The organism is Streptomyces sp. NPDC020299, assembly GCF_044387825.1.
In the GTDB taxonomy this organism is placed as follows: domain Bacteria; phylum Actinomycetota; class Actinomycetes; order Streptomycetales; family Streptomycetaceae; genus Streptomyces.
This window is the reverse complement of record NZ_JBIRWL010000005.1, coordinates 395050-452720: the sequence shown is the minus strand read 5'-3', so window position 1 is coordinate 452720 and position 57671 is coordinate 395050. Positions and strand designations below refer to the sequence as shown.

The 57671-nt window shown below is 69.8% G+C and carries 47 protein-coding genes and 2 pseudogenes (2 of these 49 only partly in view); 26 read left to right on the top strand and 23 right to left on the bottom strand.

The genetic code is table 11. The annotated features are described in order from the left end of the window. A protein-coding gene (locus ACH45E_RS16380; RefSeq protein ID WP_361438381.1) for a LuxR C-terminal-related transcriptional regulator crosses the window boundary here: on the bottom strand, positions 1-119 show its 5' portion. 1111 nt of this gene lie to the left of the window's left edge; only the first 119 of its 1230 coding nucleotides appear in the window; it begins with the start codon at positions 117-119; its stop codon lies beyond the left edge, outside the window. A 151-nt stretch (positions 120-270) separates the two neighbouring features. Between ACH45E_RS16380 and ACH45E_RS16375 the strand changes: the two genes are divergently transcribed. After that, complete coding sequence (locus ACH45E_RS16375) at positions 271-1290, top strand: amidohydrolase family protein (RefSeq protein ID WP_361438383.1); 1020 nt, start codon at positions 271-273, stop codon at positions 1288-1290. Positions 1291-1378: 88 nt separating this feature from the next. On the opposite strand, the gene ACH45E_RS16370 is transcribed toward ACH45E_RS16375, so the two are convergent. Both ACH45E_RS16370 and ACH45E_RS16365 read right to left on the bottom strand, forming a co-directional pair. Beyond that, complete coding sequence (locus tag ACH45E_RS16370) at positions 1379-2293, bottom strand: ABC transporter substrate-binding protein (protein WP_361438385.1); 915 nt, start codon at positions 2291-2293, stop codon at positions 1379-1381. 83 nt (positions 2294-2376) lie between these two features. Beyond that, a complete protein-coding gene (locus tag ACH45E_RS16365) occupies positions 2377-3291 on the bottom strand; it encodes a VOC family protein (RefSeq protein WP_361438387.1) in 915 nt (304 codons plus the stop codon). A 279-nt stretch (positions 3292-3570) separates the two neighbouring features. On the opposite strand from ACH45E_RS16365, the gene ACH45E_RS16360 reads away from it, so the two are divergent. Together ACH45E_RS16360 and ACH45E_RS16355 are read left to right on the top strand one after the other, a co-directional pair. Continuing rightward, a complete protein-coding gene (locus ACH45E_RS16360) occupies positions 3571-4467 on the top strand; it encodes a fumarylacetoacetate hydrolase family protein (RefSeq protein ID WP_361438389.1) in 897 nt (298 codons plus the stop codon). Further along, entirely contained in the window at positions 4464-5579 is a 1116-nt protein-coding gene (locus tag ACH45E_RS16355) for an alcohol dehydrogenase catalytic domain-containing protein (RefSeq protein WP_361438391.1), read from the top strand. The genes ACH45E_RS16360 and ACH45E_RS16355 overlap by 4 nt, the downstream gene beginning before the upstream one ends. Positions 5580-5778: 199 nt before the next feature. Here ACH45E_RS16355 and ACH45E_RS16350 read toward each other — a convergent pair whose 3' ends face one another. The 4 genes from ACH45E_RS16350 to ACH45E_RS16335 all read right to left on the bottom strand — a co-directional run bounded on the left by ACH45E_RS16350 (position 5779) and on the right by ACH45E_RS16335 (position 11418). Continuing rightward, on the bottom strand, positions 5779-7965 hold the full coding sequence (locus ACH45E_RS16350) for a SpoIIE family protein phosphatase (protein ID WP_361438393.1): 2187 nt from the start codon (positions 7963-7965) through the stop codon (positions 5779-5781). A gap of 198 nt (positions 7966-8163) precedes the next feature. After that, complete coding sequence (locus ACH45E_RS16345; RefSeq protein ID WP_361438395.1) at positions 8164-9384, bottom strand: FAD-dependent monooxygenase; 1221 nt, start codon at positions 9382-9384, stop codon at positions 8164-8166. After that, positions 9381-10331: a dioxygenase gene (locus ACH45E_RS16340; RefSeq protein ID WP_361438397.1), complete on the bottom strand. Its 951-nt coding sequence runs from the start codon at positions 10329-10331 to the stop codon at positions 9381-9383. Before ACH45E_RS16340 ends, ACH45E_RS16345 begins: the two co-directional genes overlap by 4 nt. After that, entirely contained in the window at positions 10321-11418 is a 1098-nt protein-coding gene (locus ACH45E_RS16335; protein ID WP_361439129.1) for a maleylacetate reductase, read from the bottom strand. The genes ACH45E_RS16340 and ACH45E_RS16335 overlap by 11 nt, the downstream gene beginning before the upstream one ends. A gap of 147 nt (positions 11419-11565) precedes the next feature. Between ACH45E_RS16335 and ACH45E_RS16330 the strand changes: the two genes are divergently transcribed. Together ACH45E_RS16330 and ACH45E_RS16325 are read left to right on the top strand one after the other, a co-directional pair. Further along, the gene (locus tag ACH45E_RS16330; RefSeq protein WP_361438399.1) at positions 11566-12414 is read left to right on the top strand and encodes an IclR family transcriptional regulator; all 849 of its coding nucleotides are present in this window, start codon (positions 11566-11568) and stop codon (positions 12412-12414) included. A 349-nt stretch (positions 12415-12763) separates the two neighbouring features. Further along, on the top strand, positions 12764-14098 hold the full coding sequence (locus ACH45E_RS16325; RefSeq protein WP_361438401.1) for an aromatic acid/H+ symport family MFS transporter: 1335 nt from the start codon (positions 12764-12766) through the stop codon (positions 14096-14098). A gap of 1239 nt (positions 14099-15337) precedes the next feature. Here ACH45E_RS16325 and ACH45E_RS16320 read toward each other — a convergent pair. The 3 genes from ACH45E_RS16320 to ACH45E_RS16310 form a co-directional block, all read right to left on the bottom strand. Next, complete coding sequence (locus ACH45E_RS16320) at positions 15338-16840, bottom strand: glycoside hydrolase family 43 protein (RefSeq protein ID WP_361438403.1); 1503 nt, start codon at positions 16838-16840, stop codon at positions 15338-15340. 111 nt (positions 16841-16951) lie between these two features. After that, the gene (locus ACH45E_RS16315) at positions 16952-18373 is read right to left on the bottom strand and encodes a cellulose-binding protein (protein ID WP_361438405.1); all 1422 of its coding nucleotides are present in this window, start codon (positions 18371-18373) and stop codon (positions 16952-16954) included. Positions 18374-18553: 180 nt separating this feature from the next. Beyond that, positions 18554-19618 carry a LacI family DNA-binding transcriptional regulator gene (locus ACH45E_RS16310; RefSeq protein ID WP_361438407.1) on the bottom strand — a complete coding sequence of 355 codons (1065 nt, stop codon included), beginning with the start codon at positions 19616-19618 and terminating at the stop codon, positions 18554-18556. Between the two features lie 136 nt (positions 19619-19754). Between ACH45E_RS16310 and ACH45E_RS16305 the strand changes: the two genes are divergently transcribed. Then, positions 19755-21449, top strand: a complete 1695-nt coding sequence (locus ACH45E_RS16305) for a cellulase family glycosylhydrolase (RefSeq protein WP_361438409.1) — start codon at positions 19755-19757, stop codon at positions 21447-21449. Between the two features lie 38 nt (positions 21450-21487). Here ACH45E_RS16305 and ACH45E_RS16300 read toward each other — a convergent pair whose 3' ends face one another. From ACH45E_RS16300 to ACH45E_RS16275, 6 genes are all read right to left on the bottom strand, one after another. Continuing rightward, positions 21488-22372, bottom strand: coding sequence for an SMP-30/gluconolactonase/LRE family protein (locus ACH45E_RS16300; protein ID WP_361438411.1), 885 nt, complete (start codon positions 22370-22372; stop codon positions 21488-21490). A 19-nt stretch (positions 22373-22391) separates the two neighbouring features. Further along, positions 22392-23312: a sugar kinase gene (locus ACH45E_RS16295; RefSeq protein ID WP_399040875.1), complete on the bottom strand. Its 921-nt coding sequence runs from the start codon at positions 23310-23312 to the stop codon at positions 22392-22394. A gap of 50 nt (positions 23313-23362) precedes the next feature. Beyond that, a complete protein-coding gene (locus tag ACH45E_RS16290; RefSeq protein ID WP_361438415.1) occupies positions 23363-23983 on the bottom strand; it encodes a bifunctional 4-hydroxy-2-oxoglutarate aldolase/2-dehydro-3-deoxy-phosphogluconate aldolase in 621 nt (206 codons plus the stop codon). A 61-nt stretch (positions 23984-24044) separates the two neighbouring features. After that, complete coding sequence (gene dgoD, locus ACH45E_RS16285; protein ID WP_361438417.1) at positions 24045-25190, bottom strand: galactonate dehydratase; 1146 nt, start codon at positions 25188-25190, stop codon at positions 24045-24047. Further along, entirely contained in the window at positions 25187-25939 is a 753-nt protein-coding gene (locus ACH45E_RS16280; protein ID WP_361438419.1) for a FadR/GntR family transcriptional regulator, read from the bottom strand. Before ACH45E_RS16280 ends, dgoD begins: the two co-directional genes overlap by 4 nt. Positions 25940-26006: 67 nt before the next feature. After that, complete coding sequence (locus tag ACH45E_RS16275; RefSeq protein WP_361438421.1) at positions 26007-26750, bottom strand: SDR family oxidoreductase; 744 nt, start codon at positions 26748-26750, stop codon at positions 26007-26009. A gap of 220 nt (positions 26751-26970) precedes the next feature. On the opposite strand from ACH45E_RS16275, the gene ACH45E_RS16270 reads away from it, so the two are divergent. The 4 genes from ACH45E_RS16270 to ACH45E_RS16255 all read left to right on the top strand — a co-directional run bounded on the left by ACH45E_RS16270 (position 26971) and on the right by ACH45E_RS16255 (position 32346). Further along, positions 26971-28317, top strand: coding sequence for a sugar ABC transporter substrate-binding protein (locus tag ACH45E_RS16270; protein WP_361438423.1), 1347 nt, complete (start codon positions 26971-26973; stop codon positions 28315-28317). Positions 28318-28380: 63 nt separating this feature from the next. Further along, the gene (locus ACH45E_RS16265; protein WP_361438425.1) at positions 28381-29286 is read left to right on the top strand and encodes a sugar ABC transporter permease; all 906 of its coding nucleotides are present in this window, start codon (positions 28381-28383) and stop codon (positions 29284-29286) included. Beyond that, on the top strand, positions 29283-30212 hold the full coding sequence (locus ACH45E_RS16260) for a carbohydrate ABC transporter permease (protein WP_361438427.1): 930 nt from the start codon (positions 29283-29285) through the stop codon (positions 30210-30212). Before ACH45E_RS16265 ends, ACH45E_RS16260 begins: the two co-directional genes overlap by 4 nt. Before the next feature lie 94 nt (positions 30213-30306). Next, positions 30307-32346 carry a beta-galactosidase gene (locus tag ACH45E_RS16255; RefSeq protein ID WP_361438429.1) on the top strand — a complete coding sequence of 680 codons (2040 nt, stop codon included), beginning with the start codon at positions 30307-30309 and terminating at the stop codon, positions 32344-32346. Positions 32347-32406: 60 nt separating this feature from the next. Here the strand turns inward: ACH45E_RS16255 and ACH45E_RS16250 are convergent, their stop codons facing one another. Next, entirely contained in the window at positions 32407-34452 is a 2046-nt protein-coding gene (locus ACH45E_RS16250) for a glycoside hydrolase family 2 TIM barrel-domain containing protein (protein WP_361438431.1), read from the bottom strand. Positions 34453-34607: 155 nt separating this feature from the next. Between ACH45E_RS16250 and ACH45E_RS16245 the strand changes: the two genes are divergently transcribed. Then, positions 34608-35897 (top strand): cellulase-like family protein, encoded by a 1290-nt coding sequence (locus tag ACH45E_RS16245; protein ID WP_361438433.1) that lies wholly within the window; start codon positions 34608-34610, stop codon positions 35895-35897. A gap of 329 nt (positions 35898-36226) precedes the next feature. Here the strand turns inward: ACH45E_RS16245 and ACH45E_RS16240 are convergent, their stop codons facing one another. Both ACH45E_RS16240 and ACH45E_RS16235 read right to left on the bottom strand, forming a co-directional pair. Further along, positions 36227-37246, bottom strand: a complete 1020-nt coding sequence (locus ACH45E_RS16240) for an aldo/keto reductase (protein ID WP_361438435.1) — start codon at positions 37244-37246, stop codon at positions 36227-36229. A gap of 18 nt (positions 37247-37264) precedes the next feature. Then, positions 37265-38185 carry a helix-turn-helix transcriptional regulator gene (locus ACH45E_RS16235; protein WP_361438437.1) on the bottom strand — a complete coding sequence of 307 codons (921 nt, stop codon included), beginning with the start codon at positions 38183-38185 and terminating at the stop codon, positions 37265-37267. A gap of 155 nt (positions 38186-38340) precedes the next feature. Between ACH45E_RS16235 and ACH45E_RS16230 the strand changes: the two genes are divergently transcribed. The 12 genes and pseudogenes from ACH45E_RS16230 to ACH45E_RS16175 all read left to right on the top strand — a co-directional run bounded on the left by ACH45E_RS16230 (position 38341) and on the right by ACH45E_RS16175 (position 51796). After that, the gene (locus ACH45E_RS16230) at positions 38341-39375 is read left to right on the top strand and encodes an alcohol dehydrogenase catalytic domain-containing protein (protein ID WP_361438439.1); all 1035 of its coding nucleotides are present in this window, start codon (positions 38341-38343) and stop codon (positions 39373-39375) included. A gap of 92 nt (positions 39376-39467) precedes the next feature. Then, positions 39468-39749 carry a hypothetical protein gene (locus ACH45E_RS16225; RefSeq protein WP_361438441.1) on the top strand — a complete coding sequence of 94 codons (282 nt, stop codon included), beginning with the start codon at positions 39468-39470 and terminating at the stop codon, positions 39747-39749. Next, positions 39749-40639: an aldo/keto reductase gene (locus tag ACH45E_RS16220; RefSeq protein WP_361438443.1), complete on the top strand. Its 891-nt coding sequence runs from the start codon at positions 39749-39751 to the stop codon at positions 40637-40639. The genes ACH45E_RS16225 and ACH45E_RS16220 overlap by 1 nt, the downstream gene beginning before the upstream one ends. Before the next feature lie 238 nt (positions 40640-40877). Then, positions 40878-41045 (top strand): annotated as a pseudogene (locus tag ACH45E_RS16215) (enoyl-CoA hydratase-related protein); the annotation flags it as partial. A 95-nt stretch (positions 41046-41140) separates the two neighbouring features. Continuing rightward, positions 41141-42088, top strand: a pseudogene (locus ACH45E_RS16210) (SDR family oxidoreductase). A gap of 123 nt (positions 42089-42211) precedes the next feature. Further along, the gene (locus tag ACH45E_RS16205) at positions 42212-43108 is read left to right on the top strand and encodes a 3-hydroxybutyryl-CoA dehydrogenase (protein ID WP_399040826.1); all 897 of its coding nucleotides are present in this window, start codon (positions 42212-42214) and stop codon (positions 43106-43108) included. 129 nt (positions 43109-43237) lie between these two features. Then, a complete protein-coding gene (locus tag ACH45E_RS16200; RefSeq protein ID WP_361438449.1) occupies positions 43238-44449 on the top strand; it encodes an aminotransferase class I/II-fold pyridoxal phosphate-dependent enzyme in 1212 nt (403 codons plus the stop codon). A 100-nt stretch (positions 44450-44549) separates the two neighbouring features. Beyond that, entirely contained in the window at positions 44550-46154 is a 1605-nt protein-coding gene (locus ACH45E_RS16195; protein WP_361438451.1) for a carboxyl transferase domain-containing protein, read from the top strand. Positions 46155-46160: 6 nt separating this feature from the next. Continuing rightward, positions 46161-48176 (top strand): biotin carboxylase N-terminal domain-containing protein, encoded by a 2016-nt coding sequence (locus ACH45E_RS16190; RefSeq protein ID WP_361438453.1) that lies wholly within the window; start codon positions 46161-46163, stop codon positions 48174-48176. After that, the gene (locus tag ACH45E_RS16185) at positions 48166-49434 is read left to right on the top strand and encodes an ATP-grasp domain-containing protein (RefSeq protein ID WP_361438455.1); all 1269 of its coding nucleotides are present in this window, start codon (positions 48166-48168) and stop codon (positions 49432-49434) included. The genes ACH45E_RS16190 and ACH45E_RS16185 overlap by 11 nt, the downstream gene beginning before the upstream one ends. 68 nt (positions 49435-49502) lie before the next feature. Continuing rightward, a complete protein-coding gene (locus ACH45E_RS16180) occupies positions 49503-50489 on the top strand; it encodes a ketoacyl-ACP synthase III (protein WP_361438457.1) in 987 nt (328 codons plus the stop codon). Positions 50490-50515: 26 nt separating this feature from the next. After that, a complete protein-coding gene (locus ACH45E_RS16175) occupies positions 50516-51796 on the top strand; it encodes an MFS transporter (RefSeq protein WP_361438459.1) in 1281 nt (426 codons plus the stop codon). Positions 51797-51891: 95 nt separating this feature from the next. Here the strand turns inward: ACH45E_RS16175 and ACH45E_RS16170 are convergent, their stop codons facing one another. From ACH45E_RS16170 to ACH45E_RS16155, 4 genes are all read right to left on the bottom strand, one after another. Next, entirely contained in the window at positions 51892-52683 is a 792-nt protein-coding gene (locus ACH45E_RS16170) for an alpha/beta hydrolase (protein WP_361438461.1), read from the bottom strand. A 90-nt stretch (positions 52684-52773) separates the two neighbouring features. Further along, positions 52774-53424, bottom strand: a complete 651-nt coding sequence (locus ACH45E_RS16165) for a hypothetical protein (protein ID WP_361438463.1) — start codon at positions 53422-53424, stop codon at positions 52774-52776. Between the two features lie 88 nt (positions 53425-53512). Continuing rightward, complete coding sequence (locus ACH45E_RS16160) at positions 53513-54346, bottom strand: PIG-L family deacetylase (protein ID WP_361439133.1); 834 nt, start codon at positions 54344-54346, stop codon at positions 53513-53515. A 292-nt stretch (positions 54347-54638) separates the two neighbouring features. Next, complete coding sequence (locus ACH45E_RS16155; protein ID WP_361438465.1) at positions 54639-55232, bottom strand: helix-turn-helix domain-containing protein; 594 nt, start codon at positions 55230-55232, stop codon at positions 54639-54641. Positions 55233-55369: 137 nt separating this feature from the next. Here ACH45E_RS16155 and ACH45E_RS16150 point away from each other — a divergent pair, with 137 nt between their 5' ends. The 3 genes from ACH45E_RS16150 to ACH45E_RS16140 form a co-directional block, all read left to right on the top strand. After that, positions 55370-56380: an NADP-dependent oxidoreductase gene (locus tag ACH45E_RS16150; RefSeq protein ID WP_361438467.1), complete on the top strand. Its 1011-nt coding sequence runs from the start codon at positions 55370-55372 to the stop codon at positions 56378-56380. A gap of 131 nt (positions 56381-56511) precedes the next feature. Next, positions 56512-57141 carry a class I SAM-dependent methyltransferase gene (locus tag ACH45E_RS16145; protein ID WP_361438469.1) on the top strand — a complete coding sequence of 210 codons (630 nt, stop codon included), beginning with the start codon at positions 56512-56514 and terminating at the stop codon, positions 57139-57141. Between the two features lie 56 nt (positions 57142-57197). Next, positions 57198-57671 carry the 5' portion of an SUKH-4 family immunity protein gene (locus tag ACH45E_RS16140; RefSeq protein ID WP_361438471.1) on the top strand. Its footprint extends 138 nt past the window's final position, so only the first 474 of its 612 coding nucleotides appear in the window; the start codon lies at positions 57198-57200; the stop codon falls past the right edge of the window.

Sequence of the window (57671 nt, the reverse complement as noted above, 5' to 3'; positions counted from 1 at the left end):
TGGGCGGCCGCCCAGGAGTGCGGAACGGGTCCGGCGAGTGCCGCGGACAGTCGCGGCAACACCTCGGTGTCGGGCGCCCTCAGCAAGGCGAGCGCCGTCTGCAGCGTTCTCGGATCCATGACCTGCTCCTTTTGCTGGGTGAGACCTGTTCCAAGGAGTGGCTGGGCGCGGATTGCCCCGACAGGAACATGAACCGCAGGCCGCCCAGCGACCCCGGCATCCTCCGGCCCGCTGACCGGCCACCGGATCACCCGCACGGAGAGGGACAGCATGAGCATCACCCGGCTACCCAAGATCACTTTGGAAGAGGCGTACGAGCACCCGGAGGACGCCGCACGGATCCTGGCCGACGAGGCGGAGCAGGCCAGGATGGCCGACGGGGGCGGGATCACGCCGGAGTACTACCGGCCGATCCACGAGAAGCTCGGCGAGTTCGACGAGGTGCGCCTGGCCGGCATGGACGCGGCCGGCATCGAGCACCAGATCCTCTCCCTGACCGCTCCCGGGGTGCAGATCATCACCGATCCCGCCAGGGCCACCGCCGAGGCCCGCAGACAGAACGACTTCCTCGCCGCGCAGGTGGCCCGGCACCCCGACCGCTACTCCGGCTTCGCCGCGGTCGCGCTTCAGGAACCCGAGAACGCCGTCGAAGAGCTGCGCCGCGCCATCGGCGGCCTCGGTTCCAAGGGCGTGATGATCAACGGTTACACCAACACCACCGACCCGGCGCACGGCCGCTACCTCGACGACCCGGCGTACCACCCGTTCTGGGAGGCGCTGTGCGAACTCGACGTCCCCCTCTATCTGCATCCGCGCCCCGCGCTGGCCGGCGGTCTCGACCTGTACGAGGGCCATCCGGAGATGAAGGGCGCCACCTGGGGCTTCGGCGCCGAGACCGCCGCGCACACCGTGCGGTTGCTGCTCGCCGGACACTTCGACCGGTTCCCCACCGCCAAGCTGATCCTGGGGCACCTGGGCGAGGGCCTGCCCGCCCTGTTGTGGCGCACCCAGAACATGTTCGACCTGAACCCCTTCGACAAGAAGATCGAGAAGACTCTGCCGGAGTACTTCGCCGACAACATCTGGATCACCACCAGCGGCAACTTCTCCGACCACGCGCTGATCAACGCCATCCTCACCGTCGGCGCCGACCACATCCTGTTCTCCGTCGACTATCCCTACGCCGACAACGCCAGGGGCGCCGACTGGATCGAGCGGACTCCGATCAGCGAGCTGGACCGCCGCAAGATCGCGCACGGCAATGCGCGTGCCCTGTTCGGTCTGGGCTGAAGGCGCAGCGGGTGATGCCCGAGCCGCGCGTCGTTCCGGCCCGGGCATCATGTCGATCTGCGGGATCTCCAGCTCTACGGCGGCTGCGTCAGCGCCCGTGACCGGTACCGATCAGGGACGGCAGCGGGCCGGAGGGCTGCCAGCCGGGATCGAAGCGGCGGCGCAGGTCGGCCACTGCCTTCATGCCGCGCAGGGTCACCTCGGGTGGGGTCGACAGGCCGGCGGGCCCGAGGAGGCCGGGGACCGCGGCCCGGGCAGCGGCCGCGGGCATGTGGTGCCGCAGCAGAGCCGCCTCGATGCCCGGCGCCCCGGAGCTCAGTAGTTCCCCGGTGCTCATGCGGCAGACCTCGACGTAGGCGCGGGCGGGCCAGGTCGGGGCGGTCGCGCGTGGGGTGACCACCACGTTGGTGATCAGGTCGGGTGCGACCTGAAGGTGACCGCCGAGGCGCGGGTACCCCTGCTCAGCGGCGAGGACGTCGAACGGCGGGTGGAGTGTGGTCCCGTCCACGGTGCCGCTCGGCAGGGCCTGGAACCTCTGCAACGTACCCCCCACCGGGACGAGCTGGTCATCGGTGATCGGCGAGTCGGCCACGTCGGTGAGCACGGCGCGCAGCACGAACGCGAAGGCGCTCTGCGCGTTGTCGACCGCCCAGCGGTCCGTCGGCAGCGGGGAGCCGGGACGCCGGTGGACGGCGAGTTCACCGATGCCCTCGGCCCGGACGGCCACCGGGTCCCGCTTCAGCAGGGCCCGCAGCAGGTGGTCGGGAGATGTGTGCATGATGTCGTAGTCGCCGTCGTTCCAGTCGGCCATCTGCTGGTCGGAGGAGACGACCTCCACGAGGTTCACCTCCAGCCCGGCCTGCTGAAAGTACCCGGAGTCGAGGGCATGGTAGATGTGCACGTCGCCGGCGCCGGGGAAGACGCCCACCGTCAGCTGTCGGACGGGTTCGCCGTGCGGGCGGAGCACGTTCAGCGCGGGGAGCACGATGGACTCCCTGGACATCGCATCTCGTATGGTTCCTTTGAGTCAGAAGGCAGGGACAGGGAAAGCCGTCGGCTCGGGGCCGTCGACCGGCCCCGTGCGGATCAGACGGGTTTTTCTTCCTGGTTGGTGATGAAGTCGGCCGGCGCCTCGGGGCTCCATATGGCGGCCGGGCAGTCCCAGTCGTTCGGCTGCCAGTTCTCGGTGATGCGGTCCATGTCGCCGGAGTACTCGATCCAGCTGCCCCAGGGGTCCTGGATGTAGTGGAAGAGGTTCGACCCGAGGGTGTGGCGCCCCAGACCCCAGCCCTTCGCGTACCCCTGGGCCGCCATGTTCTGCGCGCCCATGGCGATCTGGTCGATGTCCGCCACCATCCAACTGGAGTGGTGCAGGCCGGGGTACGCCGCGGGGACGAAGCCGAACACATGGTGGTCGCCGGGTCCCGAGTTCATGAATACGGGCCCGCCGACGATGCGGTCCGACAGCCGTAGCCCGAGCGTGCGGGTGTAGAAGGCCTCGGAGGCGCTCACATCGGAGCTGAAGATCAGCATGTGGCCGAGGCGCTGGGGGCGGGTCTTCTCGCTCGCGCTCAGCCAGCGCGCCTGGTCGATCCGGCGGACCCGGTCGCCGACGTTGGCGTCCTGCGCGTCCGTGGTCCCGAACGCGCGCCAGGGACGGATCCCCTCGTCACGGAGGTTGACCAGGTTCCCCTCATGATCGCGGAACCACAGTCCGTCGGGCACCTCGGCCGGCCCATCCAGCAACTTCAGATCCAGGCCTTCGAGGTGCCGCTGCCACTCGGGCAGCGAGTCCGGCTCCACTGCGAACGCCACGTGGTGCAGCCGCTTGGCCGGCCCCTCCATCAGCACCGTCTGGTCCTGCTCCCGGCCCTCGCAGCGGATCACCACCGCGTTGCCGCGCTCCGCCGTCTCCAGCCCGAACGCGTTGTAGAAGCTCGCACCCGTATCCAGCGACGGCACCTGGAGTCCGTAGTGCAGGAGACCTTTGACACGCAACATGCCCACTCCTCATAGTTCCGGTGAACCCGCATCGTGCACGAGCACCCGAGTTAAGTGTGTACACCTTCCAGCCCAGACGTCTAGGTGTCCGGCACACCCTTTCCCCTTCCGGACGCAGCCACGGCGAGCAGGACCGAAGGCACCTCACGGAGCGACGCGCTGCTCATGAGTCCATCTTTCCGCCATCGATCAATATGCATGCCGAGGACAACCCTTCCCGCCTCTAAGTGTATGCACTATGGTTTCTGCTGCCTCAGAGAGCCGCCCATGGGAGGAAACATGACCCCGCCTGACTGGTCGTTGGTGCAGTACCGAGTCGACGACTCGGAGAAGGTCGCCGTCGGTGTACACACCGGCGGCACCGTGGTCCAGGGACCGCCCGGGACCGAAGGCCTCACACTGATGGAGGTACTGGGCCGGTGGGACTCGCTTGCTCCAGTACTGCGCGACTGGGCGCCGACGGCGTCCGACGTCGTCGCGGGCGCCCGGCTCGCTCCGCCGCTGACGTACCCCGGCAAGGTGCTCTGCGCGGGCGCCAATTACTGGGACCACATCGCCGAGATGGGCTGCGAACGCCCCGATGAGCCGGGGGATCCCTTCTTCTTCCTCAAGCCGCCGACGACGACCGTGACGGGACCGGGAGACCCGGTGCCGCTGCCCGTCTACCTCGGCGCCCGCGTCGACTGGGAGGCCGAACTGGCCGTCGTCATCGGCAGAGGCGGCCGCAACCTCGCGCCCGAGCAGGCCATGGACCACGTGGCCGGCTACCTGGCGGCGAACGACATCTCGGCGCGGGACCGGCTCAAGGCCACCAAACCGGTCGCCGACCCCTTCACGTACGACTGGTTCGGTCACAAGGCACAGGACGGCTTCTGCCCCCTCGGCCCCGGACTCGTGCCCGGCTGGCAGATCACCGACCCGCAGAACCTGCGGATCCAGCTCAGCGTCAACGGGGTACTGAAGCAGGACTCCTCCACCGCCCAGATGATGGTGAAGATCCCCGAGGTGATCGCGGCGGCCAGCCGCGTCACCCGACTGGAACCCGGGGACGTCATCCTCACCGGCACACCAGCCGGCTGCGGAGTGCCGCGCGGGGAGTTCCTGGCCGCCGGCGACGAGATCGTCGTCGAGATCGAGCGGATCGGCCGCCTGGAGAACACGGTGGTGGCGCCATGAGCAGTACTCGGACCGCTTCTGAACTCGGCTGGTCGCAGCCGCTGCCGGTTCCCGCCACCATGCGGGCCATGCTGTTCCGCCGCTTCGGGCCGCCCGAGGTCCTGGAACAGGCCAGGGTCGACACCCCGCTCCCCGCCCCAGGAGAGGTCCTGGTCCAGGTGGCAGCGGTCGGCATCGGCCGACTGCTCGACCTCACGGCTCGCGCGGGCAACCACCCCTACGCAAAGATCGAACCGCCCCACATCCTGGGCGCGGACCATGCCGGCACCGTCGCCGCACTGGGCGAGGGTGTGGACTCCGTTCGGGTCGGCGACCGCGTGGCCGTGATGCCCCCGGTCGCCTGCGGCAGCTGTGCCTTCTGTGCAGAAGGCCGCGAGGAAGTCTGCGACGGTCTGACCGTGATAGGCACCCACCGCCCCGGCGCCTACGCGCAGTACTGTGCGGTGCCGGCGGCCAACGTCCACAAGGTCCCGGACGGCATTCCGGCCGCGATGGCCGCGTCGCTGGCCCTCGTCGGCGCAGTTGCCGCCAACCAGATGACGCAGGCAGGGCTGCGCCCCGGACAATGGGTGCTCGTGCAGGGCGCCGCCTCGGCGCTCGGCTCCACCACGGCCGCGTACGCCCAGCACCTGGGCGCCAAGATCCTCGCGACCTCCCGCTCGCCGGAGAAGCGCGCGGCCATGACCGCGGCGGGAGCGGACGTCGTGCTCGACACCGACGCGCCGGACCTCGCGGCGCGGGTACGCGGCGCGACCGGCGGTCACGGCGTCGACATCGCCGTCGACAACCTCGGTGACCCGGCCGTCTGGGACGCCACCCTCGACTCCCTGGCCCGCGGCGGCACTGTGGTGACCTCCGGCGCCTTCCTCGGCGGCCAGGTCAAGATCGACCTGCGGCGCATGTACTCCGAATGCCACCGCATCATCGGGGTCCGCACCGCCAACGCGGCCTCGGTGAGGGAACTGTGGACGCAGGTCGAACACGGCTTCCGTGCCGTCGTCGACTGCACATTTCCCATCGCCCGCGCAGCAGACGCCCACCGCTACATGGAGGACGACAACAGCCTCGGCCGCGTGGCACTCACCCTGGGCACCGAGGACTGGGACGCATAACAGCACCCGGTTTGTGCCGCTCCCCGGCAGGACACCTCTCGGTGACAATCCCTATCAGTCGTGCCCGAGGCGTGTCCCGCCGGGGGCCTACCGCCGCCGCACGACCTCCCCCGTCAGGCCCGGCAGCCCGGTCTTCACCGTGAAGCCGGCCCTGGTCTGGAGGTAGCCGAGATGTCGACAACGCTGCAGGTCAACACAGCTAGACGGTGACGCCTGCGCGCCGGGGCTCGCCGGAGGTCTGGGCGGACGGCAGGTCCTGTTCCGTCCAGATGCATTTGCCGTCGTGGAGGTAGCGGGCGCCCCAGCGCCGGGAGACAGCTGCGACGAGCTGCAGCCCGCGTCCGCCTTCGTCGGTGTAACTGGCGTGGCGGATGCGGGGGGTGGTCAGGCTGCCGTCGTAGACCTCACATGTCAGGGATCGGCTGCGCAGCAGACGGAGGCGGACGGGACCCTTGGCATGCCGGACGACATTGCCCACCAGCTCGCTCACCACCAGCTCGGTCGTGAGCACGAGATCACCGAGGCCCCATGCGTCGAGCTGTTCGCGAACGTACGCGCGGGCCTGTCCGGCTGCCCGAGGATCGTTCGGGAGGCTCCAGGAAGCGACATCGCGAGCAGCGGCACATCGGGTACGGACGATGAGCAGGCCGGCGTCGTCCGTCGTCTGTTCGCGATCGGGCAGCAGAGCCGACATGACCCTGTCGCACAAGTCCTCCAGACTTCGGATGCCCTCGTCCTCCTCGGTGCCCTGGAAGCAGCCGGTGTCCGCCGTGACGTTGGAGAGGATCTGCCGCAGTTCGACCAGTCCCTGGTCAGCGTCCCGGGTGGCGGATTCGACGAGTCCGTCGGTGTACAGGACGAGAAGACTCTCGTCGGGCAGATGCAGCTGGTGAGTCTCGAAGGGAGGCTTGGCGGCGCCCAGGGGCGGATCGGGAGTCACGTCGGGGCTGTGGACAGTTCCGTCGGGGTGGACGACGACCGGCGGAGGGTGACCTGCCAGGGAATACGAGCACGTGCGCGTGACAGGGTCGAAGACCGCGTACAGGCACGTGGCGTAGAAGTCCTCGCCGAAGTCGGCGACCATGTCGTTGAGGCGGCTGAACAGCTCGTCGGGGGGCATCTCCAGGTCGGCCAGGGTGCGTACGGCGGTGCGCAGCCTGCCCATCGTGACCGCCTCGGTGATGCCGTGCCCCATCACGTCACCGATCACCATGGCGACCCGGTCGGCGGACAGCGGAATCAGGTCGTACCAGTCGCCGCCCACCTCCTCGCCCCGGCCCGCGGGCAGGTACCGGGCGACGGCGTCGGCGGCGGGCGGCCGGGGCAGCGTTCTGGGCAGCAGGCCACTTTGCAGTTCCTGGGCGCGGGCGTGTTCCACGTCGTACAGGCGGGCCCGTTCCAGCGACTGACCGACCAGACCGCTCAGAGCCGTCAGCAAGGCGCGCTCGTCATCGGTGAAGGACCGCGGCTCGCCGAAGGACACCACACACAGGCCGATGACGCGGCCGGAGGCCAGCATGGGCAGGAATGCCCATGCCCCCTTCGGAGACTCCTGGTGCACATGCCTCAGCGTCGAATAGCGCCCGTTCAGCTCCCCCATCGATCCGATGAACCGAGGAGTACGGGTGTGCACCACATCGTGGAACGCGGCATGGGCGGTGAGCGGTATCCCGTCGACCAGGCTGAGGAATTCCTGCGAATATCCGGCAGCGCCGACGACCTTCAGGTGGCTGCCTTCCAGCAACTGGAAGACCAGGCCATCGGCGCCGAAGGGAGGCAGGACGAACCCCGCGACGGCCTCCACGACATCGCGGGTGGTGACAGCCTCGGCGAGTGCGGCGGTCAGCTCACCCATGCGTACCGACCGCTCGGCCCCGGCCAACGGCCGCGTACCGGGCGAGGGGCCGGGGCCACCGCCCAGCCGTGCACCGGCCCATTCCGCCAACACGCCCAGCAGAGACCGCTGCGCCTCGTCCGGCTCACCGGGTCCCGCCGTGAGCACGGACAGCACACCGACCGGCCCGTCGGCACCGGGAACGGGCACCGCCGCCGTGCCGACCGCGCCGGCGCCCAGGCTGTCCCCGGCAACGCGGACGAAGCCGCCATGCCGCAGGGCGTGCACGGGCGCGGCATCCTGCTCGTCGGACAGATCTGCCCACTCCCCCGTACCTGCCCCGGACAGCCCGCTGGCGGCGGCCAGGCGCAACCGGCCGGCGGCGGGGTCATACCGGTGCACCAGCGCGCCCACGCCGCACAAGCACGTCGTCGCCAGCCTGAGCACGAGGGCCAGCGTCTCTGTGCCCTGCGCCGCGTCCCCCCAGACGTCTTCGCCAGAGGCCGCCAGGGAGCCGGACGGCAGGCGCTCAGGCTGCTCTGCGTCACCCACGGGGCCAGCCTTCCCAGCCGTCACCGCGCCTCCTGCCCACCCGTACACAAACGGGGGCAACGGTGAGCCTCCACCACCCAAGAATCGGGCATATCGCTATATAGCGGAAAGACTATCATCGCTGCTCGGCAGGCCACGCCCGTGGGCCGGCGAGGGAGACAGGGGCCGGATCGCCTGCCGCCTGGTGTCACCGGTGGTTCAGCCGGCCGCCGGTGTTTCCCGCACGGCCAGCTCGGCGTCGTGCCCGTAGATCCAGCCGTTGTGAGCGAAGGGGTCCTCGCTCGTGAACGCCGCGTCCCTGGCCTGCTGAGCGGGACCGTCGGGCAGGTGGTTGCTCTCGGCCCGGCCGCGGCTGATCCGCTGCACCCGGGTGGCGCGCGGCCGGCGTATGTCCTCGTAGCGGCGGAGCGCGGCGGAGGGGTCTTCAGGCCGGGCGGCGAGGCAGCCCGCCAGGACGGCGGCGTCCTCCATCGCCTGTGCCGCTCCCTGGGCGAAGAAGGGGAACATCGGGTGCGCCGCGTCGCCGAGCAGTGCGACGGGCCCGTTCGTCCAGCGGGGCAGCGGATCGCGGTCGAGCAGCGCCCACCGCCCCGTACGCTCCGCGGCCGCGAGGAGTGCCCGCAGGTCGGCGGACCAGTCGGCGAACTCGGCGCGCAGCTCCTCGATCCGCCCCTCGGCCGACCATGATTCCGTCGTCCAGTCGTGCGCCGGCCCGAATGCGACGATGTTGATCTGCGTGCCCGCCGAGATCGGATAGTGGACCAGGTGGCGGTCGGGGCCCAGCCACAGCGTCTGGACCGGGCCGCGCGCGAACGCGGGGGCACGCTCCGCCGGTACGAGGCATCGCCATGCGCACATCCCCGAGAACCGCGGCGAACCTGCCTCGGTCACGTACTGCCCCACGGTGGTGTGCACACCGTCGGCACCGACGACCACGTCGGCGACCTGCCGCGATCCGTCAGTGAACGTCAGTTCGACACCCTCGTGCAGTCGACGGAGACCTGCCAGACGGGCCCCGAGCCGCACCGAGGCCTCGGGGACAGCTGCCCGCACCGCGGCGAGGAGATCGGCGCGGTGGGCGACGTAGCTCTGCTCGCCGAAGCGCCGTTCGCATTCCTCACCGAGGTTCTGCGAGAAGAGCACGCGCCCGTCCTCCCAGCGCCGGAACTCCCATCCGACCCGCAGCGGCACCGCGCGCTCCTCAAAACGGTCCAACTGTCCCAGGCTGCGCAGCAGTCGCACGGCGTTCGGGGAGACGACGAGACCGGCACCGACCTCGGTGAGGGCGGGAGCCTGTTCGTACACGGCCGCATCGATCCCGGCCCGGTGCAGGAAGGCGGCAGTGGCGAGACCGCCGATTCCTCCGCCTACCGCGGCCACACGCAGGGCGGAACGTCGTCTCTTGTCCACACTGTTCATTCACCGGCTCCCGTCCGCCGAAGAGACGCCCGCCCCGCGGAGTCCGCGGGAGCGAGGACGATGTCGAAGCGGACACTCGACCAGGACCGGTCCGCGAGGTCGCGGCCGTCAGGGGTCGAGGTGCCCGCGGGATGCTGCACGAAATCGTGGACGAGGGAGTCCTTGACACCGAACACCGCGTCGCGGGTGAGGAGTTCGTCGCCACGGACGAAGATGTGGGTGATCAGGGCCCGCTTGCCCTCGGCGCGGACGTCGAAGTGCAGGTGCGAGGCGCGCATGGGGGAACGGCCCACCGCGGCGAGCAGCGCGCCGACGGGACCGTCGTGCGGGATCGGGTACGGGGTGGGCGTGATCGCCCAGAACCGGTAGGCACCCCTGTCGTCGGCGACCACGTGACCGCGCGCCGCCGTACGGTCGTCGTCGTACTGCACGTCGTAGAACCCTTCCTCGTCGGCTTCCCACACCTCGATACGCGCCCCCGGCACGGGCTTTCCGTCGGTGTCGGTGACCGTGCCCTCCACCCAGCACGGCTGCCCCGCGGCGCCGAAGGAGACGTCCCCGCCCAGCGGGATCTCGGGTGAGCCCTCGACAAAGAACGGGCCGAGCACCGTGGCCTCGGTCGCGTTCGCGTACGCCTCGTTGTTGATGGCGATCGTCTGCATGGACGCCCCCAGCACGTCCGACAGCAGGATGAACTCCTGCCGCTTGTCGTCGGTGATGTGCCCCGCCGCGGTGAGGAAATCGATCGCGGACGCCCACTCCGCCTCCGTCAGGCGCACTTCGCACAGAAACGCGTGCAGGTGCCGGGTCAGCGCCTGCATCACCTGCTTCAGCCGTGGGTCCTGCGCGGTCTCGAACGAGGCCACGACCTTCTCCACCAGCGCCTGTTCACGGTCCTGCTGCTCGGAGACCGCCTGCACGACCGCCCCGCCCTTCTCACTCCCCATGAGTTCTCCTCGTCATCGAGTCGTCGGTCATCGTCCGCGGGTCCGCACCCCGCCACGCCGCACGCAGCAGGCGATGGATGTCGCCGGCCGTCACCGGACGCGGATTGCCGTCCGGCACCACGTCCAGGACCGCCTGCACCGCGTCGTCGACATCGGTCTCCTGCAACCCGTAGTCGCGCAGTGCCGTAGGCGCCGCCACGTCACGACGGAGCCGTTCCAGCCCCTCGACGGCCGAACCGGCACCGAACGCGGCCGCGATCCGCTGCTCGGCCTCGGGTGCGGCGGGTGCGTTGAACGCCAGCACATAGGGCAGCACCACCGCATGGGTCTGGGCGTGCGGCAGGTCGTATCTGCCGCCCAGCACGTGGCAGATCTTGTGATGCAGCCCCGAACCCGCCGACGAGAACGCCACCGCGGACAGGTACGTCCCGTACAGCATCCGCGCGCGGCCCGGAAGGCCGGCCGGGTCGGCGACCACCGCGGGCAGACCGGCCGCCAGCGCACGGATCCCCTCCCCCGCCAGCGCCCGGTCGATCGGGTCCACGCGAGGGCCCCACATCGCGTCGACGCAGTGCGCCAGTGCGTTCAGCCCCGACGCGACGCTCATCGGCACCGGCAAGGACACCGTCAGCGTCGCGTCGTACACGACGGCGCGCGGCAGGACCCCCTCGTGGACTCCGGTGGTCTTACGCGCCTGCTCCGTCAGACCCCACACGCTCGTGGCCTCCGACCCGGCGTACGTGGTGGGAACGGCGATGATCGGCAGCCCGCTGGTCAGCGCGACCGCCTTCGCCAGGCCGGTGGTGGAACCCCCTCCGACGCTGATCAGCAGATCCGCCCGGTGTTCGGCCGCCACGGTGCGAGCCCGCTCGGCCACCTCGAGGGGAACGTGCATCACCACCTCGCCCCACCGCACCACGACCGGCAGGCCGGCGGTGACCGTCTGCGCGAGCTCAGCCTCGGCGGCCGCCGCGATCACCATCACCCGCGAGGCGCCGAGCCGCTCCACCTCGGCCCGTACCAGCGCCGCCGCCTCACCCGAGGCAAAGCAGACCCGCTGGGTCAGACTCTCGTGCTCGAAGCGCAGCAGCGCCCCGTCGAGTGACTCGTCGGCGCCATGGCCGCCGTCGGCTTGCGACGTCCCGGTCATGCGCATGCCCGGACTCCTTTCGACTGTCGGCTGTATGGGAGAGAGAGTCCAGGACGGAAGCAGCGAGGGTCAGTACGATGTCCGTTGAACGGACACCTTCCTGTCACGGCCGTCTGCCCACCCCGAGAATCACGGCAGGACGAAGCCCCCGCCACCGCGGCGAAAGGACCCGACACGGCCAACAGCAGCGACCGCGGCCGCACGGTCACCTCCCGGGCTCTGGCGATCCTGGACGCGTTCACACAGGAACGCCCGGAGCTGACCCTCGCCCAGATCTGCCGCCTCACCGGCCTCCGCCATGCCACCGCCCACCGGCTGGCCGGCGAACTGACGGCGTGGGGTGCTCTGGAACGCCTGGCCAGCGGCGTGTACGTCATCGGTCTGCGCCTGTGGGAGCTTGGCTCGCTCAACCCCCGAGGACTGCCGCTGCGCGTCCGGGCGATGCCCGTCATGGAGGACCTGCACGCCGCCACACAGCAGCACGTTCAGCTGGCCGTCCTCGACGGTACCGACGCCCTCGTCGTCGAACGGATCTCCTCGGCAGGGGCGGTTCCCTTGGTGTCCCAAGTCGGTGGAAGGCTGCCCCTGCACGCGTCCGCGGTCGGCCAGGTGCTGCTGGCCCACGCCGGCGAGGAGTTGTTCACCGAAGTCGTACGGGGCGGCCTGACCCGCTTCACCCCCAGGACCATCACCGACCCTGCCGCCCTGCGTCTGGCACTGGCAGAGTGCCGACGGACCGGCGTCGCGGTCGTACGCGAGGAGACCAGCCCGGACGCCCATTCGGTGGCGGCACCGGTCACCGACTCCAAAGGCCGGGTGGTCGCGGCCCTCTCCGTGGTGGGCACCGACGCCCGAACCCATCTGCTGGTACCGGCCGTCGTGCTGGCCGGCCGCGGCGTCTCGCGGGGCCCGGGTTCCGGGGCGGCACCTTAAGCACTCCCTGGAGTGCATACACAGCTACTTGATCAACGAGGAGCATGACCCTCTCCTGACCCACTTGGCCGTAGGTTCTCCGTACGCAACCCTTTACAGCCCCTTAATAGTGTGCACACTTAGCGGTGCAGGCGAGCAGCGGGAGATGCGGCCAGCCCGTCACTGCGTGAGCCTCCAGCCTCCGCACCCGTGCCCCGGTACGGCGCCGGTCAGCCTGCGACTACCGCCGACGAACTCGTGCGCGCCGCTTTCAGGGCGAGAGAGACCCCATCGACGAAGCCATGTGAGAGGACTTGCCATGCTCGTAGACAGTCGCGGAGGAGGTCGTGGCAACGCCACGTGGCCCCCTGTGACCTTGCTGGTACTCGCGATCTGCGGGATCGCGATCATCACCGACGGCTACGACGTCGTCATCTACGGCGCCGTGATCCCGTCCCTGCTCCACGAACCGGGGTGGGGCCTGACTCCCGCCCATGCCGGTCTGATCGGTTCATTCGCTCTGATCGGGATGCTCATAGGAGCCACGACCGTCGGCACCCTCACCGACGCCCTGGGCCGACGCCGCATCCTGATCGGCTGTCTGACCTGGTTCTCGGCGATGACAGGCCTGTGCGCGATCGCGACATCCCCCGAGATGTTCGGCACCTTCCGGTTCCTGGCCGGCCTCGGTCTCGGTGGCGTACTGCCGACCGCCACCGCTCTCAGCGGTGAATACTCGCACCCCCGCGTACGCAACCTGGTTTTCGCGATCATCTTCAGCGGCTTTCCCGTGGGCGGCATCGTCGCCGCTCTCACGGGGATCTTCGTGATACCCCGGTTCGGCTGGCAGGCGATGTTCCTGCTCGGCCTCCTCCCGCTCGTCCTGGTCGTGCCGCTGGCCCTGAAGCTGCTGCCCGAGTCCATCGCCTTCCTCCGGGTGAAGGGCAGGTACGCCGAGGCGCAGAGGACAGCTCAGCGCTGGAACATCCCTCTGGAAGACACACGGGAAGAAGTGCCGGCACCCGCACAGCCTCCTACCGAAACCGGCTCAGGCAGCATGTCGCCGGTGAGAGCCCTGTTCTCCCGCGGCTACGTGCTGGCGACCCTGTGCTTCATGGCCATGACATTCCTATGCCTGTTCATGATCTACGGTTACAACACCTGGCTCCCCGAAATCATGCGCCGGGCCGGCTACTCCTCCGGTTCCGCACTCGGCTTCCTCCTCATGTTCAACCTCGGGGCAGTCATCGGCCAGCTCATCCTTTCCCTGGCCGCCGACCGACTCGGCTCGAAACCCATCATCGTCACGACCTGCCTCACGGCCGGCGTGGCAGTCATCCTGCTCAGTCTGCGGCTGCCCACCACGGTGCTGTACGCGGCCGTCGCGCTGGGGGGTGTCGGGGCGATGGGCACACAGACGTTCGTCCTCGCCTACGTCTCCAAGCACTACCCGGTACGGATGGGCGCCACTGCGATGGGCTGGACGCTGGGCATCGGCCGCCTTGGCTCGATGCTCGCCCCGCCGCTGCTCGGACTCATCATCGGGGCCGGGCTTGCGTACCAGTGGAACTTCTACGCCCTCGCCGTTCCCGGTGTCCTCGGCGCCGCACTGATCGGCCTGGTTCCCCGCACGCCTGGAGAGCCGGCTCCGGTGGGACACGCAAGCGCGGACGGGCCCGCGCACTCCCTGCCGGAGCCGACCTGATCCGCAGGTCGAGGTCATGCCTGAACCCGGCGGTGCACCCCGAACAGGGTGCACCGCCGGGGTGCACCCGGTCCCCCATCCCCGCTCGCCCACGGCCGTGCCCGCGAGCCGACGCTCGTAGCCGCTCTGGACGTGCCCGGACCATGCACCGCACCCCGGACTGTCGGCGTCCGACACACGACGGCCTGTGCTGCGACGTGCACGGGACCGGATCCGGCACCACGGGAGACCGGCATGGAGGGTACCCGCAGCCGCCCGCGGGGCCACCGCGGGCAGCGGCCGGCAAGGCTACAACGGGAAGACCTGGGTCCAGTCAGCCCGTAGCGGAGGCTCGGTCGCTGTCGATGCTTCAGGCGGAGGCGGGGCGGAGCGGGGCGCCGGGGACGGGCGAATGCCGAACAGTGAACCTGCGGCCTCCGAAATCGCTGCGGCACATCGCACTGACACCTCCTCCGGGACAGCCATGCGCCGCAGAGCCCCGGCGAATGCATCCTCCACCAGTTCCAGCCGTCGCGAAAACTCGCCGGGCCTGCCCAGGCGTCCGGGCTCCGCCAGGTCGGTGAGCAGCTCCCACGCTTTGTGCTGCACAGGGATCAGAGCCTCCCATCCGTATGGCCGCCGTCCCGGCCAAGGGCCATCGGTCCCGGCGACGCGCAGGCCGAGGGCTTCGCGGACCCGGTCGGCGATACAGGAGTGCCACTGTGCCAACTCATCGAGAGAATCGGCTTGGAGGCCGGAGAGGATCACGAACAGGGCCGAAGCGCCCGTGGGCCAGTCGTCAGGGCCGCCCGCTCCTCCCCCGGCCGGATGACCGGGCCTCAGAAAGGCACGGAGCAAGCTGAGGCTCTCGGCGGCGCGCTCAGCCGCGTACTGACATGCGTAGTCGGTGGGCATGGTTCTTCATCACTTCGTCGGGGTGCTGTCGGCATTTTCTGCAACTGGCTGGATCTGGCTGCGCGCACAGAGCCGACCTGGTCAGCTCGGGCGAACGACACACCCAAAGTGTGTACACACTTATCGATGACGTCCAGGCATCCATGAAACAGTTTCCGATCCGACATCGGAGATCACGGGGGACGTGAACCAATCCAAGCCCTTGGCAAGCCATCGCTTAATGTATGCACATACTGAACCGGTCCGGAGATCGTCAACGCGATCCTCTACATCAGCCCTCGGACGCCACGTTCCGGCCCGCCTGGTCCCAGGATGGCCGTGGGACCAGGCGTATGCGCGGCTGCCTCAGTCTTCGAGCGGCTCGTAGTCGAACCAGTCGAAGTGCACCGAGCCGGCCGCCGCGAACATGCCGATGACGCGGCCGGTGAAGCCGCCGGCGACCTCCGTGGACAGGTACTTGCCGTCGAGAGAGGCGAGCTCGACGAATGTGCCGTCCGGTTCCTCGATGCCGATCGAGACGGTGTCGGGGCCGGTCCGGGCGTCGGTCAGGGTCCGGACCGCGGTCACCTCTACGCGGAGCACCACAGGTCCGGGCGGCACCGGCCGCGACGCCACGACTGTGCTCAGCGGGCCAATCCGGGCGAGCACCCGTACCTCGCCGGACGCGGCCTCGATGTCGTAGTGGTGCTGCTCGTCGAGGCGGACGGCCAGGCCACCGCGTCCTTCCGCCATGTCGGCCAGGGCTCGCACCCGGCAGGACAGATGCTGCTGCCGCCGGCCGACGAACGTCACGTCGGTGTCGTCGAGTGATCCGCCGCGGGCGCGCAGGGTCAGCCAGCCGGGCCGGTCCTTGGTGGTGCAGTCCTCCGCGGGGCGATGACGCAGAGAGACCCAGTACGGGGCCAAGTCGCTCAGCTCGAAGTCGTCCCGGACCGGCGTGACAGGGCCCGGCTGGAGCGGCCAGGGAGGCGCGGGCGCCTCGAGCGACAGTTCGCCGACGACCGGCCAGCCGTCCTCCCAGTCGACCCGTACCAGGAACGTCTCCCGGCCGAGTACGTGCCACCCGGGCGTGCCGCCACCCGGGCGCACTCCGAGCAGCACCATCCACCACGAGCCGTCGGGTGCCTGGACCAGGTCCGCGTGGCCGGTGTTCTGGATGGGGTGGTCGGTGCCGCGGTGGGTCAGGATCGGGTTGGCCGGGCATGGCTCGAACGGCCCGTCGGGCGTGCGGCTCCGGGCGATCGAGACGCCGTGGCAGCGCTCGGTGCCGCCCTCGGCGATGAGCAGGTACCAGTAGTCGCCGATCCGGTACAGGTGCGGTGCTTCCGGGGCCTTGGCGCCGGGCGACCCGGACCAGACCTTGCGGTCGGGACCAAGCGTCTTGCCGGTGTGGGTGTCGAGGCGGACCTGTCCCACGCCGGCGACGGTGCACCAGCAGTTGCCCTCGTCGTCCCAGGCGAGATCAGGGTCGATGCCGGGGACTGAGGGCAGCCGGATCGGGTCGGACCAGGGGCCTGCCGGGTCGGTGGCCGTGAACAGCATGTTGCCGTCACTGCTGACATTCGTGACGATCAGCCAGAACCGGCCGTCATGGTGTCGCAGTGTGGGCGCGTATATCCCGCCCGAGGAGGGCGAGTCCAGCGGCAGGCGCAGTTGGCTCGGCCGGTCCAGCGCGTTGCCGATCTGGGTCCAGTGCACCAGGTCCCGGCTGTGGAAGATGGGTACGCCGGGGAAGTACTCGAAGCTGGAACATGCGACGTAGTAGTCCTCGCCCACCCGGCAGATGCTCGGGTCGGGGTAAAACCCCGGGATCACTGGGTTGTTGATGGTGGCGCCCGTCTCGGGCATGCTCGACACCCTGATCGAGTCCTTTCACTGGTTCACTGGTTCGCTCGTTGACTGCTTGCACGGCTCTGCCCACGTCGTGCCGGCGTGGGCAGAGGGTTCGGGGCCGCCGGTTCAGCGGGCGGGATGGAGTTGTACGACCACGATCGAGTAGGCCGGGACGGTCTGGCGGGTGGCGCTGCCGGTGGTGGCGGAGCCGATCGACGTGGCGTTCTTGCGGTACGAGTACACGGTCGGGGTGGCCGAGGACGGGGTGAACCCGCTGTAGGACAAGGTGACCGTGGCCTCGTTGACGGGGTCCTTGTTGATGAGCATGACGCTCACGTCGCCGTTCGCCCGCCGCACGGCGTGCGCGGACACCAGCGACGTCGAGCCGACGGCCTGGACCAGCCTGTCCCCCGGTGTGCCCAGCTTGGTGACCATCCGGACGCCGTAGTAGGGCGGGAAGGGCGTGTTGAGCGGGGGCTCGCACGAGGCGCCGCTGGACAGGATTCCTCCGTCGTCGTAGTCGGTGGCGCCTTCCACCGTGGTGACATGGCTACAGTCCGTGCCGTTGTGCAGGTCCCACCAGTCGAGGGTGAAGGCGCCGTTCTCCATCCACGTCAGGTACTCGTCCGGCGCGAAGAGCCCGTTCGGGGAGGTGTCTTTGTAGGCGTTGGCGTTGGCTTCCGTCACCGCTATGCCCACGTTGCGCGCGTTGCTCCCGGCGTACTGGCTGATGAGCGACCGCAGAGTCGCGGCCATGCCCGGGATCTCGGCCTGGGGCTTGCCCAGGAGGTCGGCCTCGCTGTTGCCGATCGGGTAGTGGTGCACGATCACGAAGTCGATCTTCGATCCGGCGATCGACAGGACCGTGTGGTTCCAGTCCATGGAGTCGCCGGATCCGGTGATGCCGTCCGGCCAGGCTCCCGGCGTGGTCAGCACCGCGCCGATCTTGATGGTCGGGTCGACGGCCTTCATCGCCGTGGCGTACTGCACGAGGTTGGTCGCGTACGTCGTGGCGGTCTTGCCGGCGTGGTGGTCGGTCTCCCAGGTGGCGCCGTAAAGGCCGTTGCCGTAGACCTCGTTGCCGACCTCCCAGTACTTCACCCCGTAGCCCTTGGTCACGTTCGCGTACCGCACCCAGGCCGCCGCTTCCTCGGGTGTGCCCGAGCCGTAGTCGGCGGTGACGATCGACTGCGCCCCGGTGGCGCGTACCGTCCCCATGAAGGTGTCGAAGTCGGTGTTGGGGGCGACGTAGCCGCCCTCGGCCGTGTGCGTCTGCCAGTGGTAGATGTCGGCGTAACTGCCGCCCGGGTAGCGGACCATGCCGACGCCGGCATCTTTCAGCAGCCCGGGGACGGCCGAGTGGTTCATGTTGCCGTCGTAGACGGCGACGTTCATTCCGACTCCGGTAGCCGGGATGGTCGCCAGGGTACGACCGGTGTCCACCGACACTGAGGCGGTGACGGCCGCTGAAGCGGCCTGCGCCGACGGGGTGGTGGCCGTGATCGAACCGGCCGCGGCCAGCGCCACGGCGGCGACCAGTCCGATCAAGCGTGCGCGGTGCCTTTGGATCGATCTCCGCATGAGTTCCTCCAGCAGCATGACGACCGAGGCGCGTGAACTCGGGACGCGCACCACAGTCTGCGGGTCCCGGGTGCTTGGCAAGTACTGCGACAGATTCGAAACTTTCGCAGTCGAAGTCTGGAGTGTTTCTCCGTCGGTTCCGCTGCGTCAGTCCTGCGGCGGAGCCGTACTGCCCCGGACGGTCAGAGTCGTCGCGATCTCCAGCCCGACCTGGGGTGCCTGTTCGCCGCGGCCGAGAGTGAGCGCCAGTTCCGTCGCCGCCACAGCCATCTCGGTCAGGGGCTGGTGGACCGTGGTCAGGGGCGGGTCGATCCAGGAAGCGACCGGGAGGTCGTCGAATCCGACGACGCTCAGGTCGTCGGGGATGCGCAGGCCGGCCTCGCGTGCCGCCTGGTAGACACCGAATGCCTGCAGGTCGTTGGCAGCGAAGATCGCTGTGGGGCGTTCGGGCAGGGCCAGCAGGGAACGCGCTGCCTCGCAGCCGTCCTCACGGGTGAGTTCCGCGTGCACCACGAGTTCCGGATCGGCCGGCAGGCCGGCGGCCTGCATCGCGGAGCGGTATCCGTCCAGCCGGGCGACGCAGCACAGCACGTCCTGCGGACCGCTGATCACCGCGATACGGCGGTGTCCGAGCCCGGTGAGGTGGCGGGTCGCGGCGCGGCCGCCGGACCAGTTCGTGGTGCCCACGAAGGGGACGTCGTCCGGCAACTCCGCGGTCGGGTCGAAGACGACGAACGGGATACCCTTCGCCGTCAGCTGCTCCCGCTCCGCCTCGGAGAGCTGGGCCACGGACAGCACGCACTTCGGACGCCGTGAGACGGTGTCGTCCCAGGTCGGCGCGGTGTCATGGAGGCCGAACCGGGACACCATGAGGCCGACGCCGTGCTGGCGGGCCACCTCCTCCACGCCCCGGATGATCTCCACCGCCCACAGGTCCTTGAGCTCGCGGAACACAAGCTCCACGACGTTGCTCCGGCCGGATCCAGAGGGCCTGCGGTAGCCGTACCTGTTGACCAGTTCCTCGACACGGGCGCGTGTGTCCGCGGAAACCCCCGACTTGCCGTTGATCACCTTGGACACGGTCGGGACCGACACCCCCGCCGACTCCGCGATGTACGCGATGGTGACCGGCCTGGACGAGTCGCCCTGCCTGCGTTCCTCGTTCGTCGGTCCGTCAGCTGCGTGGTCCGCCAAGGTCGCCTTCCCGATCATCGCACCGCCCGCTCGTGTGCTCGGGCATTATCTCATCCCTTGCCTGCGCACCGGGTGCCTTCAAGCATCTCCTCATGTTAACTTCTCCGCCGCATGGAGAGAAAGTTTCCGTTCTTCCAACTGGAAGGTGCACGTGATGACGAGGAGACTGGCAAGCTTCCTGGCACTCCTCCTGGCGATAGCCCTGTTCCCGTTGTTACCCGCCACCGCACAGGCCGCCGACCCGCCCCCGCCCAGTGCGCCCGCCGCCCGCAGTGCGGTGGCCGCCATGCAGCCGGGCTGGAACCTGGGCAACACCTACGACGCCATCCCCGACGAAACCTCCTGGGGCAATCCGCCCGTGACCAGGGCACTGTTCAGGAAGGTCAAGTCGCAGGGATTCAAGAGCATCCGGCTGCCCGTCACCTGGGGCACCCACCAGGGCTCCGCACCCGACTACACGATCGACCCGGCCTGGATGGCGAAGGTACGGCAGGTCGTCGACGGGGCGCTGGACGAGAACCTCTACGTGATGATCAACATGCACCACGACTCATGGATGTGGGTCAACAACCTCTCCACGGATCATGACGCCGTCCTCGCCCGCTACACCGCCACCTGGACCCAGATCGCGGCGGAGTTCCGCGACGAGCCGTCCAGACTGGTCTTCGAGAGCATCAACGAGCCGACGTTCAGCGGCACTTCCGGTGACGACGAGAACTACCGGCTGCTGGACGAGCTCAACACCGTCTTCCACCGGATCGTCCGCGCGTCAGGGGGTCGCAACGCCGACCGGCTGCTCGTCCTGCCCACCCTGTACACCAACGCCGACCAGGGGCGGCTCGACGCGCTGGCCGCGAGCATCACGGCCCTGCACGATCCCATGGTGGCCACGACCATCCACTTCTACGGATGGTGGCCGTTCAGCGTGAACATCGCCGGATACACCCGGTTCGACGCCACCTCGCAGAAGGACCTCACCGACACCTTCGACCGCGTGTACGACACGTTCGCCGCCCGCGGCATCCCGGTCATCATCGGCGAGTACGCCCTGCTCGCCTACGACCACAACCGCCCCGGCATCATCGAGCGGGGCGAGGTGCGCAAGTACTTCGAGTTCCTGGGCGACTACGCCCGCCGGCGCAAGCTCACCACCATGCTCTGGGACGCCGGTCAGTTCCTGAACCGCACCACCCTGCAATGGCGGGACCCGGAGCTGTTCGCCCAGATCAAGTCGAGCTGGACCACCCGTTCGGGAACCGCTTCCAGCGACATGGTGTTCCTCCCCAAGTCGAGTGCCGTCACCAGCCAGACGCTCACGCTCAACCCGAACGGCACCGACTTCCAAGGACTGCGGCACGGCTCCCGCAACCTCGTGAAAGGCAAGGACTACACCGTCTCCGGCGACCAGCTCACGCTGACCGCCGCCGCACTCACCGAACTGGCCGGCGACCGGTCGTACGGGGTCGACGCGACACTGGAGGCGAGGTTCTCACGCGGTGTCCCATGGCGGATCGACGTGATCACGTATGACGCCCCCGTTCTGTCTAACGCCTCCGGGAGCACCAGTGGCCTGACCATCCCCACCCAGTTCCGGGGCGACCAACTGGCCACGATGGAGGCCACGTACGACGACGGAAGCAACGCAGGACCGGCGAGCTGGACGCCCTATCAGCAGTGGGACACGGCCTTCTCGGCCTACACCGGCGACTCCATCAAGCTGACCTCCGACTTCGTCAACTCCCTCAAGGACGACTCCCGGGTGACGCTCACCTTCCACTTCTGGAGCGGTGCCTCGGTGACCTACCACGTCACCAAGGCGGGTAGCACGGTGACCGGCACGACCGCCTGACCGGCCACTGCTCCGGCCGCGCGGTGGACGCACAGGGTTCAGCGTCGGCCGCGCCAGGAGCAGGCCGCCGTTCCGACGGCCGGTACGGGGATGCCGAGCACCGCGCCGGAGGTCGCTGTCGGGCTCTTCACTCCGTACCGGGCCGTGGTGACGAAGGCGCGGTTGTCACCGGGGTGCAGACACACCGATGTGGGGTGCGGGGCGGGAACGGTCAGAGTGTGGAGCGGGCGGCCGTCGGGGTGGTACCGGCGGACCTCACCCGCGCCCCACATCGCGACCCACAGGCAGCCCTCGGCGTCGACGGTCATCCCGTCGGGGCTGCCTTCGCCATCGCCGAATTGGGCGAAGGTCTCCGGGCCTTCGGAGAAGTCGCCCGAGACGGGGTCGACCCGGCAGCGCAGGATCGTACCGGCGGCCGTGTCGGCGAGGTACATGGTCGTGCCGTCGGCGGTGAACGCGGGCCCGTTGGCGATGGTCAGGCCGTCGAGGACGCGTACGACCGTGCCGTCGGGGTCCGTTCGGTACAGGGAGCCCGCGCCGGGGGTGCCGTCGTAGGCCATGCTGCCGGCCCAGAAGCGGCCGGCGGGGTCCGCGACGCCGTCGTTCATACGGCTGGGGACGGTGGTGCGGTCCTCGGGGCGGTCCAGCCATTCCAGTGTGCCGTCGGCGGTGAGGAGCGCGATGCCGGTGCCCGCGGCGGCGATCCATGTGCCCGGCTGGTCGGCCACGGGCGCGACGGCACCCAACGGCACGTCGAGCCGGGCCAGTTGGCGCGGGGCCGGTTCGGTGTCGTCGGGCAGTTCGAAGAGCCTGCCGCTGAGGATGTCGACGTACACGTACCGGCCGTCGAACCAGCGGCCGCCCTCGGCGAGTTCGTACGCTCCGTCCACGACGACCGCCGCGGTGCTTGCCGTGAATGTCATGGTCGGTCTCCTGGGTGGGTCAGCGGATGGTCGTGCCGTCGGGCTGGTCGAACAGTCCGAGTTCGTCCCGCGTCGGCAGGCCCTCCCAGTCGCCCCGGGTGGCGACGGCGAAGGCCGCGGTGGTGACGGCCCGGTGCAGACGGGCGGGGATGTCCGCACCGTCGAGGAGACCGGACAGGTACCCGGCCACGAAGGCGTCACCGGCGCCGACCAGGTCGATCGCGTCGACCCGGCGCGCCGGGCGGTCGGTCGCCCCGTCCGCGGTGAAGACGGTCGCACCGCGGGCGCCCCGCTTGACGACCACCTCGCCGACTCCCTCGGCCAGAACGCTGCGCACGGCCTCCGGTTCCTCCGCGCCAGGGCGTTCGAGCACCAGCGGCAGCTCGTCCTCGGAGGCGATGAGCAGATCGGTTCGGGCCAGCAGCGGCCGGAGCGCCGCACGGGCGCGGTCGGCGGTCCACAGCCGGGAGCGGTGGTTGACGTCGAGGCATACGGTGATACCGGCGTCGCGGGCGGCGGTGGCGGCTGCCAGGACGGCCTCGGCCGCCGACCCGCTGAGCGCCGGTGTGATGCCGGTGAGATGCAGAACGCGGGGTCCCGCGGCCAGCGCGGGCAGTACGTCGGCCGGCGAGACGGCCGAACCCGCGGAACCGTCGCGGTAGTAGCTGACGCGCGTGAGCGTGCCCAGGCGGGGTTCGGTCAGCAGCAGTCCCGTGGGGCGGCCGGTGTCGTCGGTGACCGCGTGACCGATGTCGACGCCTTCGGCGCGCAGCGTGCGCAGCACGAGCGCACCGAGTTCGTCCGCGCCGACCCGGCCGGCCCAGCGCACCCGGTGCCCGAGCCGGGCGAGGCCGATGGCGACGTTGGACTCGGCTCCCGCCACGGACAGGCCGAGGCTGCCGCCGAGCCGCAGCGCGCCCTGTGCGCGCAGCGCCGCCATCGTCTCGCCGAAGGTCACCACCTCGGGCGGGGCCTGGGGGTCCGGTGCCGTCACGACGTCTCCCCCGCGGCGACCTTGCGGAACTCGGCCGCGCGGGCGCGGAGTCGGTCGAGGTCGCCGCCTTCGGCCGCGTCCCCGACGAGGGGTGAGCCGACTCCGACGGCGATGGCGCCGTGGTCCAGGTAGAGACGGGCGGCCTGTGCGTCCACTCCGCCGACGGGCACGAAGGGCACCTCGGGGAAGGGGTCGCGCAGGGCCCGCAGATAGCCGGGGCCGCCGAGAGTGCCGGGGAAGAGCTTGATCGCGGCGGCGCCCCGGGCGAGGGCGAGCTCGATCTCGGTCGGCGTCAGGGCTCCCATCAGGACGGGGACGCCGTAGGGCTCGAGACCGTCGACCAGTGCCGGGGTGACGAGGTACGACGCACCGGCTTCCACGGCCTGGGCCGCGTCCGCCGCCGAGCGCACGGTTCCGGCGCCCAGCAGCGCGTCGGGGCCCAGTTCGGCGCGGGCCTGCCTGATCACGGTGAGGGCGTCGGCGGTGGTCAGCGAGACCTCGATGGCCGCGATGCCCTCCTCGGTGAGGGTGCGTACGGTGCGCAGGGCCGCGGCGGGGTCCTTGCCCCGTACGATCGCGAGCAGGCGGTGGGTTCGGAGGGATTCCACCAGGTTCATCGGAGCGGGCTCTCCTTGGGGATGGCGCGGGTGTGGGGTTCGGGGGCCGGGCCGGCGGCGGTCACCATTCGGTGAACGCCCCGTCGGCGCCGCGCCATACGGGGTTGCGCCAGCGGTGTCCGGTTTCGGCGGCGTGGCGTACCGCCTTCTCGTCGATCTCGACACCCAGCCCCGGGCGGGAGCCGGCCACGGCGTATCCGTCCTGGAAGCGGAAGGGTTCGGGGTCCATCACGTACTCCAGCAGGTCGCACTGCTGGTTGTAGTGGATGCCCATGCTCTGTTCCTGGATGAGGAAGTTCGGTACGGAGAAGGCGATCTGGAGGCTTGCGGCGAGGGCGATCGGGCCGAGGGGGCAGTGCGGGGCCAGGGCGACGTCGTACGTCTCGGCCATGGCGGCGATGCGGCGGACCTCGGAGATGCCGCCGGCGTGCGACAGGTCGGGCTGGGCGACGGCGATGCCGCTGGTCATCACCTCGCGGAAGTCCCAGCGGGAGTAGAGGCGTTCGCCGGTGGCGAGCGGGATGCTCGTGGACTCCGCCAGGCTGCGCAGGTGGCCGGAGTGCTCGGGCTTGACGGGCTCTTCGACGAACAGGGGGTGCAGCGGTTCCAGCAGGGGCAGCAGGCGGCGCGACATGGCGGTGGAGGCCCTGCCGTGGAAGTCGACGGCGATGTCCCGCTCGTCACCCAGCACCTCACGGACGGCCGCGACGCGTTCGACGACCTCGGCGGTGCGTGCCGGGGTGTCGATGGGTGCCAGTTCGGCCGAACCGTTCATCTTCACGGCGGTGAAGCCCGCCTTCATCTGCTCCTCGGCCAGCTCCGCGACGTCACTCGGCCGGTCCCCGCCGATCCAGGCGTACATCCGGACCCGGTCGCGTACGGGGCCGCCGAGCAGGCGGTGCACCGGGACACCGTAGGTCTTGCCGGCGATGTCCCACAGTGCCTGGTCGATGCCGGCGACGGCGCTGGAGAGGATGGGACCGCCCCGGTAGAAGCCGCCCTTGGTGAGCACCTGCCAGTGGTCCTCGATGCGCAGCGGGTCACGCCCTACGAGGTAGTCGGCCAGTTCGTGGACCGCGGCGCGTACGGTCTCGGCGCGGCCCTCGATGAGGGGCTCACCCCAGCCGGTGACGCCCTCGTCGGTGGCGACGCGCAGGAACAGCCAGCGCGGAGCCACCAGGAACGTCTCAACTCCGGTTATCTTCAAGACACTTCCTTCGGCAGCGTGTCGGTCGCGACTTCGTCGTGGTCTTCCCGCGCCCGTACGGCCGCCAGGTCGTGGGACGCCTGCGCCAGGAGGGACTCGACGGCCGCCACGGCGGCGTCCGGGTCCTGTGCTTCGACGGCGTCCAACAGGTCCTGGTGTACGGGAATGGAGTCGGAGAAGTGCTGGGCACCGTGCACGATCCGGTCGCGCACGCGCAGACCGGCCTCGATGACCACCTCCATCCGGCTGAGCAGTTCGTTGTGCGCGGCGTCCAACAGGGCGCGGTGGAAGGCCAGATCCGCCTCGATCATCGCGTCCGCGTTCGCGTCCGTCCCCGCCGCCGCCATCGCGTCGAGCGCGTGACGCATCGCGTCCAGGTCGGATGTGGTGCGGCGGGCCGCGGCGAGCCGGGCTCCCGCGGGTTCCACTATCGCGCGGACCTCGGCGAGGTCCTCCAGGAAGCCTTCGGTGGGAGCGCTGCTGCCCTGCCAGCGCAGCAGATCGCTGTCGAGCAGGTTCCAGTCGGCGCGGGGCCGGATGGTCGTACCGCGTTTCTGCCGCGATTCGAGGAGGCCCTTGGACGCCAGCACACGCAACGCCTCACGCACGACGGTCTTGCTGACGCCGAGCTCTGTTTCGAAGTTGGCCGGGTCCACGACGGAGCCGGGGGGGTAGTCGCCGCGGATGATGCGTCGGCCCAGCTCCTCCACGGCCTGGCCGTGCAGTCCCCTACCAGGATGGGTCACCACAGTCTCCGTTTCCGTATAGGTCCTGTCCGCGGACGCCGCGCACGGCTCACCGCACGGTGCGCGGCGCTCACGAGGACTCCTTCATGACGCTCCATCCTCCATCAATCACCAGGCTCGCTCCGGTCACATAGGAGGCGTCCGCCGATGCCAGGAAGGCGACGGCGGAGGCGACCTCCTCCGGCTGCCCGAACCGCTTCGCCGCCGTGGCGGCCACGCTGCGCTCCCGGTCGGACTCCGGGATCCCGTCCCAGGCGGCGGTCAGGATGGGGCCTGGCAGCACCGTGTTGACCCGGATGTCCGGTCCGTACTCGACGGCCAACTGCCGCCCCAGCGAGCACAGCGCGCCCTTCGCGGCGGCGTAGGCGGCGTGGCCCGGCAGGCCGATGACCGCGTGCACCGAGGAGGTGAGGACGACGGAGCCCCTGGCCTCGCGCAACATGGTCGCGAAGGTCTTCATCCCTCGCCAGGCCGGCTTGAGGAGTACGGCCATCTGGCCGTCCCATTCGGCCTCGCTCATGTCGTGGGCAGGCTTGTTGAGCTGGGCGAAGGCGTTGCTGTGCAGCACGTCCAGCCGTCCGTGACGCTCACCGACGTGGCGGGCCAGGTTCTCCCAGTCGACGGCCGAGGTCACGTCGCAGCGTACGTACTCCGCACGTCCTCCACTGTCCTCGATGCCTGCGGCGACCGCCTTGCCGGCCGCGTCGTCCACGTCCGTGACCACGACCGTCGCGCCCTCGGCCGCCAGCCTTCGAGCCGTGGCCGCGCCGATTCCGTGCGCTGCGCCGGTGATCACCGCCACGAGCCCGGTCATCCTGCGGCATTCCGTCATCGCGTGTGTCTCCCCATCTGGTGCCTGCGCGTCCGAGGTCTGCGCGTCGGGAGCCTGCTCCTCTGACGCCTGCATCCACCATAGCTGTTTCAATTAATTATGAATATATCTTGACGGGGTGGCGACACCGCTCCGAAACTGACCGGCAAGAAACACGCAACAACAGGCACCTCCAGTACGAAGCCAGGAAGGACCTCCTCCCATGAGCCGCACCACACCCCTCCGCAGAAGCAGGGGCGCACTCGCTGTGACCCTTGCCGCCGCCTCCCTGATGATCTCCGCCTGCGGGGGTTCGACCGGTTCGCAGGACAAGGGACTCCAGGCACCTGCCAAGCCCGGCCAGAAGGTCGACCTGCGCTTCTGGTCGTGGGTCCCCGGTGTCGACAAGGCCGTCGACAAGTGGAACGCCACTCACCCGGACATCCACGTCAAACTGGAGAAGATCCCGGCAGGCAGCAGCGGCGGCTACGCGAAGATGCGCGCCGCGCTCAAGAGCGGCAACGCGCCCGACCTGGCGCAGGTGGAGTACCAGGAGATCCCCTCGTTCCTGCTGGAGAACGGTCTGGTGAACCTGTCCCAGTACGGCGCGGACAAGGACAAGCCGAAGTTCGTGGACTGGCAGTGGCAGCAGGGGGTCTTCGGCTCGAAGGTCTACGCGATCCCCCAGGCGTCCGGCCCGATGGGCCTGTTCTACCGCTCCGACCTGTTCAAGAAGTACGGCATCAAGCCGCCCGCCACGTGGGACGAGTTCGCCCAGGCGGCACAGAAGATCCACAGCGCCGACCCGAAGGCCTACATCAGCACCTTCCCGGCCGGCAACTCCGCCTGGTTCACCGCACTCGCATGGCAGGCCGGCGCCAAGTGGTTCGGCGTGAACGGCGACACCTGGTCGGTGAACATCGCCTCCCCGCAGACCCTCAAGGTCGCCGCCTTCTGGGACAAACTGCGCAGCCAGAAGGTGATCAAGACCGAACCGGACTTCGCCAACGGCTGGTACAAGGACCTGCAGACCGGTGGCATCACCTCGTGGGTCAGTGCCCAGTGGGGCGACGCCATCATCAGCGGAAACGCTCCTCAGACCAAGGGCAAGTGGGCGGTCGCACCCATGCCGCAGTGGACGAAGGGAGCGAACGCGTCCGCGAACTGGGGAGGATCCTCCACAGCTGTCCTCAAGGGCGCCAAGCACATCCCCGAGGCCCTGAAGTTCGCCGAATGGCTCAACACCGACCCCGCGAGCGTCGACCTGCTGCTGCAGGGCGGATACGGCTGGCCCGCGGCGGCCGACGGGTACAAGGGCTCCTCGCTGGACAAGCCGTCACCGTTCTTCGGAGGCCAGAAGTACAACGAGGTCTTCGCGAAGTCGGACAAGAGCATCGACAACTCGTGGAAGTGGATACCGACGATCGACGCCACCTACCAGCACCTCAATGACGGCTTCCAGGCCGCCGTGGCCGGCAAGGGCTCGTTCGTCTCCGCGGTCCAGCAGGCACAGAAGCAGACCGTCGAGGACCTGAAGAGGAAGGGTCTGAAGGTTTCCACCGGCCAGTGACCACCTCCGGAGGGGGGACACGGCCTCCGCCGTTCCCCCCGCCGGACTCCAGAAAGTACCCTCATGCCCACCCGAGCGCCCCGCCGCCGCAGGAATCTGGCGCCCTTCGCCTTCGTCGCGCCGTTCCTCCTGCTGTTCCTACTGACCTTCGCCGTCCCCATCGGCTACGCCGTCTACCAGAGCGTCATGGATGACGAGCACACCGGAGCCCTGGGGCTCGGCGGTACCCGTACCGTCTTCGTGGCGCTGCGCAACTACTCCGACGCGTTGTCCGATCACGCCTTTCTGCAGAGCATCGGTCGCGTACTGCTGTTCGCGGCCGTCCAGGTGCCGGTGATGGTCGTGCTGGCCGCCGGGCTCGCGCTGCTGCTGGACACCGCCTCGGCCAGGGGCGTGCGGTTCTTCCGCGCCGCCTTCTTCCTGCCCTATGGCGTTCCGGGGGTCATCGCGTCCATCCTGTGGGGCTTCTTGTACGTTCCGGGAGTCAGCCCTCTCGTGGACGCCATGCACCACCTGGGAATATCGGTCGACCTGCTGGGCGGAAACACGGTCCTGTGGTCCATCGCGAACATCGTCACGTGGGAGTTCGCCGGCTACAACGTCCTGGTTCTCGTCGCCCAGTTGCGTACCATCCCCGCGGAGCTGTACGAGGCCGCCCGCATCGACGGCGCCAGCGCGTGGGTGACGGTCCGGCATGTCAAACTGCCGCTGCTGCGCCCGGCGCTTATCCTCACCACGGTCTTCACCATCATCGGCACGCTGCAACTGTTCGCCGAACCGCTGGTGCTCAAGCCCGTCTCGTCGAGCATCGACAGCGCCTACACCCCCAACCTCAGCGCCTACAACGAGGCGTTCACCAACGACAACTACCACCTCGCCGCTGCCGAGGCGGTGCTGCTCGCCCTCGCCGCGTTCGTGCTCTCCTTCGGATTCCTGCGGCTGATCAACAAGGGAGGTGGGGACGCGTGAGTCTCCAGACACCGGCCCGCACGGTCCCTCCAGGGGGCGAGACGCCGGCCTCCGACGACGGCACGACGCCGCGCAGCGGCATCACCGGGGTCACCAGGCGCAGTCGCATCCTGGTCACCGGCATGCTCGTGGCGGCCGCCTCGTACTTCCTGCTCCCGGTGTACTGGCTGGTCGTGGCGTCCACCAAGTCCACCGGCGGCCTGTTCGGCAGCTTCGGCCTGTGGTTCTCCCATCCTCAGTTCTGGCACAACCTGCACCAGGTGGTCACCTACGACCATGCGATCTACCTGCGCTGGGCCGCCAACAGCCTGCTGTACGCGGGCGTCGGCGCGGGCGTGGCGACGCTTCTGGCCGCGATGTCCGGCTACGCGCTGGCCAAGTTCTCCTTCGCCGGCCGCGACACGATCTTCAACATCGTGCTGGGTGGCGTCCTGATCCCCGCCACGGCGCTGGCGCTGCCCATGTACCTGCTGTTCAGCAAGGCAGGTATGGCCAACACCTACTGGGCCGTACTGCTGCCGAGCTTCGTCAGTCCCTTCGGCGTGTACCTGTGCCGGATCTACGCCGCGGCGTCCATACCGGACGAGCTGCTGGAGGCGGCCCGCATCGACGGCGCGGGAGAGGTCCGCATCTTCACGGTCGTCGTTCTGCGCATCATGACCCCCGCCCTGGTGACGATCTTCCTTTTCCAGTTCGTCGGCATCTGGAACAACTACTTCCTGCCGCTGGTCATGCTGTCCGACGCCAAGCTGTACCCCATCACCCTCGGCCTGACGTCGTGGCAGTCCTTCGCCGACCGCCAGCCGCAGCTCTACCAGCTGACCGTCGGAGGCGCCTTCGTCTCCGTCGTCCCGCTGATGATCGCCATGGTCGCCCTGCAGCGCTTCTGGCGCAGCGGTCTGACCGAGGGCAGCGTGAAGGGCTGACGCCGCCGGACCGGGCGGTCCGGCCCCACGCGGGGGACGGAGTCACCGTCTGATGCCCACACACCCAGGTATTTCAATCAACTACGGATAGCTCATGCAACAGGCACTTTCACTGCCGGTCGACAGCCGGCGTCACCTGCGCCCGAACGGGATCGCCTTCGGCGGCGACTACAACCCCGAACAATGGCCCGAGGAGGTGTGGGCCGAGGACGTCGCGCTGATGAAGGAGGCCGGCGTCTCCATGGTGACGGCCGGCATCTTCTCCTGGGCCAAGGTGGAACCAAGGCCCGGGGAGTACGACTTCACCTGGTTCGACCGGGTCATGGACAACCTCGCCGACGCCGGTGTGGCCGTATGTCTGGCCACCATGACGGCGTCCCCGCCACCGTGGCTGTCCAGGCTGCACCCCGAGATCCTCCCCGAGACCGCCGACGGCCGCCGGATGTGGCCCGGCGGACGCCAGCACTACTGCCCCTCCAGCGCCGTGTACCGCGGGTACGCCACCCGCCTGGTCGAGCTGCTGGCCGCCCGGTACGCCGACCACCCCGCCCTGGAGATGTGGCACATCGGCAACGAGTACGGCTGCCACACCCCGCAGTGCTGGTGCGACGAGTCGGCGGCCGACTTCCGGCGCTGGCTGGCCGAGCGCTACGGCACCGTCGAGGCGCTCAACGACGCCTGGTCGACGGCGTTCTGGGCCCAGCGCTACGACAGCTTCGACGAGGTGCTGCCGCCGCGGCTCGCGCCGACCTTCCCCAACCCGGGCCAGCAGCTGGACTTCGCCCGGTTCTCCGACGACGCTCTGCTGCAGTGCTATCTGGCCGAGAAGGAGGTGCTGCGGCGGATCACCCCGGACGTTCCCGTCACGACGAACTTCATCGGCGTGCACAAGCCCGTCGACGCCTTCCGGTGGGCCGCCGAGGAGGACGTCGTCTCGGTCGACGTCTACCAGGACCCGCACGACGAGGACACGCACGTCTCGACCGGGTTCATCTACGACGTCACCCGGTCCGCCCGCGCCGGCCAGCCGTGGATGCTGATGGAGCAGGCGCCCAGCGCGGTGAACTGGCGTGACCGCAACGGGCCCAAGCCGCCGGGGCGGATGCGGCTGTGGAGCTGGCAGGCGGTAGCCCAGGGCGCGGACGCGGTGCTGTACTTCCAGTGGCGCCAGTCCCGGGGCGGCGCCGAGAAGTACCACTCGGCGATGGTCCCGCACGGCGGCACCGACACCCGCACCTTCCGAGAGGTGAGCGAGCTGGGCCGCGAGCTCGCCTCCGTGCCGCAGATCGCCGGCAGCCGCTCCACCGCCGACGTCGCCCTCGTGCTGGACTGGAACAGCTGGTGGGCCCTGGAGCTGGACTCGCACCCGTCCACCGCGCTGAACCAGATGGACATCGCGCTCGCCCACTACCGGCCGCTGTTCGAAGCGGGCATCGCCTGCGATGTCGTACCCCCGGACCGCGACCTGTCCGGCTACCGCCTGGTCGTCGTGCCCAACCTGTACCTGCTCAAGGAGCGGGACGCCGAACGCCTCACCGAGTTCGTGCGCGGTGGCGGCCGGCTGCTGGTGTCGTTCTTCTCCGGCATCGTCGACGACTGCGACCGGGTGCACCTGGGCGGATACCCCGCACCGCTGCGCGAGGTACTGGGCCTGCGCGTCGAGGAGTTCTGGCCGCTGGCGGAGACGGAGACCGTCGACATCAGCCACTCGGACGGGTCGGTCAGCCACGCCGACCTGTGGTCGGAGGCCGTCGTGCCCGAAGGCGCCCAGACGGTGGCCGAGTTCGGCGCCGGGCCGCTGGCCGGGCAGCCGGCCGTCACCCGGCACTCCTTCGGCGAGGGACACGCGTGGTACGTCGCGACGCGTCTCGCACCGCAGGCCATGCGGGCACTGATCGACGACGTCTGCCGTACGGCGAACGTCGGCCCCGTCCTTCCCGGACTTCCCGAACACGTCCAGGCGACCGTGCGCGAGGGCGACGGCGGACGGTTCGTCTTTCTGTTGAACCACGGTCAGGAAGAGGTGGAGATCGCGCTCCCCGCGCCGATGACCGACGCCCTGGTCCAGGGCGGGGCTCCCACCGACCGCGTCACGCTGCCGGGAGCCGGAGTGGCCGTCCTGACCGAGGCGTAGCTCGATGGCAGGAGGGGGAGGGGCGGACCGCCCCTCCCCCTCCTGCCGTGCCCGGACAGGTCACCTGACCCTGGGATTCACCGCCTTGCGGAACGCGTCGTAAACGAGCTTGGGCCGCTCCTCGGCGAAGGTGAGCAGACCCATGACGGAAATGCCGTTGTAGGACTGGTTGTACCCGGCCCGCTCCTTGTAGTCCTTGAGCACCCAGTAGGTGAACCCGGCGACGAACGCGCTGCGCGCGGTCACCTGCGCCCAGTGGGCGGTGAAGCTCGCCGCCTGCCACTCCTCCGTGCCCTGCGTGGTGTCGGGGCCGTGGGTGCCGGCCACGGCCCAGGTGCCGTTCTCGGTGATCAGAATGGGCTTGTCGGGGTACTTCGCGTGCACCGCGTCCAGCGTGGTGCCGAGGTCCGCGTCCTTGCCGTAGAAGTAGCCGAAGTACTCGTTGAACCCGACCACGTCGGCGATGTCGAAGGCGGGGTCGTTGCTGGTGTTGGAGGCCCAGGTCACGGGGCGGGCGGTGAGGTCGACCGACTTCACGGCAGCCTTGAGGTCGCCGAGCCAGGCCCGGTAGACCGGAGCGCCGTCCGCGTCGATCTCCGACTCGTTCTGCAGGCCCCAGAGGATCACCGACGGGTGGTTGTGCTGGTTCCACGCCATCGTCAGGGCCAGGGCGCGGGCGAGGCCGTACTGTTCGGTCTGCAGCTTCTCCTGGGCGGTGTTGAGCCACATGGTGTCGAATTCGTCCATCACCAGCACGCCGTGCGCGTCCGCCCACTCGTAGACGTACGGGTGGCGGTTGTAGACGCAGTTGCGGATGAAGTTGGCGCCCACTGCCGTGACGTGGCCCAGTTCCCGGTCGTACTCGGCCGGCGTCATCGCCCTGCCGTGTGCGGCCGTCTCCTCGTGCCAGTTGAGGCCCTTGAGGAACAGCGGCTTGCCGTTCAACCGCAACTGCGCGTCCCTCACGGCCAGTTCACGCACGCCGTACACGGTGGACAACGTGTCCACCCGCGGGCCCGAGGGCTTCCCCTCGGTGAGCGTGGCGCGGGCGGTGAGCGTGTGCGGCGCGGCAGGGCTCCAGCGCGGAGCGTGGGGCACGGGGACCGAGACGGGTACGACACCGGCCGATCGAGCCGCGATCCTCGCCGAGACCCGGGTGGGCCTGGCACCACTCCCCCGGCCGGGATCCAGTGTGAGCCAGCCGTCGAAGTCCGAGGCCCCGTGGTTCTCGACGACCGCGCGTGCCTCGAGCCGCCCGTTCGCGGCGGTCACGAGCAGCTTGGTGACGGTGACCTGCGGGACCGCCTCGATCCAGGCTGACCGGGTAAGCCCGGCGTAGGGCCAGTAGTCGACGGGCTTGTACGGCAGCTCGTGGTCGTCGGTCACCGGCTGCGCGGTCGAGGCCGTGTAGTCGCTGTAGCTCGCCCGGCGGAAGACCCGAACGGCGATCGTCTGGCGCGCCCCCGGCCGCAGCGCCCCCGCGACCGGAAGTGCGAAGGGCGAGTTTGCGCCTTCGTGCTTGCCGATGTGCGTGCCGTCGACCCAGACCTCGGCGCTGTACCCGGCGGCCAGGAAGGCGATGCGTACATGCCGGGCATGCCAGGAGGCGGGTACGTCGACCGTGGTGCGGTACCAGGCATAGCCGTCGGTGAATGCCGTGCCCTTGCCGAAGGGGGCCGTCTCCGAGCCGAAGCCGGGGGTGTCCAGCAGGTCCCAGGCCGCCGGGACGTCGATGCGGCCCCATGCCCGGTCGTCGTGGTGCGGGGACTGCCAGCCCTCGTCGAGTCCCTGGTCGGCGGGGTCGAAGCGGAAACGCCACCGCTTGTCCAGGGACAGGTAGTCGCGGGTGGACTCATGGGTGCGCCAGCCGTCGAAGGCGGGGAGCACCGTGCCGTACTGGAAGACGACGTTGGTGCCACCGACATCGCGCACATGGGTACCGGAGGGCTCGGTGGCCGGGTGGGTGTCGAGCACCGGGCCGTTCGCGGCGGCGGTCGTACCGTCCGCCGCTCGCGCCGTCCCGGGCCACGCCGGCAGGGCGACGATGGTGGCCGCGCCGAGTGCCGTGACGACGGTACGCCGGGACGGATGGATGGATTCGGTCATGTCGGGCGGCTCCTTGATGCACGTGCGTATTCGTTCGTCCCACAGCCTGGACAACCCCGCCACCCTCGTCAAGGATTATTCATAAATAATGAATTGAGTTAGCGTGGTGGCGCCGAGCCGCCGGCATCCCACCGCACCGAACGACAGGTGATCCCATGACCGCACAACAGCAGGCCGCCACAAGCGCGACCACGGGCCGACTCGCCATCACCCTGTGGGACTTCAGCTGGTACACACAGGCAGGTCCCGGCGAGCCGTTCGCCGACCTGGACCGTGCCTTCGCCGAGACGGTGGACCGGGGGTTCAACGCTGTGCGCATCTGCGCCATGCCCTTCCTGCTGTTCTCCGGACGCGTCGACGAGCCCGAGTTCCTCCAGGTCCGCGGGCTGGGCGAGCAGTTCGGACAGCGCACCCGCTGGTACGACGTGCGCGGCGGCTATCCGCTGGACGGCCGCCGGCGCCTTGTCGAGCTGTTCGAGGCGGCCGCCCGCCACGACTGCAAGGTGATCGTGTCCTCCTGGGAGTACCAGCAGTCCCCCAGCTTCGCCGACACCGACACCTGGCACCGCGCCCTGGCCGCCGTCCCCGGCCCGGACCGCGCCGAAGCGGTGGCCGAAGCGCTCGCCGAGCTGCTGGACTTCCTCACCGAGCGCGGGCTGGCCGGCCCCGTCGCCTACGTCGAAGTCCACAACGAGGTCGACAACTGCGACCTGGTACCGGCCGACGGCACCCCCGGCCACTACGCCCGACTGCGCGGGCCCCTCGAGCGCGCGGTGAAGTTGTTGCAGGCGCGTCACCCCGCCATCCCCGTGACCTACTCGCTGGGCGAGCCCTGGCCCGATGAGCTCGACGACCTGCCCGAGCAGGCGGAGATCGCGCACTTCCACTTCTACGTCTACGGCGTGCTGGGCGCACTGTACGAGGCGGTGGGACTCGGACACGGCACCGAAGCGGCGCCCGAGACCGCCACCTGGCCCACCCCCGAACTGGCCGCCATGCTGCGCCCCGACGCACCCGCCTTCGCCGACTACCAGCCGGACGAGCCCTGGCGTCTGGCCGCCACGGGGATACCGCGCGAACTGTTCTACGCGCACGACTGGGTCGACCCCGACCGCTGGGACCTGTGGCTCTACGAGAACTATCCGGCGCACCGGCAGGCCATGCGGGAGACGCTGGCCTCCTGGGTCGACTCCGTCGCCGACTTCGCCCGCCGCCGTGGCACCCCCGCCGTCCTCGGTGAAGGTGTCGTGGGCTACACCCCGCTGCTGACACGCTTCGAGGAGGACGCCGTCGGCAAGGACATCGCGGAGTTCGTCGTCGACCGCTGCCTCGCCGCGGGTTTCCAGGGCGTCGTCCTGACATCCAACGCGGCCCCGCACCACCCCATGTGGCACACCGACCAGGACTGGATGCGACGGGTCAACGCCCGCATCACCGCAAGCTGAACACGGCCTGACCCCAGTTCCGGACCAGCCGACAGGCCCCGCTCGCTCGACGTGAGCGGGGCCTGCCATGTCTTCGCCGCGCAGAACGAGCCTCAAAAGGTGTCCGTGATCTACCCGGACGGCAAGGTCAGGACGGTTCTGACCGACGCCGACGGCCTGGCCTCCCCCCGCGCCACGGCGGTCAATGACGGACACCTGTACGTCACCGACATGGGACCCGGTGGAGCGCACCGATGTCGTCCCGGCCGTCAACCAGGTCGAGCCGCACCCGTACTTCACCCAGCCCGGCGTGCTGACCCAAACAGATCCGGCAGCGATGCCGCCCGGTGTCAGCGGCGCCGCTGGGCGGCTCGTAGGTCGAAGTCGCCGTAGCTGTTGTCGACGGGGTTGACGGTCACGCCGGGGGCCACGATTTCGTCGATGCGGTCGAGCACGTCGGCCGGGAGTGTGACGTCGGCGGCGGGCAGGAACGCCTCCAGTTGCTCCATGGTGCGCGGCCCGATGATCGCCGAGGTGACGCCGGGGTGATTGATCACGAAGGCGACGGCCAGCTCGATCAGGGTGAGGCCGGCCTTCTCGGCCAGGAGCGCGAGCTGTTCGACGGCGTCGAGCTTGCGCTGGTTGGCCGACGTGCTCATGTCGAAGCGGGCCGGGGGACGCGCGGCCGACGCCGGATCGGTGGATGCCCCCTTGCGGTAGCGGCCGGAGAGCCAGCCGCCGCCGAGCGGGCTGTAGGTCAGCGTCCCCATACCGTGGCGGCGCACGGCGGGAAGCACGTCCTCCTCGATGCCCCGCACGAGGATCGAGTACGGCGGTTGCTCGGTGACGAACCGCTCCAGGTGACGCTCCCGCGCCACCCACTGCGCCTCGACGATCTGGGAACCGGAATACGACGACGAGCCGAGGTAGCGGACCTTGCCCTGGCGCACGAGGTCGGAGAGGGCACCGAGGGTCTCGGAGACGTCGGTGTCCGGGCTGGGGCGGTGCACCTGGTAGAGGTCGATGTGGTCGGTGCCCAGCCGTCGCAGGGAGTCCTCGACCGCGCGGACGATCCAGCGCCGCGATCCACCGCGCTGGTTGGGGTCGTCCTCGCTCATCGGCATGAAGAACTTGGTCGCCAGGAAGACGTCCTCGCGACGGCCCCTGAGTGCCTTGCCGACGATCTCCTCCGAGACCCCGCCGGAGTACACGTCCGCGGTGTCGACGAAGTTGATGCCGGCGTCGAGGGCGCGGTGGATGATCCGCACCGAGTCGGCTTCGTCCTGGTTGCCCCAGGGGCCGAACATCATCGCGCCCAGGCAGAGCGGGCTGACCTGGACGCCGGTGCGACCGAGCGGTCGGTAGTGCATGAATTCCTCTCCTCGTTCTCAGTCGTTCCGCGCGGGGACGACGGTCCCCGTGTCCGCCCAGCCGGCGAGGAGGCCGAGGGCCTCCTGTTCGCGTGAGTCCGGTTCTGGGGCATAGATGTTGATGCGCAGGCCGGGATCGGCCGACAGTTCCATCGCCTCGTAGGGCAGCGCGAGTTCACCGACCAGGGGATGGCGTAGGTGTTTGACGCCAGAGCGGTGCAGCTTCACGTCGTGGCGCGCCCACCTGCGGGCGAACTCGTCGCTCCTGGTCGTCAGTTCGCCGATCAGGTCGGTCAGCGCCTTGTCGTGGGGCGCCCGTCCCGTCTCGCTGCGCAGGAAGGCCACCGAGTCGTCCGCGCCCTTGTCCCACTCGACCCAGAAGTCCTGGGCCGCCGGATCCAGGAACAGGAAACGGGCGGTGTTGACCGGCCCGCGCTGGGCAAACAGGGGCGAGTCGAAGACCGGGGCGTACAGCGCTCTGCCGAGCGCGTTGGCGGCCAGGATGTCGAAGCGTCCGTTGCGCACGTACGCCGGCACGTCGGTCATCGAGTCGAGCATCCGCAGGATCGTCGGGCGCACACGGGAAGTGGTCACCGCGGGCCGCCGTCCGGAGGGAGTCGCGGTCCGCGCAAGGTCGTAGAGGTGGATGCGTTCCGCCTCGTTGAGCTGCAGCGCGTGGGCCAGGGCGTCGAGCACCGAGTCCGAGGCTCCGCTGAGGTTCCCGCGTTCGAGCCGGATGTAGTAGTCCACGCTCATTCCCGCGAGCAGGGCGACCTCCTCCCGGCGGAGCCCCGCGACCCTGCGATTGCCACCGTGGAACGGCAGGCCTGCCTGTTGCGGTGAGATCCGCGCCCGCCGGGTGCTGAGGAACTCGCGGACCTCGGCGGCGAGGTTCTTCCTGTCGGTGCCGGTCAAGGGGTGTTCCTCCTGTCTCGCCATGACGCTTCTGTCGGCTCCTTCACCCTAGGTCGGGCGGCGGCGGTCTGGGAGGCACTGCCATTACCTGGAACAGCAGGGACTCCCACGTACGCACGGGTGCGGGTTACATGGACAGGGTCAAGGGCCGAAGCCCGAATCCGAACCCAAGGAAGATCGTGCGCGCAGCACTCATGTACGGAGCCGGTGACGTCCGTGTCGGGAATGTCGCCGACCCGAGCCTGAAGGAACCCACCGACGCGCTGGTGCGCATCACCGCGGCCTGCGTCTGCGGCAGCGACCTGCATCCCTATCACTCGATGTCCCCCGCCGACGGGCCGGTCCGGATGGGCCACGAGTTCATCGGGGTGGTCGAGGAGACCGGTGGCGAGGTCCGCACCGTGCAGAGGGGCGACCTGGTCGTGGCCCCGTTCGCCTACTCGGACGGCACCTGCGAGTTCTGCCGGGCCGGACTGCAGACCTCCTGCGTGCACGGGGGCTTCTGGGCGAGGAACGGCATCGACGGCGGCCAGGGAGAGGCCGCCCGCGTGCCTCTGGCCGACGGCACCCTGGTCAAGCTCCCCGTCGGCGCCGACGACGCGCTCGTCCCCTCCCTGCTCACCCTCTCCGACGTGCTCGGCACCGGCCACCACGCCGCTGTCCGCGGCGGGGTGAGGCCGGGCAGCGCCGTCACCGTGATCGGCGACGGCGCGGTCGGCCTGCTCGCCGTGCTGGCCGCGAAGCGGCTCGGCGCAGAACAGATCGTCCTCATGGGCCGCCACACCGCCCGGACCGATCTCGGTCGCGCGTTCGGGGCGACCGACGTGGTCGCCGAGCGCGGCGCCGAGGGCATCGAGAAGGTGCGCGAGCTCACCGGCGGCGGCAGCGAGATCGTCATCGAGGCCGTCGGGTACCGCCCTGCCTACGAGCAGGCGTACGGCGTGGTCCGCGCCGGCGGCACCATCAGCCGCGTGGGTGTGCCCCAGTACGAGGAGGCCCCGATCGGCTTCACCAGCCTCTTCGGCCGGAACATCACCCTCACCGGTGGCCCCGCACCGGCCCGCGCCTACATCGACGAGCTTCTCCCCGACATCCTCGACGGCCGGATCGAACCGGGACACGTCTTCGACCGCACCGTCGACCTCGCGGATGTTGCGGAGGCCTACCAGGCCATGGACGCGCGTGAGGCGCTGAAGGTGCTGGTGCGGCCATGAGCGTCCGGACGCGGGCGCGGCGCGACTGGACCGGGGGGCGGCGACGACAACCACCCCCGATGCCCTGGAATCGCAAGGAAGCGGATGCCACGATGACCACTGCGGTACCACGCGAGGCGCCGCCCGCCGGGGTACCGTCGGACGGGCCCGCCCCGGCCCGGCCCACCCTGATCCTCGCGAGCATCTGCATCAGCTATTTCATGGTCATCCTCGGCAACTCGATCGTCTTCACCGGACTGCCGCAGATCCGGTCCGACATCGCGGATCGTTCGGGTGCCGCGCTCATGGGCGCCGCCGTCCTGCTCACTCTCGCCACCCTGACCGTGCCGGCATTCGTCCTGCCCTCACGTGACGCCCACAAGGAAAGGTCCTGATGACCGTGCAGACCCTCACCCTCAACAACGGCGTCGAGATGCCCGCCCTCGGGCTCGGCGTCTTCCAGACCCCGCCCGACGAGACGAAGGCCGCCGTCACGGCCGCCCTCGAACTCGGCTACCGGCACATCGACACCGCCGCGGCGTACGGCAACGAACGCGATGTCGGCGAGGCCATCCGCCGCTCCGAGGTATCCCGCGACGAGGTGTTCATCGAGACCAAGATCTGGATCAGCGACTACGGCTACGACGAGACCCTGCACGGCTTCGACAAGAGCGCCACGAAGCTCGGGGTGGACCAGATCGACCTGCTGATCCTGCATCAGGCCCTCCCGTCGGACTTCGACAAGACCATCGCCGCCTACCGCGCCCTGGAGAAGCTCCTGGCCGACGGCAAGGTCCGGGCCATCGGCGTCAGCAACTTCATGGTCGACCACCTGACCGCGCTGCTCGACGCGACCTCCGTCGTCCCCGCGGTCAACCAGTTGGAGATCCACCCCTACTTCCAGCAGCGCACCGTACTCGACCTCGACGACAAGCACGGCATCCTCAACCAGGCCTGGTCACCCATCGGCGGGATCACCTTCTATCCGGGGTATGGCGAGGACCGCGAGAGCGTCCTGGAGGACGCAGTCGTCACCGGCATCGCCGGGGCACACGGCAAGAGCCCTGCCCAGGTGCTGCTGCGCTGGGGCATCCAGCAGGGCCGCTCGGTGATCCCCAAGTCGACGAAGCGCCACCGGATCGCCGAAAACATCGACGTGTTCGACTTTGAACTCACCGCCCACGAGCTCACCGCCCTCGACGCGCTCGAGACCGGCCGCCGCGGCGGACCCGAGCCCGAGTCCGTCACCCTCGCGGCCTACGGCCGCGCCATCCCGGAGGCCTGAGACCACATCCGGGAGTCGACACGCTCATGGCCCAACCTGTGGCCTGGCGCCGGGGAGTCCCGGTCCGGGGTGTGACAGGACCCCCCACACGGCTCCCTCGCAGTTCAGGAGGGCGTCACACTGAATTCATGAGACGTGAGCAGGTCAGCACGAGCGGGGGCACGGAGCTGGGTCGCTTCCTGCGTGCCCGCCGTGCCCGGCTCCCGGAACGGACCGGACTGCGCCGTGAGGAGCTGCCGGCGCCGCGCTGGGCGGGGGCCTGGAGATCGCGCTGGCGACCAACCACCGCGTCGCAGCCGAGGGCACATACGACATCGGGCTGCCCGAGGTGACGCTCGGTCTGCTCCCCGGCGGCGGTGTCACCCGCAGCGTCCGCATGTTCGGCCGCATGACCGCGCTTGCGAGACATTCCCTGCCTGAACGGCCGGGCTTTCTCTCTCTTGAAGGTTCACCCCATGGCACCCCCACTGGCAGGCAAGCCACGACGGTGCGAACGTGGTGATGCTCGCCAAGACCGGGGTGCCGCACCCCAAGCTGGAGGGCACCGTGCACACGGCCGTCGAAGAGGTCGAGAAGGCGGGTGGCAAAGGGCTGGCGGTCGTCGGGGACGTCCACGACGAGGAGGCTGTGCGCTCCGCCGTCGACCAAGCGGTCGCCGCTTTCGGCGGTATCGACATCGTGGTGAACAACGCGAGCGCCATCGACCTGTCGCCGACAGAGCGGCTGTAGACGAAGCGCTACGACCTCATGCAGGCCATCAACGCACGCGGCACCTTCCTGATGAGCAGGACCGCGATCCCCCACCCGCGCGCGGCGGAGAACCCACACATCCTCACCCTGTCGCCGCCCCTGAACCTCGCCGCACACTGGATGGGCAGGCACCTCGGTTACACGCTGTCGAAGTACGGCATGAGCCGGTGCGCCCTCGGTCTCGCCGCGGAACTGACCCCGGACGGCATCCCCGCGAACTCTCCTTGGCCTCGCACCCTGATCGACACCGCCGCCGTCCGCAACGTCGTCGGCGACGCCGATCGGGCCCGCAGCCCGCAGATCATGGCCGATGCCGCGTACGCCGTGCTGACGCGTGACGCGCGCGCGTGCACCGGCAATCTGTTCATCGATGACGAGGTAACTGGCCGCCGAAGGGATCGAGGACCTGTCCGCCTACGATCCCGTCGGCCTCGCCGGGAATCTGGCGCTCGACATCTTCGTCGATCCTTCCTGACCCTCGAGATGACGTGGCCGAACAGGCTCACAGGGGCGAGGGAACCGTGGGGCAGGTTCCCTGCCGTCCACCTCGACCACCACCCGCACCAGCTTTCCGGCGGCCTCGATCGGCCGATGGACGGGGACCCGGAGCCGCGCGAGACGCCCAAGTCCCGCCGACGCGCGCAGGCCGCCGACGGCTCCCTTGTTGAGGCTCTGCGGCGGCTGTGTCAACGCGTGTGACAAGCGTGTGTCATCCATGCAAGATCGATTGTGGGAGTCCCGGGCACTGCCTACGGTCCTGTCCCGGGGCAAGAAGGCTCAAGCCCCAACCCGCTACTCCGCGCCGATCTTCAGGAGTTCGTTGTGCCTCTTGACCCTGCGGAATTAAGCAAGGACGTGCAGCACCAACCCATCACACGCCTGGGAATCGTGGGTTCGGGAACCATGGGCGCCGGCATCGCCGAACTCTGCGCCGTGCGTGGTCTCGACGTTCGTCTGATGGTTTCCCGGGAATCGTCGCTCATCGGGGCGCCCCGTCGCATCGCGGAGTCCCTCGACCGGCGCGTGGCGAAGGGAAAGCTCGACAACGGGGCACGCGACGACGCCCTCGCCCGTATCCACGTCACCACCGACCTGGGCGAGCTGGCCGACCGGCATCTGGTCGTCGAAGCCGCGCGCGAGGACGGGGCCGTGAAACGCGAGATCTTCGGCGCTCTGGACAAGGCCGTCCCGCCGGAGACGATACTCGCCTCGACCACCTCCTCCCTCTCGATCGCCACCCTGGCCCGTGCCGTCAGCAGGCCCGAGCGGGTGATCGGCATGCACTTCTTCAACCCCGTCAGCACGTTGCGGCTCGTCGAGATCGTGCCGGCCCTGCTCAGCGACGAGGCGATCTGCGCACGCGTCGAGCAGTTCGCGACCGATGTCCTGGACAAGACGTGCGTGCGCACCACCGATCGCAGCGGCTTCGTCGTCAACGCCCTGCTCATCCCCTATCTGCTGGCAGCCGTCAGGATGGTCGAGGAGGGCGTCGCCTCGCCGGAACAGGTGGACCTGGCCATGGAGCTCGGATGCGCCCACCCCATGGGGCCGCTGAGACTGGCGGACCTGATCGGGCTCGACGTCGTGGCCGCCATCGCCGGTTCATTGCATGAGGAGTTCAAGCAGCCGCACTATGCCGCTCCGCCGTCGCTGCTGCGGCTGGTCGAGACCGGATGGCACGGGCGGAAGAGCGGTCGCGGCTTCTACGTCTACTCCTGATCCGTACCCGGTCCATTTCCTGCTCCATTCCTGGTCCATTTCTGCTCCATTTCTGCTCCTTTTCTGGTTCGGACCTCCGTACGCTTACCGCGCAATTCCCCACGACCTAAGGCTGTGAAAGAACGCACCATGCACGCATTCCTCAACGTCAAGAAGTCAGCAGAAGTCAGTGACGTCTTCTGGGACGTCACCGAAGAGGCAGGTTTGTTCGACGTCGTCGTCAAGGGACTCGGCGACGGAGAGCACCGGGCGATAGACGACGGACGCGAGTTCATCAACATGTCGTCGTACTCGTACCTGGGCTTGGACACCCACCCCAGACTCGTCCGGGCCGCGGCCGACGCCGTGCTGGCCGAAGGGGCGCTCAACACCTCGACGTCCCGCATGCGGGTCCGGTTCGAGTCGCTGCGCAACGCGGAGGAGGCGCTGTCCGGCCTGCTGGACGCCGAGGTGGTCACCGTGGCCTCCTGCGCCGCCGCGGCCTGGGCCGCCCTGCCCCTGGTCGCATCGGGCCTGTTCACCGACGGTGAGCCGCCGCTCATGGTCTTCGACCGCAACGCCCACTTCTGCCTGAACGCGATGAAGCCCAGCGTCGCCGACGAGACCGAGGTGACCACGGTCCGGCACAACGACGTCGAGGCCCTGGAAGAACTCTGCAAGCAGCACAAGCGGGTCGCATACGTCGCCGACGGCGTGTACAGCACCGGCGGCCAGGCGCCCGTCCGGGAGCTGCTGCGCCTCCAGGAGAAGTACGGCCTGTTCCTCTTCTTCGACGAGGCCCACGGCATCTCCACCGTGGGCGAGCGGGGACGAGGCGTCGTACTGAGCGAGATGGGCGAGATCAACGACGGGACGCTGATCATCACCTCCCTGAACAAGGGCTTCGGAGCCTCGGGCGGTGCCGTGCTGCTCGGCCCCCGCGGATCCGCGCGCAGACGTACCCTCGCCATCCGCAACGGCGGCCCCATCATGTGGTCGCAGCGGATCAACACGGCCGGGCTCGGAGCGGTGCTCGCCTCGGTCGAGCTGCACAAGACGGAGGAGTTGACGGACCTCCAGCGGCGGCTGCAGGAGAACATCGCGCTCTTCGACAGCCATATCACCACCGAGCAGCACGGCGACGGCCTGCCGATCCGGCACGTCAACCTCGGTGACGAGGGGGCGACCGTACGGCTCGCCCAGCGGCTGTTCGAGGAGGGCTTCTACTCCTCGCCGATCTTCTTCCCCGTCATCGGCCGTGGGAAGGCCGGTCTGCGGCTGATGCTGCGGGCCAACATGCAGAAGGCCGACGTCGACCGTTTCTGCCTGCTGCTGAAGAAGTGGCGGGACCAGCTCGGCTGAGTCCCCGACCGCCGCACGCGAGCCACGAGTCCATGAGTCAACGGGAACCGCGCGATCACGGAGATCAGCGCGTCAACAGGGGAGCCGAGGACGTCAGCGGATGGCTGTACTCACTTCGAACATCGACACCGCATCAGAGACCTTCCGGCGCAACGCCGAGGACTTCGACATCAGACGGGACGCCGTCGAGCGGGCCCGGGAAGCGGCGGTGGCCGGCGGCGACGACCGCGCCCGCCGCAAGCACGCCGAACGCGGCAAGCTCACCGCACGGCAGCGGATCTCCCGGCTGCTCGACCCGGGGACCGCGTTCCTGGAGATCGGGCAGCTGGCCGCCCACGACGTGTACGACCAGCCGGTGCCCTCGGCGGCGCTGGTCACCGGAATCGGGGTGGTCGCCGGCCGCCTGGTGACGGTGTTCGCGAACGACGCCACGGTCAAGGGCGGCACATACTTCCCGCTCGGCGTGCGCAAACACCTGCGCGCGCAGGAGATCGCGCGGGAGAACGGCCTGCCCTGCGTCTACCTGGTCGACTCCGGCGGGGTGTACCTGCCCCTCCAGGAGGACCTCTTCCCCGGGGAACACCACCTGGGCCGGATCTTCCGCAACATCGCCGAGATGTCGGGCGCCGGCATCCCGCAGATCGCCGCGGTCATGGGATCGTGCACGGCCGGCGGCGCGTACATCCCGACCATGTGCGACGAGGCGGTGATCGTACGCGGCACCGGCACGGTGTTCCTGGGCGGACCGCAGCTGGTCAAGGCGGCCACGGGCGAAGTCGTCGACGCTCAGACGCTGGGCGGAGCCGATCTGCACACGCGGGTCTCCGGCGTGGCCGACCACTTCGCCGAGGACGACGAGCACGCCCTGGACCTCGTCCGCGAGATCGTGTCCCGCCACCCCGCGCCGACCGTGAGCGAGCCACCCGTCCCGCCCCAGGAACCCCTCTACGACCCCGCCGAACTGCCGGGCATCGTCAGTGCCGGGCTGCGCGAGCACATCCCCGCCCGCGAGATCCTCGCGCGGCTGCTGGACGGAAGCGAGTTCTCGGAGTACCGGGCCCGGTACGGGACCACGATCGTCTGCGGCACCGGCCGCATCGGGGGGTATCCGGTGGGCGTCGTCATCAACGACGGCATCCTCTTCCCGGACAGCTCGCTGAAAGCGGCCAATTTCGTCGAGCTGTGCGTCCAACGGGACATCCCCCTGCTGTTCCTGCACAACATCAACGGCTTCATGGTCGGCTCCCAGTACGAGGCCGAGGGCATCGCCAAACACGGGGCGAAGCTCGTCAACGCGGTCTCCACCGCGCGCGTCCCCAAGTTCAGCATCGTCATCGGGGGCAGCTACGGCGCGGGGAACTTCGCGATGTGCGGCCGGTCGATGGGCCCCCGGCTCATGGCCATGTGGCCGAGCGGCTCCTCCACCGTGGTCGGCGCGGAACAGACCGCGACGGTGATGGCCCTGATCCGCAAGGACCAACTGGCCAAGCAGGGCAGGACGCTCACCGACGAGGAGGAGCAGGCGATCCGGCAGCCGATCGTCGAGGCGTACGAGAAACAGTCACAGCCCGCCTACTTCGGGGCGCGGCTGTGGGTGGACGCGGTGATCGACCCCGTGGAGACCCGGGACTGGATGACGCTGAGCCTGGCCATGGCCGCCGGCTCGCCCGAACAGGAGACGCGTTTCGGCGTCTTCAGGATGTGAGGGGCCGTGCTGAAACGAATCCTGATCGCCAACCGTGGTGAGATCGCGCGGCGGATCGCCCGCACCTGCGCGCGGCTCGGCGTCGAGTACGTCTGCGTGTATTCGGACGCGGACGCCGGTGCCGACCACCTGACCGGCGCCTTCGAGAAGGTCCGCGTCGGCGCGGCCCCCGCGGCGCGGAGCTACCTCGACATCGACGCGCTGATCGACGCGGCGCTGCGCTCCGGGTGCGACGCGGTCCACCCCGGCTACGGGTTCCTCTCCGAGAACCCGCGGTTCGCCGAGCGGGTCGTCGAGGCGGGCCTGACCTTCGTGGGGCCACGGCCGGAGACCATCCGGGCCATGGGCGACAAGGCCACGGCCCGCGGGCTGATGGCGGCGGCGGGCGTGCCCGTCCTGCCCGGCTCACCGGAGGCCACCGAGTCGCCGGCCCAACTGGCCGCGGACGCACGGAGCATCGGCTACCCCGTGATCCTCAAGCCCGCCGCGGGAGGAGGCGGCAAGGGCATGCGGGTGGTGACCGACGAATCCCAGCTGGCCGACGCGGCGGCCGAGGCCGTCCGGCTGGGACGCGCCGCCTTCGGAGACGGGCGGGTGCTCGCCGAGCGGTACGTCCCGTCGCCCCGCCACATCGAGGTGCAGGTCTTCGGGGACGCCCAAGGCTCCGTGGTCCACCTGTACGAGCGGGACTGCTCGCTCCAGCGCCGGCACCAGAAGATCGTCGAGGAAGCCCCGGCCTTCGGCCTCGACGAGTCCGTACGCACAGCGATGCTCAGCACCGCCGTCCGCGGGGCGCGGGCACTGGGTTATGTCAACGCGGGCACCTTCGAGTTCATCCTCGGGCCCGACGGAGACTTCTACTTCCTGGAGGTCAACACCCGGCTCCAGGTCGAGCACCCCGTGACCGAGGAGATCACCGGGATCGACCTGGTCGAGTGGCAGCTTCGCGTCGCGGCGGGCGAACCGCTGCCGGTGACCCAGGAGGAGATCACCAGCAGCGGCCACGCGATCGAATGCCGGGTGTACGCGGAGGACCCCGCGGCCGGATTCCGGCCGGCGCCGGGCCGGGCGGTGTACACGCGATGGCCGGAGTCGGTGCGGGTGGAGGCGGCCTTCGACGCCGCGGGCGAGGCCTCGCAGCACTACGACCCGTTGGTCGCCAAGCTGGTGGCGCACGGCCCGGACCGTGCCGCGGCACTGCGCCGGCTGGATGCGGCGCTCGGCTCCACCACCATCCTCGGCCTGACGACCAACGTCGGTTACCTCACCCATCTGCTGGGCGAACCCCGCGTACGGGCGGGCCGTACCCACACGCACCTGGTGGACGGCGTCTCACCGGCGGACGGCCACGAGACCGCGGACCTCGCCATCGCCTGTGCCGCCTCGATGGCGGCCATGCCCGCGCCCGAAACCGCCTCCCCGTGGTGGGGGCGGCTGGGGCCCCTCGACCGCGCGGCGCTGGCGCCCGACGCCCCGCTGGGCCGGATCACGGTCCGCTGCCGTGGCAGCCGGCGGCAGGCGGCCATCACGGCCCGGAACGGCTCGGTCCTGGCCGTCCGGGTCGGGGACCGGACCGTCGACGTCCGCATCACCCGGCAGGGGGCGGTGTGGGCCGGCCACGCCGGGGGACACCGGTGGTTCGGCACACGCGTCGGCGCGGACGTCGAACTGTGCATCGGGGGCAACCGGTTCACGATCACCGACGACGTCCGCTCCGACCGGGACGCCGCGGCGTCGGACAACGTCCTGCGCGCCTCGCTCCCCGGCGTCGTCGTCTCCCTCCCGCACGCCGAGGGGGACCGGGTCGAAGCCGGTGAGACGGTCGTCGTGATCGAGGCCATGAAGATGGAACACCGCCTCACCGCGCCCGCTCCCGCCACGATCGAGAAGCTCGGTTGCGCGCTGCACGCCCCCGTGGCGGCGGGCCAGGTCCTGGCCGTGCTGCTGCCCGACGAATCCTCAGGGCCCCCGCCGGGACAGCCGGTCCGGCCCGCCCCGGAACGGAGCGAACATGTCCGCTGAGCCCACTCCTCGCCCCACCCTGCTGCTGGTCGGCGGCGCCCGCGCCGTGACCGTCAGCCTCGCCATGGTGACCGACGCCCTGGAGCAGGCCCGCGCACGCGGTATCCGCACCCACGTCGTCGCCCCGGCCGCCGCGCTCGCCGCGACCCCTGACGTGCTCGCCGCCGCCGACGCCGTCTCGGCGGTCGACTTCGGCGATCCCCTGGAGACCGCGCGATGGGCCGCCGACGAGGCGGCGCAGGGCCGGCCGATCGACGCCGTCTACGCACTGCAGGAGATGGCCCAGGTCACCGTCGCGGAGACCGCGCGGGCCGTCGGCGCCGCCGGCAATCCCCCCGCGGCGGTCCGCCGTATCCGTACGAAGGACCTGTGCCGGGCGGCACTGTCCGAGGCCGGCTTCCCCCAACCGCCGGTGCGGCTGTGCGGCGGCGCGGCCGAGGCCGAGGCGTTCATGGCGGAGGTCCCCGGCCCCTGGGTGGTCAAGCCCCGCGACGCCATGGGCAGTATCGGCGTGAGCCTGGTCGAGACGCCGGAGCACCTCGGGCAAGCCCTTGCCGCGCTCCCGGACCCGGGCCGCTTCCTCATCGAACAGTTCGTGACCGGACCGGAGTTCAGCGTCGAAGGCGTGTTCCTGGACGGGCAGCCGCACATCTTCGCCATCACGGCGAAGGACAAGGCCGAGCCACCCTTCTTCGTCGAGATCGGACACACGCTTCCCGCGGTCCTCTCCCCGGCCGACGAGCACCGCGTCAAGGAGCGGGTCACCGCCGCACTCGGCGCCCTCGGCCTGTGCGCCGGCGCCTTCCACGTGGAGCTCTGGCTCACCGCGGACGACGTGGTGCTCGGCGAGGTCCACGGCCGCTACGGCGGCGACTGGATCCACCGCATGCTCGAACACGCCCTCCCGGGACTCGACCTGTACGGCGTCGTCTACGACGACCTGCTCGGGCGCCGCCGAGGACCGGCCGAGTATCTGCCTGAACGCGGCGCGGCCGTCCGCTACTTCACTCCCCCGCCCGGCCGGCTGCTCTCGGTCGCGGGGTGGGACGAGGTGCGCCGCCACCCGGCGGTGCTGTACGCCGAACTGTCCGTCGGCCCCGGCGACCATATCCGGCCGCTCCGCAGGTCCAGCGACCGCGCGGGACTGATCGTGGTCGGCGCGGAGGACGCCCCGGCCGCCGAGAAGCTGGCGCGCGAACTCGTCGAATCCGTCCGCTTCACGGTGGAGCCCGAGGGCTCGGCCGGCCCGTCCGCCTGATGGGCCGCCACCCGCACGGCGTCGACGCTGCCCCCACGACCACCCGCAACGCCCCGAGGACGGCCGGTATGAACCACGTCATCGGCGTTCTGGGCACCGGCTCCTACGTGCCCGAACGCATCGTCCCCAACGAGGAGATCGCCGCACCCGCGGGGGTGGACGCCGCCTGGATCGAGCACAGGACCGGCATCCGCCTCCGGCACCGGGCGGCCGCCGACCAGGCCACCTCCGACCTGGCGGCGTGCGCCGCGCGGCGCGCCCTGGCCGCGGCCGGTCTCGACGCCTCGGACATCTCCCTCGTCGTCGTCGCCACCTCCACACCCGATCAGCCCCAGCCGCCCACCGCGAGCTTCGTCCAGGACCGGATCGGTGCCGTCCAGGCGGCCGCCGTAGACGTCAACGCCGTGTGCAGCGGCTTCGTCTACGCCCTGGCACTGGCCCGTGGACACCTCGTCGCCGAGGGCTCCGGTGGCGCGGCACTCGTCATCGGCGCGGACGTGTACTCGCGCATCCTCGACCCCGAGGACCGCAGGACCGCGGTCCTCTTCGGCGACGGCGCCGGCGCCGTGGTCCTCGGCCCGGTGGCACGCGGACGCGGACTGTACGCCGCCAAGCTGCGCGGATTCGGCGGTTCCCAGGACCTGATCCGGGTCGAGGCCGGTGGTTCCAGGCTGCCCGCCTCGGAGCGGACGGTACGCGACGGCCGCCACCACTTCCGCATGGAGGGACGGGCGGTACGGGAGTTCGTCGCCGACGTCGTACCGAAGCTGGTGAACGAACTGCTCGCGGAACACGCCGTACCGGCCGAATCGATACGGCACTTCATACCGCACCAGGCCAACGGCGTCATGCTCGGCGAGCTCTCCGGACTGCTCGCACTGCCGTCGGCGACGACCCACGTCAACGTGGACCGCCTCGGCAACACCGGCGCCGCCTCCATACCTGTCGCGCTCGACGAGGCATGGCGCGAGGAACGGATCGGCTCCGGCGAAACCGTGCTGCTCGCGGCCTTCGGGGGCGGCATGAACAGCGCACTGGCGCTCCTGCAGCGGTAGCGCCCGGACAAGGAAAGGGGCGACCCATGCCCGCACTGCTTCCCCTGGGAAGACCGCAACGCCTGCTGGCCGCGGCGACGTTGCTGACGATGCTCGGATACGGCATCTACCTCACGGCCGGTGTGCTGTACCTGACCCGGGGGCTGCACCTGCCGGCGGCACAGGTCGGCCTCGGCATGAGCGTCGCGGGCGCGGTGTCGCTGGCGGCCGGCATCCCCATCGGCCATCTGGCCGACCGGGTCGGCGCGCGTGCCGTGTACACGGTCACACTGCTCGTCGGCGGTCTCGCCATGGCCGGGCTGAGCCTCACCAGGGACTTCGGGACCTTCGTGGTCTGCGCGACGCTGAGCGCCGTCGCGCAGGCCGCCGGTCCCGCCGCGCGCAGTCCCCTGGTGCAGAAATACGGGGGTGAGAAGCCGGCCGAGTTCCGCGGTTACCTCAGGGCGGTGACGAACCTCGGCATCGCGGCCGGTTCGGTCGTCGCGGCCTGGGCGATCGAACGCGACACCAGGTCCGCGTACGTGCTGATCATCGGCGCGAGCGCGGTGTCGTACGCGATCGGGGCCGCGATGGCGGGCTTCATGCCCAGCGTGCCGCCGCTGAACGCGCGCCCCGGCCCGAGGTGGATCGCGCTGCGGGACCGTCCCTACGTGGTGCTCACCGTCCTCGACGGGCTGATGGCCGTGCAGTACCGGGTGCTGACCGTCGCGGTACCGCTCTGGCTGCTCGGCCGGACCTCGGCACCGCACTGGTCGGTCTCGGCCGTGATGCTGGCCAACACCGCGCTCGTCGTCTGCCTCCAGGTGCGAGGGAGCCGGAGCATTGACACCGTGCCCGCCGCCGCGGCCGCGTTCCGCAAGGCCGGTTTCGCCTTCCTGCTGGCGTGCGCCGCCCTGTCCGCGCTGCCCGGACTGCCCGCGTGGGCCGTCGTGCTGGTGTTGCTCACGGCCGTCACGATCCACACGTTCGGCGAGATCTGGCAGGCCGCCGGGGGCTTCGAACTGTCCTTCGCCCTCGCGCCCAAGGAGTCCCTGGGCCAGTACCAGGGCCTGTTCGGAATGGGCCTCGGCCTGGGCACCACCCTCGGCCCCTCCGTGCTGATCGCCCTCTGCATCGACCAGGGCCGGATCGGCTGGTGGATCGTAGGTCTGGGCTTCGCCCTCACCGGCCTGGCCATCCCCCCGACCACCCGCTGGGCCGAACGCGCTCTCGCGAAGTCCCACCCTGAGGCCGGCGCCGCGACCCTCGCGCCGGAACACCACCAGGCTCCGTCACCGGCCGCCGGAACCGGCGTGAGCGATTCCTGAGCGGGTCGCGCGCTGCCCGGCGGGCCTGCCGCGCATGTCGCCGCCGAGGAGTCGGACTTCGACCAGGCCGTCGCATCGGCAGCAGAACCACCCGCTCACTGAGCCGAGTGTCGCTCCAACGCGGCAAGGAAGGCGTCCGGGTCCTCGAGGTGGCAGGCGTGGTCGCCGGGCAGTTCGAGAACCCGGGTGTCGGGCAGCCGTGCGTCGAGGACGGCGACGACCCGCTTGAGCCAGTCGGTGGTCGCGGAGCCGTGGACCAGGAGGACAGGGCACCGGATGCCGGCGAGTTCGGCGATGTCGCGGTCGGGCCGGTCGGCCTGCTCCGAGCTCCAGGACAGGGCCATCCGGTGCGGGACCCAGCGCGGCCAGGCGGGGTGGTCGCGGGCCTGGTCCTTCGACGGCGTGAGTCCGGCGAGTTCGAGGAACTCGGCCAGGTCATCCTCGCTGACGTCCTGTCCGGCCAGTGCATGCAGGAACTGGTTCAATCGGGCGACCTCGGGGGTGGACTCGCCCAGGCCGTCGAGGATCCAGTACGCCGCGGGCTCCACGAGCGTCAGCGTCCTCACCCGCTCAGGGTGGGCCAGGGCGAACTCGATGAGGGCCCGCCCGCCGGCGGACCATCCCGTGAAGTCGGCCGTCTCGACCCCGAGGGCGTCCATCGTCATGAGCAGCGATGCACGCTCGGTCGCCGCGGTGTACCCGGGGTCCCCGCGCTCTCCGGCCGTGCCGAGTTCGTTGTGGATCGGCTGCACCCTGACGGTCCGCCGTCTCGCGGACAGGGTGTCCGCGAGCGGCGTCCACGACACCCATCCGGTGAGCCCGCCAGGCACCAGGACGACCGGTGGCCCCTCGCCCTTCACCTCGTTGACCAGGACCCTCGGTTTCATCGTCCACCTCTGACGGGTTCACAGCAGGTCCCATCAAGGTAATCGCGATCCCGACTTTTGGCCGATCGTGCGCGCGTCAGCGTGGCCGGGTCAGCGTTGACGCCTCTCGCGCTCGTCAGCGACGGCGTCACCGAACGGGGTGAAGCCCATGCCCGCTCCGAACATGTCGTCACCGATCCGGAAGGCGAGCAGGCGTGCCGACGGGGCGTCTCCCGCCTCGCCGAAGTGGAAAACCGCGAGCGGAGCGGTCCCCTCACTGGAGGCGTAGCCGAGGGTCTTGGCCGAGCACGGATCTTGGTCGCCGAAGATCGCGGACGGCCGACCATACACCTGCAGAACATCGTCGAACGTGCGGTCGGTCTCCGCCCAGCATTCGGCTGTCTCGACGAGGCTCATGTACTCGCGAGTCCGCAAGGCTCGATCGAGACGGAGCCAGCCACGCTTGTGAGCTGCGGCGCCGTACTCCGCGGCCACCACGTGAATCTCCGGCTGGGGAAAGCGGTAGCGCAGCAATGCCGCCATGTCCAACCGCGCGTTGTCGTCCACGATCCACCGCGTGCCGTCGGGCAGGGCCTCGTCCTCGGCGAGGGCATCGAGGAAGAGCGGCACGCACGCGAGCCCTCCGTGCGCGTCGGGGCGCCGCACGGCGGCGTTGAACTCGTCGAGCACGCGGACGCGTTCCGCCTCGCTGAGCGGGGTCCGGCGGCCAACCGTACAAGGGATGCTCTGGAGAGACAGCATGCCGACCACCTTCAGCCGTTGCCGTCCGGCTGTCCACCCCGTTCTTCATTTCGCTACCCGAGACAGCGGGCCGCTGTACGGCCGGAACTCAGCGCAGGCCGGCGAAAAGGTCGTTCTCGGGCAGGGGCGCGCCGGTGGTGTCGTGGACCCGGACGAACGTCTCCACCCCCATGAGGTGGGTGAACCTCTCCTTGCCCATCCGCAGGAAAAAGATGTTCTCACTCTGGCTGGCATGCGCGGCCAGCGCGTCGAACTTCTGGCTGCCGAACTCAGTGGTGTCCACCCACGTGGTGATCTCCTCGTCCGGCAGGCCGATTTCGGGCCCCGCCTCCGCCTCGGACGGATCCGGCTCCTCCCACTCGGCGCCGAACTCGCGCATGATCTGCCCGAACTCCTTCATCATCGAGCGCGGCGCCGTCGTCCAGTACACCTTCGACGCCGTCCCGGTCATCGACAGCGCTGCCATCGTGATCCGGTGCGCCTGGATGTGATCGGGGTGGCCGTAGAACCCGTTCTCGTCGTAGGTCACGACGACATCAGGCTGGTACCGCAGCATCAGTTCGGCCAGCCGGGCGGCGGCCTCTTCCACGGGCGTGCTCCAGAACGATCCGGGCGCGGTGTTGGCCGGCCAGCCCATCATCCCGGAGTCGGCGTACCCGAGCATCTCGAGATGACCGACCCCCAGGACTTCACAGCTCGCTTCGAGCTCGCCTCGACGCATCACGGCAACGGCAGCCGGATCATGCCCGGGGTCGCCCGGCTTGGCACCCCCCGGGGTGTCACCGCAGCCACCGTCGGTACACGTGACGAGCACCGTGCGGATACCCTCCGCCGCATAACGCCCCAGGACACCCCCCGTTCCCGTTGCCTCGTCGTCCGGGTGGGCGTGCACCGCCATCAGCGTCAAGGGCCGATCGGCCATGAAATCCATCCCCTGGTCGGTCATAGTGATCGGTCCCAGTCTGCGGCACAGCGGTACGTGACCGCCACAACCCGCTGCACCCAGCGGCCGGCCACCTCACACCGGCAACCGGTCAGCCGGCCTTCAACAGCAGGCCGGTGAGCGCGTCCGGCACGGTGACCATGCAGTCATGGCCGCTCCGGCGTGCCCGAACCGGCGCCGGCCAAAATCGTCGACCAACTGGCCGAGAAGCTGGACGAGTTACGTCAGCACCCCGGCCACGCGGACTCACGCCGTCCCGCGCATGACGATGTCAGCCACGGGCCCGAGGGCGGCGTTCCCCCTCGGCGTCGCTGCTCCCTGCCCTCGTCAGAATCGCGCCGGCGACAACGTCGAGGAGGTGATCGGCGCGTGGCGCGAGCGAGGGTTGATCGCCGAGCCATGCGAGCGCCGCTACCAGTGCGAACAGATCGGTGCCATCAATGTCGGTCCGCGCCGTCCCCGCGGCCTGAGCACGGGCGAGGAGCCCCGTGCCGGCTGCGCGCATGGTGACGCACGAAGCATGGAGTGCGGACTCGGTGTTCTCAAGGGCAGCCGTCATCAGCGCTGTCACGCCCCGATACTCGCGTGCGCACGCTACGCAGTCACGTAGCCATGAGAGGAGAGCATCTTCGGGCGAGCTCGACATTTCGAGCTCGCCCGCCCTTGCCGTCAGCTCGTCGAAACTCGTGCGGAGCAAGGCGTCGAGCAGTGCCTCGCGCGTAGGGAAGTGACGGAGCAGTGTGGCGAGCCCCATGTCGGCCCTGCGTGCGATGTCGCGCAGCGATGCCTCGGAGCCCTGCTCGGCGATGACGGCGCCCGCGACGGCGAGCAAGTGGTCCCGATTCTTCCTGGCGTCGGCCCGCATCCATCCTCTTCCGGTTATCCGGATCGGTGGTCCACTTGACCATCCGGATCAGTGGTCCATATATTCGGATCAGTGGTCCGGATAACCGGATCACTGATCCAGTCAGCGTACCCCCCGGAAGGGGGGAGGAGGAAACGATGCCAAAACACACGATGAGGGCGATCCGGCTGCATGAGCACGGCGGTCCTGAGGTTCTGCGATACGACGAGGTACCGATTCCCGAGCCGGGGCCGGGTGAGGTGCTCGTCCGCGTTCATGCGGTCGGCATCAATCCTCCGGACTGGTACCTGCGCGACGGGCTGAGCAACATACCTCCGGAGACGAGGCCGAAGTTCGACCTGCCCGTGATTCCGGGGACGGATGTGTCGGGTGTCGTCGAAGCCGTCGCCGCGGACGTGGGCGGCTTCTCCGTCGGTGATGAAGTCTTCGGTCTCCTTCGCTTTCCCAGCTTCGACGGCAGGGCATATGCCGAGTACGTGGCCGCGCCCGCGTCGGACCTCGCGCGCAAGCCGGCCGGCATCGATCACGTGCACGCCGCCGGGGCGCCCATGTCCCTGTTGACGGCGTGGCAGTTCCTGATCGAGCTCGGACACGATCACCCGTCGCCCTTCCAGGCGGCGCGGCATCGCCCGGTGGCCCTCGGCGCCGGCACTACGGTGCTCGTCAACGGCGCCGCGGGCGGCGTGGGGCACTTCGCACTACAGCTGGCGAAATGGCAGGGCGCACATGTGATCGCGGTGGCATCGGGCGCGCATGAATCGTTCCTGCGCGAGCTGGGCGCCGACGAGTTCATCGACTACACCAAGAGTCGCCCCGAGGAACTCGTGAGCGGCGTCGACCTCGTTCTCGACGCCGTCGGTGGTCGCGACAGCAGCCGCTTCCTGCGCACGCTCAAGCGCGGCGGCGCCCTGTTCCCCGTGTTCTTCGGCGAATACGACGAGGACGAGACCGCGAGGCTGGGCGTCACGGTCTCGGGCACCCAGGTCCGCTCGCACGGCGCGCAGCTCGCCGAAGCGGGACGCCTGCTCGACGCGGGCACGGTTCGCGTCGCGATAGACAGCACGTTTCCGCTCGCGGATGCCCGTGCGGCGCACGCACGCGCCTCGCGAGGACACATCCAGGGCAAGATCGTGCTCACGGTCGCTTGAGACCCAGGGCCTGTTGCGAAAGTCCCGCCTGCCCGCCCGGCGACGCCTGCGGAACGCCGCCGCCGACCAGCACCGGGTGGACCAGAGCCCGGAGAAGCCGCGGACGTGCGCGGGTGTTAGCTTCCCTTCCCGTGATGGAGCACCAGGATGAGACCAGGGCGGCCTACGACGGGGTCGTCGAGCTCTATGCGTCGATGTTCGCCGGTCGGTTGGAGACGCACCCGTTCTCACGGAACATGATCGGCACCTTCGCCGAGCTGGTACGCGGGACGGGGAACCCGCGGGCAGCCGACGTCGGGTGCGGGCCGGGACATCTGACGGCCATGCTGCACGACCTGGGGCTGGACGCCTTCGGGCTCGACCTCTCCCCGGGCATGGTCGACCACGCCCGGCGAGCCCATCCGGCGCTGCGGTTCGACGAGGCGCGGATGGAGGCCCTGCCGATCGAGGACGGCGCGCTCGGCGGCCTGCTGGCCCACTACTCGATGATCCATACCCCGCCCGGGGAATTGCCCGCGCTGCTCGCCGAGCAGGTACGTGTCCTGGCACCAGGGGGCCTGCTCCTGGTCTCGTTCTTCGCGACCGACGGACCGGAGCCGGTCCGCTTCGACCACAAGGTGACGCCCGCCTACAGCTGGCCGGTGGACCGGTTCGCCGAGTTGCTGGCCGGGGCCGGGCTCGTCACGTTCGCCCGGTTGCTCCACGATCCGGCCTCCGAACGGGGCTTCCTCGACGCCCACTTGCTGGCCCGCCTCCACTAGGGCCCGTGGTCGAGTCCCACGGCGCCCGTGCCCCCGCAGAGTTCGGAGTTCCGGCAGTGCTTTTCGACGTCACCCGCAGCCAACTCGCCGACATCTTCGGCGAGGACCCGATCGCGACCCTGCCCGCCACCGCGTTCCCGCCCTCCACCGCGGACACTGAGGGCGCCCGCCTCCTGCGGACCGTCGGCGTCCCCACCGGGACGCTCCGGCTGCGTGAGCCCGACGAGGACACCGGTCGGCTGCCCCTCGTCCAGAGCGTCGTCGACGTCGAGGACTTCGAGGACGCCTCCAAGGACGCGGGCGAATGGCCCGTCATCGCCTGGCTGCTCAACACCCACCTTGCCCTCGACGCCAGTTCCGGCAAGGTGCACGCCTTCGACGCCGACCAGGAGACCTGGCAGGAACTCCACACGGACGTCTCCTCCCTCATCCAGGTCACCCTGCGGTTCCAGCGCCTGCTCGAGGAGTTCACCTTCAGCGGTGACGACGAGGAAACCGACTTCGAGCGCCTGGAGCGCGAGGTCGAGCGT

Coding starts and splice junctions, on each gene's coding strand:
- ACH45E_RS16370 (WP_361438385.1), bottom strand. CDS start 2,293: ATGTCCAGGGAGTCCATCGTGCTCCCCGCGCTGAACGTGCTCCGCCCG.
- ACH45E_RS16200 (WP_361438449.1), top strand. CDS start 43,238: ATGCACGCATTCCTCAACGTCAAGAAGTCAGCAGAAGTCAGTGACGTC.
- ACH45E_RS16355 (WP_361438391.1), top strand. CDS start 4,464: ATGAGCAGTACTCGGACCGCTTCTGAACTCGGCTGGTCGCAGCCGCTG.
- ACH45E_RS16310 (WP_361438407.1), bottom strand. CDS start 19,618: ATGATCGGGAAGGCGACCTTGGCGGACCACGCAGCTGACGGACCGACG.
- ACH45E_RS16245 (WP_361438433.1), top strand. CDS start 34,608: ATGACCGCACAACAGCAGGCCGCCACAAGCGCGACCACGGGCCGACTC.
- ACH45E_RS16195 (WP_361438451.1), top strand. CDS start 44,550: ATGGCTGTACTCACTTCGAACATCGACACCGCATCAGAGACCTTCCGG.
- ACH45E_RS16270 (WP_361438423.1), top strand. CDS start 26,971: ATGAGCCGCACCACACCCCTCCGCAGAAGCAGGGGCGCACTCGCTGTG.
- ACH45E_RS16305 (WP_361438409.1), top strand. CDS start 19,755: ATGACGAGGAGACTGGCAAGCTTCCTGGCACTCCTCCTGGCGATAGCC.
- ACH45E_RS16235 (WP_361438437.1), bottom strand. CDS start 38,185: ATGGCGAGACAGGAGGAACACCCCTTGACCGGCACCGACAGGAAGAAC.
- ACH45E_RS16225 (WP_361438441.1), top strand. CDS start 39,468: ATGACCACTGCGGTACCACGCGAGGCGCCGCCCGCCGGGGTACCGTCG.
- ACH45E_RS16180 (WP_361438457.1), top strand. CDS start 49,503: ATGAACCACGTCATCGGCGTTCTGGGCACCGGCTCCTACGTGCCCGAA.
- ACH45E_RS16175 (WP_361438459.1), top strand. CDS start 50,516: ATGCCCGCACTGCTTCCCCTGGGAAGACCGCAACGCCTGCTGGCCGCG.
- ACH45E_RS16160 (WP_361439133.1), bottom strand. CDS start 54,346: ATGGCCGATCGGCCCTTGACGCTGATGGCGGTGCACGCCCACCCGGAC.
- ACH45E_RS16290 (WP_361438415.1), bottom strand. CDS start 23,983: ATGAACCTGGTGGAATCCCTCCGAACCCACCGCCTGCTCGCGATCGTA.
- ACH45E_RS16250 (WP_361438431.1), bottom strand. CDS start 34,452: ATGACCGAATCCATCCATCCGTCCCGGCGTACCGTCGTCACGGCACTC.
- ACH45E_RS16165 (WP_361438463.1), bottom strand. CDS start 53,424: ATGCTGTCTCTCCAGAGCATCCCTTGTACGGTTGGCCGCCGGACCCCG.
- ACH45E_RS16185 (WP_361438455.1), top strand. CDS start 48,166: ATGTCCGCTGAGCCCACTCCTCGCCCCACCCTGCTGCTGGTCGGCGGC.
- ACH45E_RS16155 (WP_361438465.1), bottom strand. CDS start 55,232: ATGCGGGCCGACGCCAGGAAGAATCGGGACCACTTGCTCGCCGTCGCG.
- ACH45E_RS16170 (WP_361438461.1), bottom strand. CDS start 52,683: ATGAAACCGAGGGTCCTGGTCAACGAGGTGAAGGGCGAGGGGCCACCG.
- ACH45E_RS16365 (WP_361438387.1), bottom strand. CDS start 3,291: ATGTTGCGTGTCAAAGGTCTCCTGCACTACGGACTCCAGGTGCCGTCG.
- ACH45E_RS16375 (WP_361438383.1), top strand. CDS start 271: ATGAGCATCACCCGGCTACCCAAGATCACTTTGGAAGAGGCGTACGAG.
- ACH45E_RS16255 (WP_361438429.1), top strand. CDS start 30,307: ATGCAACAGGCACTTTCACTGCCGGTCGACAGCCGGCGTCACCTGCGC.
- ACH45E_RS16300 (WP_361438411.1), bottom strand. CDS start 22,372: ATGACATTCACGGCAAGCACCGCGGCGGTCGTCGTGGACGGAGCGTAC.
- ACH45E_RS16150 (WP_361438467.1), top strand. CDS start 55,370: ATGCCAAAACACACGATGAGGGCGATCCGGCTGCATGAGCACGGCGGT.
- ACH45E_RS16295 (WP_399040875.1), bottom strand. CDS start 23,312: ATGGCGGCGCTGCGCGCACAGGGCGCGCTGCGGCTCGGCGGCAGCCTC.
- ACH45E_RS16320 (WP_361438403.1), bottom strand. CDS start 16,840: ATGCCCGAGACGGGCGCCACCATCAACAACCCAGTGATCCCGGGGTTT.
- ACH45E_RS16340 (WP_361438397.1), bottom strand. CDS start 10,331: ATGGGGAGTGAGAAGGGCGGGGCGGTCGTGCAGGCGGTCTCCGAGCAG.
- ACH45E_RS16275 (WP_361438421.1), bottom strand. CDS start 26,750: ATGACCGGGCTCGTGGCGGTGATCACCGGCGCAGCGCACGGAATCGGC.
- ACH45E_RS16345 (WP_361438395.1), bottom strand. CDS start 9,384: ATGAACAGTGTGGACAAGAGACGACGTTCCGCCCTGCGTGTGGCCGCG.
- ACH45E_RS16360 (WP_361438389.1), top strand. CDS start 3,571: ATGACCCCGCCTGACTGGTCGTTGGTGCAGTACCGAGTCGACGACTCG.
- ACH45E_RS16220 (WP_361438443.1), top strand. CDS start 39,749: ATGACCGTGCAGACCCTCACCCTCAACAACGGCGTCGAGATGCCCGCC.
- ACH45E_RS16240 (WP_361438435.1), bottom strand. CDS start 37,246: ATGCACTACCGACCGCTCGGTCGCACCGGCGTCCAGGTCAGCCCGCTC.
- ACH45E_RS16265 (WP_361438425.1), top strand. CDS start 28,381: ATGCCCACCCGAGCGCCCCGCCGCCGCAGGAATCTGGCGCCCTTCGCC.